Source organism: Solilutibacter tolerans, assembly GCF_900155935.1.
GTDB lineage: Bacteria > Pseudomonadota > Gammaproteobacteria > Xanthomonadales > Xanthomonadaceae > Solilutibacter > Solilutibacter tolerans.
Genome location: NZ_FTLW01000004.1, coordinates 344,383 through 402,053, shown reverse-complemented (window position 1 = coordinate 402,053; position 57,671 = coordinate 344,383). Strand labels below are relative to the sequence as shown.

The window sequence follows — 57,671 nt, the reverse complement described above, 5'->3', positions numbered from 1 at the left end:
GAATGGCAGAACATCGCCGAATCCCGGGGGCCAAGGAACCAGCCCCCGGGGAGATAGCAGTTACATACCCTTGCCGGCAGCGAATTCCTGCGGGCTCAGCTTGCCGTCCTTGTTGCCATCAAGCATGCCGAAGTGCGGCGCGAGCTTGTGCTTGGCCAATTCTTCCTTGGACAGCGTGCCATCCTTGTTGGTATCGAGCTTGGTGAAATCGGTATCGGCCGCGGCCGGCTTGTGCTGACCATGCTCCTGCTTCTTGTGGTCCATCGGCTTGTGCTGACCGTGGTCGGTGGTGGGCGTGGTGGTCTGGCCGCCGGCGAAGGCCGCGCCCGCCATCAGAAACAGGGCCATCATCGAGAGGGAGGCATAACGCTTCATTGCAGTACTCCTTGTGGGATATGAGCCATCAGTGACAGGAATGGCCGCGCGCAGGCTCATCGGCGCGTTCAGGGTGGGGGGTGGAAACAACGGTGGAGCCGGACAAACGCAAGGCATTGGTGACCACCGAAACCGAGCTCAGGCTCATGGCCAGGGCCGCCATCATCGGACTGAGCAAAAGGCCGAAGCTGGGATACAGCAGGCCGGCGGCGATAGGCACGCCGATGGCGTTGTAGACGAAGGCGAAGCCCAGGTTCTGCTTCATGTTGGCCACCGTCGAAGACGAGATGGCACGGGCTTGCACGATGCGCCTCAGATCACCCTTGACCAGGGTGAGCTGGGCGCTGGACATGGCCACATCCGTGCCCGTCCCCATCGCGATGCCCACATCGGCTGCCGCCAGGGCCGGCGCATCGTTGATGCCGTCGCCAGCCATGGCCACACGACGACCCTGGGCTTTGAGTTGCTGGACCAGTTCGGCCTTGTCCTGAGGTTTGACGCCGCCACGCACATCCTCGATGCCCAGCGTGCGCCCCACGGCCTCGGCCGTCGCCTGTGCGTCACCAGAGGCCATCACCACGTGCAGGCCATCGGCACGTAGCAGGTTCAAGGCAGGCAAGGTTGTGGCTTTGATGGGATCAGCCACCGCAATGGCGCCGGCCAACCGACCATTGACCGCCAGGAACATCACGCTAGCGCCTTCCTTACGAAGACGCTCGGCGCTGCTTTGCAAAGGTGCTACATCGGCGCCAACCGACGCCATCAGGCTTTGGTTGCCGAGCACGACATCCTGATCGGACACGCGCCCGCGGACGCCTTGGCCGGTGAGCGAATCAAAATCTTGGGCGGCCATCAGGTTCAAGCCACGTCGCTGGGCTTCCGCCACGATGGCCTCGGCTAAGGGGTGCTCACTGCCCTGCTCCAAGCTGCCAGCCAAGCTGAGGATCTGATCGGCATCGAAACCGGCGTAGGAGAGCGTGTCGCGAAAGGCTGGACGCCCCTCGGTCAACGTACCGGTCTTGTCCACGATCAACGTGTCGATCAGACGTAGCTGTTCGATCGCCTGAGCATCGCGGAAGAGGACCCCGACCTGTGCAGCGCGGCCCGTGGCGACCATGATCGACATGGGGGTAGCCAAACCCAGGGCACACGGGCACGCAATGATCAGAACCGATACCGCATTGAGGACGGCAAAGGTCCAGGACGGTTCGGGTCCAAACAGACCCCATCCGAAGAACGTGAGCACCGCCGTGGCCAGCACGGCCAGGACAAACCAGTACGCCACCTTGTCCGCCATACGCTGCATCGGCGCGCGGGAGCGCTGGGCTTGGGCTACCAACTGCACAATCTGCGCCAGTACCGTCCCGGATCCGACTTTGTCCGCCCGGATGACCAAGGCGCCGGTCCCGTTGAGCGTGGCGCCTATAACGTGATCACCGACAGCCTTCTCCACCGGAATGGGTTCACCGGTCAGCATCGACTCATCAACACTGGTGCGGCCTTCGATGACTTCCCCATCGACCGGCACCTTCTCGCCCGGTCGTACGCGAAGCAGATCACCCACGTGCACGTGATCCAGCGCAACGTCCTCTTCGCCCCCATCGGGTTTGACGCGGCGAGCCGTCTTGGGCGCCAATCCCAGCAGGGACTTGATGGCCGCCGAGGTTTTGGAACGCGCCCGCAGTTCCAGCAGCTGTCCGAGCAGTGTGAGCGAGACGATGACCGCTGCCGCCTCGAAGTAGACCCCTACCCGTCCATGCTCGCGGAAAGAGTCCGGAAACAGGCCCGGTGCAACGGTGGCCACCACGCTGTAGCCAAACGCGGCGGCTACGCCGATGCCGATCAGCGTCCACATGTTGGGGCTGCGATTGCCGATGGACTGCAGGCAGCGTTCAAAGAATGGCCACCCCGCCCAGAGCACCACTGGAGCGCTCAGCACGAGCTCAATCCAGGTGCGCGCCTGCGTGGACAAGCCGGGCAGACGGTGTCCCAGCATGGCCAAGACCAGGACGATCAAGGTCAAGGGCAATGTCCACCAGAACCTTCGGGTGAAATCGCGTAGCTCTGGATTTTCGTCCTCCTCCAGCGAGGGCATCTCCGGCTCCAGCGCCATGCCGCAGATCGGACAGGTGCCGGGACCCGGCTGACGAATCTGCGGATGCATCGGGCAGGTGTAGACCGTGGCGTGGGTACCGCTGGGTTGGGCCACCGCTGCTGGGGCGGTCACTTCAACTTGCTGGGGAGCATCGTCCGTATAGCGGACGGGATTGGTGATGAACCGCTCTCGGCATTTGGCTGAGCAGAAGTGATACTTCGTTCCGCCATGCAGGGCGTGGTACGGCGTTCTAGCCGCGGAGACCTGCATACCGCATACCGGATCACGCACCGAGTCTGGACCATCGCTGGCACCCTGCGGCATCGCCTTGCCGGCTTCATCGTGGGAATGAGGGGACATGGATCACTCTGGACTGGAAGAAGGGATCGCGAGCAAACTGTCAGCTACGTTGACCGTGCAGGACGTAAGGCTGCGTTGTGCCGTCGGGCAATACAAATTCCACCGTATAGGGTTGAACACGTCCGTCGGGCATCTCCATACCAGGAGAACCGGCGGGCATCCCCGGTAGCACTAATCCACGGCCTACCGGGCGCTCACGAAGCAGGCGCAGGATGTCTTGCACCGGCACATGACCTTCGACGATGTAGCCATCGATCTCGGCGGTATGGCACGAGCCGCGTCCATAAGGAACGCCCAAGCGCGCCTTGATCGGGTTGAGGTCTTCGCTGTTGTGCACCTCAACCGTAAATCCTGCTTTCTCCAGATGCTCCACCCACAGTTGGCAGCAACCGCAGGTCGCACTCTTATGTACTTTGACCAACGGCAACGGACGCTGCGGTTGAGCGACCTGCTGCGCAGCCGCCGATGTCGGAGATTGAGCGTCCGATGCCGCCTCTGTACTGACAGCCGATTCGGGGCGCGCGCATGCGGTCAGCGACAAGGCCGTGGTTAGCAGAAAGAGACAGCTGCGAGAAATATTCATCATGCGTCCTCAAGAGATGCCCGAGCGCCGAGGCGCTCGGGCGTGGAGCCGGGGCAGCTCCATAAAGGGATCAATGCTGGTGGTCGTGGCCGTCATCGGCCTTGGGGGCTGGCTCGGCCGATTTGGCTGGCATGGAGGAGTGCTGATCATGCTCACCTTCGGATGTGGCCTGCGCGGGTTGCTTGGCTGGCTCGGCCGCATGCACGTGCGTCTTGCCGTCGGCATGCACGTGCGTGGTGCCTTCCTTAGCTTTGCTCATGTCCATGTCCATGCCACCGGCTTGATGACCCTGGTCATGGCCGTCACCCATCTCTGCTCCATCACCGCTGCCATGGTGATCTGCACCCGCTTCCTCGCCGTGCGAGTGCCCGCCGGTCTCACCACCGCCGTGTGAATGACCATCACTGCTGGCCACCAACGCCTGGTAGCCGGCCTTGTCCAGCGTGGGCAGCTTCTGCAGGAAGGCCGACATGTTCCAGATGAACTCATCGTCCATGCTGCCGCCCCACGCGGGCATGCCGCTGGCCTTGATGCCGTGCTTGATAACCCAGAACGCCTCAGCTGGAGCGACCGGCTGTTTGCTTAGGTTCGGTGGCGCGGGGTACAGGCCCTTGCTCATCTCGGTGGCCGCCGCCTCTGGCGAAAGATGGCAGGTCACGCACATGGCGTTGTAGTTGCCCGCACCCTGGCGGATACGCTCAGGATCATCCAGGTTCGTGGGCACCTGAAGCTTGGCGGCGCGCACCTCAATGGAACGCTCGCGCGCCGTTTCAAGTAGCGCATACACCGGGCGACTATGCGGATCGTCGGCGGCCACGTTGTACACGCCCAGAGAGACCGTGGCAGTTGCTGCTACCGCAACCAATCCCACGCCGGCACCGAGCCATACCCACATCTTTTTGTTTGATTTCATTGTCAGTTCCCTTAAAACCAGGTACGAAGGCCGATGACCAAGCGCGTGTCTTCAAAAGACTCGCCATGCTCGCGTCGCATGTCTGCCGTATTGCCAAACGCACGCTCGTACACCACGCCGATGTAGGGAGCGAACTTTCGAGTGAACTCATAACGAAGTCGTAGCCCTGCCTCAGCGGTACTCAGACCCGAACCTATCCCGCGCAGTGGATCGTTCTTGCCATGCGCTGTGACCTCTACCAGCGGCTGCAGGATCAGCCGATTGGTTAGCAACAGTTCGTACTCGGCCTCGACATTGGCGGCAGTCTGCCCCCCTTCGCCGAGATAGGCTGTGGCGGACACTTCGAACTTCATCGGTGCCAAGCCCTGTACGCCAATAGCGGCGAAGTTCTGCGAAGCCCCCGGCTTGAAGTCATGGCGCACACCGGCCACCACATCCCACCACGTGGAGATACTGCGGCCGTAGAGCACTTCCAGATCAGCCGACTCGGTCTGACCATCTGTGCGCTCGCCTTCACTGCGCAGCCAGACGCGATTGAGGTCCGTACCGATCCAGCCCTGACCCTCCCAACCCAGCCCGGTGCCAGGATCGGCATCCCAGGCTTCCAGGCGATTGAGCAGTACATAGCTCTTGATCGAATTGTCATGCACCGGATGCGCGTGTGCGGGCGCGATGGCCGCCTTGCGATCAGCCTCGGTCACCACGGGAATCGGGGTGCGCGGCTGCGTTGGCGCTGCAGACCCGTGTCCCATCTGACTGTGGTCCATGCCTTCCATTGATTGCATACCCGCTTCTGGCGTAGCGGGTGCGGGCGAACCATGCCCCATCTGCGTATGGTCCATCCCTTGCATCGCAGGCGTGGTCATGGAGGTGTCGGCTGCAGCAGGCTGTGCCATCTGACTGTGATCCATGCCCTGCATCGAGTGTGTCTGCGCTTTGGGCGCTGCAGGCGTGCTTGGAGGCGAGCCGTGCCCCATCTTGGAATGGTCCATCCCCTGCATCGCAGGCGTAGCCGTACCGGAGGTGTCGGCTGCAGCGGGCTGTACCATCTGACTGTGATCCATGCCCTGCATCGACTGCGTCTGCGCTTTGGGCGCTGCTGGTGTGCTCGCAGGCGAACCGTGTCCCATCTGCGAGTGGTCCATGCCCTGCATGGCAGACTCGGCTGCTTTAGCCGACGGCGCGGCATGACCCATCGACGCATGATCGATGGTCGCTTCGCTGGTCTTGGCCGGTGTAGGCTTCTTGGTCGGCGCAGGTTTTGATGTCGGCGCCTGATGCGCAGAGTGATCCTGAGTCGGGGTCTGCGCGCCCTGCTCCATCGGCATGGAGCCGTGCTGCATGGATTGGGCGCTGGCCGCATTGGCCAGGGCAAGCGAGATAGCCAGCGTCAGCGCAGTCAGGGTGGTATCGCGTCTATTGATGTTCATTCGTCGACCCTCACCGTGCGCATCATTCCGGCTTCCATGTGATAAAGCAGGTGGCAATGGAACGCCCAGCTGCCCAACGCATCGGCACGCACGCGATACGTGCGTCGGCTACCCGGCGGCATATCCACCGTGTGCTTGCGCACCATGAAGTTGCCGTTGTCGTCCTCCACGTCACTCCACATGCCGTGCAAATGGATGGGATGGGTCATCATCGTGTCGTTAACCAATACGATGCGCATACGCTCGCCGTAGTTCAGCCGCAGCGGCTCGACATCGGAAAACTTCTGACCGTTGAAGCCCCAGGAGAATTTCTCCATGTGTCCGGTCAGATGCAGCTCGATCTCGCGACCGGGGTCGCGTCCGTCAGGGTCTTCAAAGGTGCTCTTGAGCATGGAATACGTCAGTACATGACGGCCGTTATCGCGCAGGCCATTGCCCGGATCATCCAAGCGCGAACTCACACTCATGGCCTGGTTGTCCAACAGGGGATTGTTGGTCTCGCTGGCAGGGTGTGATTGCATGCCCCCGTGCTGCATGCCTGCCATGGCACCATCGCCGGCGGCGGGCATCGCATGGCCTGCATGGGCCGAGGTCGCGTTCCCGCTGGCAGGTGGGGTCACGCCAGGCATGCCCATGGCCGCACCACAGCCGCCTTCCATGCCCTTGTTGCCGCCAGACATATCCATCGATCCATGATCCATGCCCATGTCTGCCATCGTCAGCAGCGGCCGGGGATCCACAGACGGAACGGGCGCGCGTAATCCTTCGCGCACGGCGAGCGTGCCGCTGACGTAGCCAGTGCGACCGGAGTCTTGGGCAAAGATGGTGAATGCGTCCTGCCCGGAGGGCTCCACGATCACATCGAAGGTCTCTGCTACCGCGATGCGGAACTCGTCGACGGAAACCGGATGGACATACAAGCCATCTGCTGCCACCACGGTCATCTTTAGCCCCGGAATACGCACATCGAAGTACGTCATGGCAGAGCCATTGATGAAACGCAGGCGCACCTTCTCGCCACTGCGGAACAAACCCGTCCAGTTGCCCAGTGAGGTCGTGCCGTTCATCAGGTAGGTGTAGGTGTTGGCGTTGACGTCGGACAGATCCGTGGGCGTCATTCGCATCACGCCCCACATCTTGCGATCTTCCAACGTGGCCGACAGACCGTTGCGCTTCACATCGCGCGCAAAATCGCCGACCGTGCGCTTGTAGTAGTTGTCATGGCCCGGCATCTTCTTCAAACGATCGAACAGGGCCGTCGGGTGCAGGTCTGTCCAATCGCTCAGCATCACGACGTAGTCGCGATCGAAGCTGAAAGGCTCTGGTTCCAGTGGATCGATCACGATCGGTCCATAAAGCCCGGCCTGTTCCTGGAAACCTGAGTGGCTGTGGTACCAGTAGGTACCGCCCTGATGCAGGGTGAACCGATAGTGGTAGGTCTCACCACGTCCGATGCCGTCAAAGCTCAGGCCCGGCACGCCGTCCATGTTGGCCGGCAGAATGATGCCGTGCCAATGGATGGAAGTGTCCGTGCCATGGAGGGAGTTGGCCGGCAATGCATTGGAGACACGCAGGTTGACCGTGGTGCCTTCCCGCCAGCGCAGCAACGGCGCCGGAACGGATCCGTTGACCGTGATCGCGGTGCGGGTCTTGCCGGTGAAGTTCATCGGCGTCTCGCCGATGGTCAGGTCGAACTCGGTGCCCGACAGTACGTTGGCTTGTCCCGGGCCTTTGAGCGCCCAACTGGCTTTGGGCCAGAACCCTAGTCCTGCGACTGCGCCTCCCAAGGCCAAGCCCTGGACAAATCGCCGCCGCGAAGGCAGCAGCGGTCCACCGTGTGGACCACGAGAATCATCATGCGACATGAAAATGCTCCAAGCGTCGTGTTGCCACCGGTAGGCGGTGGTACAGAGCGGGTGGCTGGCCCAATCAGACACGCAAACCACACCAACGGCGCCATTGCGGCGCCTAGGGACGCTTAGCCGATCGGTGGTCGGATCAGATGAGGCAAGGCAGGTGCCGGATGCCCTAAGGGCAGCGGCATGACATCCAGGCCCAAGGCCAGTTGCACCGAAACATGCAGGCGCGCAGGCAATGCGCTCGCGCACGCGTGCACGCAGGCGCACCGGCACGCAGACGACTTGCAACAGTCGGGACCGGCATGATCGCCGTGCCCAGTGCCAGCCTTTTCAATCGATATGGCATCGGAATGATGCTCAGCGCTGTGATGGGCGACGCAATCTTCGTCGACTTGCACAGCGGCAGCCACTTCGCTGGCCTGCTCTTCCATCACCGGATTCATACTGACCGACGCAAACGCCGACCACGCGCCGTTAAGCACGAGCATGGCGATCAGGAGCAGTCGCAGTAGAAGTGAGGGAGCTGACACGGGCTGGATGATAATTCACTTTCTTGGCGATGACGTGTACCAACTGTTAACCAAGTCTCATGCTCCAGCGAGATCGGGGCGGTTGGCAGGTTAAGCAACTGCACTGAGGGTTATCGGTACCCATCACCGTTCCTAGCGCCAGATCCTGCGCAAAGCGGCTAAGTAAGAAGGGTCTGTTTGGGGCTTGCAGCACGTTCTAGTCGTAAGACCTACGCCTACCCTCGATAACGGCCCCTAATCGTCTGGTCAAGCCAACCCTGCTGTCGGCATGTGACTCAACGACCGAAGTCTGGGCGCATCAGAAGTGCGCTTCTAAAAGACACATGCCCCCTCCTCAGCACTTGAGCGCGCCGGCATTCCCTGCCGACCCCAAGTTGACGCCATGAGCGTTAACGTGACGGAGCTTTTCGTGATCGAGCCGAAGCCTGCTCGATGCCCTTAAGGATGTCTCTCTTCTGGCGGATAGTCAGGGTGTTCCACTTCAAAAGCAGCTTGGCAAGGAGCTCGTCTTCTGTATACAGAAAGGCCTCGGGGACTCGGGTTCACCCCCGTTTTCACGGACACTTACGAGAAGGCCGGTCGAGGCCATGAGGAGTGTTAATGTCGAAGCGAAGGAAGTTCAGTGCGGAGTTCAAGCGTGGCGCGGTTGAGCAGGCCAGCCAGCCCGGTGTCAGCTGTGCCCAGGTGGCCAGGGAGTTGGGTATCCGGGACAACCTGCTGACCCGCTGGAAGCGGGAGGCCCAGGGCCAAGGGACGTAGCGCTCAATTTCCGCATCGTTCAAGACATTTCTCCAATGTCGAATGAGCAGATTCTTGACTGTTCTGCGGCGAAATACTGCTGGTCGGGAAAGTCACAGTTTCGCTGACCTCCCGGGGAAGTCACAGCTTTACTGGGTACGATGTGACAGATCAAACTGGTCACCGCGAAAAGTTTGGTTTTCCTAAGACCGTTGATTCACATGAAAAAGTTCCGTGATCGCGCAGTCACAGCTTTACCGAGCCCGGTTAGAGTCTCCCTACGACCTGCTCTGCCAAGCTTTCCGCAGACTGATTGACCGTATCCAGGTTCAATTCGGCTGCCTCCGGTGCTTCGTACGGCGAATCAATCCCGGTGAAGTTGGGAATCTGGCCGGCGCGGGCTTTGGCGTACAGGCCCTTGGAATCGCGCGATTCGGCGACTTCCAACGGTGTGTCAACGAATACCTCGATGAACTCGCCTTCGCCAAAGAGCGCTCGTGCCAGCCTGCGTTCCGCGCGGAACGGCGAGATGAAGCTCACCAGCACAATCAAACCCGCGTCGGTCATCAGTTTGGCAACCTCGGCCACGCGTCGAATATTCTCGACCCGGTCTGCGTCGGTGAAGCCCAGATCACGATTGAGTCCGTGACGGACGTTGTCGCCATCAAGAATGTAGGCGTGCTTGCCCAGCGCTTGCAGCTTCTTTTCGACCAGGTTGGCGATGGTGGACTTGCCGGATCCGGACAGGCCGGTGAACCAGACGCATCGCGGCACTTGCCCCAGGCTGGATGCGCGCACGTGCTGGTCGATGCTGATCGCTTGCCAGTGGATATTGGCTGCGCGTCGTAGCGCGAAATCAATCGTGCCGGCAGCCACGGTTGCGTTGCTTTGGCGATCGATCAAAATGAAGCCGCCGAGTGTGCGATCTTGCGCATAGGGCGTGAACGGAATGGCCTCGGCCAGGGATAGGTTGCAGACAGCGACTTCGTTAAGGCCGATTTCGCGGGCGGCAAGTTCGGCTTGCGTGTCCACATCGATGCGATGCTTGATTTCGGTGACACTGGCCGCGACGGTACGCGCACCGATCTTGAGCCAGTAACTGCGGCCTGGCAGCAAGGGGGCCTCGTTCATCCACAACAGATGCACAGCGAATTGATCGGCCACTTCTGGTGGGTTGCGGGTGCTGGCGATCACATCACCACGTGCGACATCGATCTCGTCTTCCAGAGTGACGGTGATGGCCTGCCCTGCTTCGGATGAGGTCAAATCGCTATCGGCGGTGACGATACGCGCCAGCCGTGTGCGCTTGCCGCTGGGCAGCACGACGACCTCGTCACCCGTGTTGACGATGCCGCCACTAAGCGTGCCGGCGTATCCACGGAAATCAGAGCTCGACCGATTGACCCATTGCACCGGGAGATGAAAACCCTCGCCGCTTGCCGATGGGTTGGACGGCGCTGCATCTTCAAGTGCTTGCAGCAAACTGGGGCCGGTGTACCACGGCGTGTGCGCCGATGTCGCGATCAAGTTGTCGCCACGCAAGGCCGAGACGGGGATGGCGGTGATCGAGTGGATTCCCAGTGTCTCGGCCAGTGCGTGGTACTCGTTCTCGATAGTGCGAAAAATGGTTTCGTCGTAATCAACCAAGTCCATCTTGTTGACGGCAACGATGACCTGTCGGATGCCGAAAAGATGCACGATCCAGCTGTGTCGGCGTGTCTGCGGCAGCAAGCCCTTGCGTGCATCCACCAGCACGATGGCCAGGTCCGCGGTAGAAGCGCCGGTCGCCATGTTGCGGGTGTACTGCACATGGCCGGGACAATCAGCAACGATGAAGCGTCGATTGGGTGTACGGAAATGACGGTAGGCAACATCGATGGTGATGCCCTGCTCTCGCTCCGCATCCAGCCCGTCGACCAGGAGCGCATAATCGATGTCATCGCCTTGCGTGCCGAGACGACGACTATCAGATGCAAGGGTGGTGAGCTGATCGTCGGCCAGTTGCCGACTGTCACGCAGCAACCGCCCGATCAAGGTGCTCTTGCCATCGTCAACGCTGCCGCAGGTAATGAAACGCAGCAGGTCGGGCGTGGTGTCTATCTTGGCCGACATCAGAAATAGCCCTCGCGCTTCTTGCGCTCCATCGAAGCGGTCGGGTCTTGGTCGATCAGCCTGCCCTGCCGTTCGGACTGCGTGCTGTGCTCCATTTCTTCGATGATGGCGTCGAGACTGTCTGCATCGGATTCGATCGCGCCGGTGAGTGGATAACAGCCCAGCGTGCGGAAGCGGACTTTCCGCATCTGAGGCACTTCGCCAGGCTTGATTGGCAGGCGCTCGTCATCCACCACGATCAGGGTGCCGTTACGCTCGACGACCGGACGCTCCTTCGCGAAGTACAAGGAAGGCACCGGGATATTTTCGCGGCGGATGTACTCCCATACATCCAGCTCGGTCCAGTTCGACAAGGGAAACACGCGCATCGACTCGCCTGGGTTCACCCGCGTGTTGTAGAGCGCCCACAACTCTGGACGCTGCTGGCGCGGATCCCAGCGATGGTTCTGGTCGCGAAAGCTGAAAACACGCTCCTTGGCGCGGGACTTTTCCTCGTCGCGGCGTGCGCCGCCTATGGCCGCATCGATTTGATATTGGTCCAGTGCTTGCTTGAGCGCATCGGTCTTCATGATCTCGGTATGCACCGAAGCGCCGTGGCTGATTGGGCCCACGCCTGCGGCCACGCCATCGGGGTTCATGTGCACGCGCAGTTCCAGGCCGGTTTCTGCGGCGCGCCGGTCACGAAATTCGATCATCTCGCGAAACTTCCAGCCGGTATCGACATGCAGCAACGGGATCGGTGCTTTGCCCGGATGAAAGGCCTTTTGCAACAAATGCAGCAGCACCGCGCTGTCCTTGCCGACCGAGTACAGCAAGACGGGACGACGAGATTCCGCTGCGACTTCGCGCAGGATGTGCAGGCTTTCGGCTTCGAGATAATCGAGGGGATGCAAGGCAGGCAGGGGTATCGGTGATGTGCGCCAGTCTAGCGGCTCAGCCGTCCTTGCGTGCTGCCTCGCGTGCGGCGCGCAGCTTGTCGAGCTTGTCCTTCAACTTGATTTCCATCCCGCGTGCCACCGGTTGGTAATAGACACGCTCGCCCATGGCATCGGGAAAACCGGTCTGGTCCAGCGCGACGCCACCTTCGGCATCGTGGTCGTATTGGTAGTCATTGCCGTAGCCGAGCTCCTTCATCAGCTTGGTGGGGGCATTGCGGATATGTAGGGGGACTTCCTGCGTGCCGTACTTGCGCACGTCGCCCTTCGCGTTGTTCCAGGCCATGTAAGCCGCATTGGATTTGGCGGTACTGGCGAGATAGATCACCACTTGCGCCAAGGCGAGTTCGCCTTCGGGCGAACCCAATCGATCGTAGGCGTCCCAGGCTTCGGTGGCCATGGATAGCGCGCGCGGGTCCGCGAGGCCAATGTCTTCCACCGCCATGCGCGTCAGGCGTCGGGCGAGGTAAATGGGATCGCAGCCCCCATCGATCATGCGCGCGAACCAATACAAGGCGGCATCCGGATTGGAGCTGCGAACGGATTTATGCAGGGCGCTGATCTGGTCGTAGAACTGCTCGCCGCCTTTGTCGAAGCGGCGGGTGCGATCGGCGAGTACTTGTTCGATGAGGTCGCGGCCCAGCGGCTTGTCGTCCGCATCGGTATTTTCACCCACCAATTCCGCCGCGATTTCCAGCAAGGTCAACGCACGCCTGACATCACCATCGGCCGCGGTTGCGATCGCACGCAGGTCATCCGGGGCGATATCGATGTTGCGCCCGCCGAGCCCACGATGCTCATCGCCCAAAGCACGTTGCAATGCGGCGGTGATGTCATCGGTCGAAACCGCCTCCATCACATGCACGCGGCAACGGGACAGCAAAGCGGAATTGAGTTCGAACGATGGATTCTCGGTCGTGGCACCGATGAAAAGGATACTGCCGCGTTCGATGAACGGCAGGAACGCATCCTGCTGCACCTTGTTGAAGCGATGCACCTCATCGACAAACAGCACGGTGCGGATGCCGGCATGGAAGCGCTGGTCGGCTTCGGCCAGCACCTTGCGCACTTCCGGCAGGCCCGACATCACCGCGGAGATCGCAATGAATTGGGCCTCGGCATACTGCGCCAGCAGCAAGGCGAGCGTCGTCTTGCCGCAGCCGGGTGGCCCCCACAGGATCATCGAATGGACATGCCCGCCTTCGATCGCCCGGCGCAGCGCACTGCCCTGCCCCAGTAGCCGCTTTTGCCCCACCATCTCATCGAGGGTGCGTGGACGCATGCGCTCGGCCAAGGGGCGCATGTCGGCTCCTTCCTGTGTCAACAGGTCAGGCGTGTGGGCAGAGGGGTGTCGTGGTGATGCCACGGGTGAGCTGCGCTCCGATCAAATTCCGGGGGAGCAGTCAGTATCGACCATGCGTCAAGCGGGTGACAGGGTGAAACAGACTTAGCGGTCCTCTGAGACTGGCACCAGGGTGGCAGTCGTGCCATCGCCGAACACCCAATGGCCGGTGTTGCCCAATTCGTAATTGACGCTCACCCAGCGCTTGCGCAGTGGGTCATAGAGGCCTTCCACCAGAAGCTGCGTCGGTTCTTGGGCATCGAAACGGGCGGCACCATGGACCAGGTAGCGCTGGTAGCGGCCAGAATTCAGGCGCTGCGCGGTAGACCAATCGAGTGCCACCGCTTGCTGCGGAAATTCGTTGCGCATCTTGTCGCTGGTGGCATCGGACAGGGTCGTCAACACGGTGTCGTGCAGCGCCACTTCCTCGCCGCCTGCATCGTGATTGCCCAAAGTGATGCTGGCCCAGCCGGCGGTTTGTGTTTCAGTGTCGTACAAAGCGCGATAACGGAACGGCAGCCATTCCAGGTCGTTGCCGACTTTCAGCAAGCCGGTACCGGTAACCTTGCGGTCTCGCGGGCTGACGGCATCCATGTCAACCGTGTCGAGCATCAACTCGATGCGCTCGCCTTCGAATTGATCGGTGGCAATACCGACCAACGCGCCCGCCAAAGCACTCTCCGCAGCTTCACGCCCCTCGGTACGTGATGTCGGGTTGGCTGTCTCGCGGATTGGCTGTGCCTGCACCGTCATTACCGGACGCGTGCCCTTCGACGCAGGCGTCGCATCGGCGTGACTGATCAAGGCAGTGGACGCAGCAATCAGGCCAGACAACAGGAGGAGGGTCTTGGTTTGCATGGAGGCGCACGATGTCGTGGTGTGTGATTAGTTTCAGCACGAAGGCGTGGACTGGCCGTGATTCGAATGCGCCGGGACTGAACACGGTTGAAACGCATGGACGAAAAAGGCGGCCGAAGCCGCCTCTTCCCCTCTCATTTCGTCGGCAAACGTTTACTGGCCGATTACATCCACGCCCTTGGGCGGGCTGAAGCGAAAGCTCGATGCGGGCAAGCGTGCATTGCGCTTCCACGTACCGAAGTTCATCTCGGTGCGCTGGCCCAGTCCATCGGTGATGACGACCTTGGCCAGCCCGCGCTGGTTGAAACCCAGTTGTGCATTCTCGAAGCTGGCCCCGGCCTTGGTTTTGGGTGTCAGGGTGAGCCACTCCAGACCGCCGTTCTGCCCGCCATCGGCGACGTTGAACTGCTTGTCCAGCTTGCTGCGGTCCACCAACGCGGCGAGCGGACTGGATTGCTCCTCGATCCCCTGCGGACGCTTACTGACTTGCTGCAGGTCGGGCTCGTAGATCCACACGGTCTTGCCATCCGCGACGATCAGCTGCTGGTACGGCTTCACGTACTGCCAGCGAAACAGGTTGGGCGATGACATCGACACCTTGCCGGCTGAAGATTCCTTCAAGCGACCCTTCTGATCGTAGACCTGCTGGGTGAAGCCGCCATCGAGTGTCTTCAGGCCTTGGGTGAAGGTATCGAGCTGCGCGCGGGCGTCGGCCCAAGCACTGCCGCTTGCCAGCGCCAAGGCGATGGAAAGGCCGCTGAATCCGATCTTGTGAATGCGTGCTGCTTTCATGGGTGCAACTCCACGGGTTTCATTGAGGTCGAGTCTGCCCGCAAGAAACTGAATGGGGATGTGAATACAGCACCATCGGCATCCGCCATTCAGATTCCGGAGTCAGTCACGCGGCGGTGGCGGGGCCAGTACGCTGCGGTCGCCATTGTGCTCCGGCGGGGACACGACGCCTGCGGCTTCCATCGCCTCAACCAAGCGCGCGGCGCGGTTGTAGCCGATCTTGAGCCGCCGTTGCACGCCTGAGATCGACGCGCGGCGAGTCTCGGTGACCACGCGCACGGCCTCGTCGTACAGCGGATCGGATTCGTCGCCGCCGGACTGCGGTGCTTCGGGCAGGCCGGTCGCACCGATGGTGCTGCCGTCGTGCATGGTCTGCACTTCTTCCAGCACGCCGTCGATGTAGTCCGGCTGCCCTCCCCCGGCTTTCAGGTGCTCGACGACGCGATGCACCTCCTCATCAGAGACAAACGCGCCGTGGACGCGTTCGGGCATCGACGTGCCGGGCGGCATGTAAAGCATGTCGCCGTGGCCGAGCAGCGTTTCCGCGCCGCTTTGGTCGAGGATGGTGCGGCTGTCGATCTTGCTCGACACCTGGAAGGCGATGCGGGTCGGGATGTTGGCCTTGATCAGGCCGGTGATGACATCGACCGAGGGGCGCTGAGTTGCGAGGATGAGATGGATGCCGGCCGCACGCGCCTTCTGCGCGAGGCGGGCGATGAGCTCTTCCACCTTCTTCCCGACGATCATCATCATGTCGGCGAATTCGTCGATGAAGACGACGATGTAGGGCATCGGCTCCAGCGGCAACGGGGCTTCGTCCGGCATGCCCGACGGCTTGAACAGTGGGTCGAGGATCGGTTGGCCGCTATCGGCGGCGTCTTTCACCTTTTTGTTGAAACCGGCGAGGTTGCGCACGCCGACGGCAGACATCAGCTTGTAGCGGCGCTCCATCTCGGCCACGCACCAACGCAGGCCGTTCGCGGCCTCCTTCATGTCGGTGACGACGGGCGCGAGTAGATGCGGGATGCCCTGGTAGACGCTGAGCTCGAGCATCTTCGGGTCGATCATCAGCATGCGCACGTCCTTGGCCGAGGCCTTGAACAGCAGCGACAACACCATCGCGTTGACCGCGACGGACTTACCGGAACCGGTGGTGCCGGCAACCAGCAAGTGCGGCATGCGGGCCAGGTCCGCCACGGTGGGCCGGCCGGCGATGTCCTTGCCGAGCGCCAGCGTCAACGGGCTGCTGGCCTTGTCGTATTCCTTGGAGCGCAGCAGCTCGCTGAGATAGATCATCTCGCGGCTGGTGTTGGGAATTTCCAGGCCAATCACCGACTTGCCCGGGATGACATCGACCACGCGCACAGACTTCACCGACAGGCCGCGGGCGATGTCCTTGTCCAGCGAACTGATCTGGCTGACCTTGACGCCCGGCGCGGGCTCGATCTCGAACCGGGTGATGACCGGGCCCGGATAGGCCCCGACCACCTGCGCGTCGATGCGGAAATCCTTGAGCTTGAATTCGATCTGGCGGCTCAGCGCCTCGAGCGTCTTCTCGTCGTAACCGACCGGCTGCGGCTTGGGATCATCCAGCAGCGCCAGCGGCGGCAATGCGCCCGGGTCGCCGCCGACAAACAACGGAATCTGCTGGTCGCGCTTGGCACGCTCGCTCTTTTCGACCACGGCGGCCGGTGCCGGTGGGGGTTCGATCTTGACCGGCTCGCGCTTGGCGCGGAGCTGGGTATCGACCTTGCGGGCTTCGGTACGTTCTTCGCGCAGGGTGCGCGCTTCGTTCCATTCGGTCGCCTGTTTCTGGCCGCGGCGGAACACCTCGGGCAGCCGCATCACCTGCGCGCCGATCCAGTCCATCACCGCGAACCAAGACAGGCCGGTTGCCAGTGTCACCGCGATCAACAGCAAGGCCAGCAAGAACAGATTGCTGCCCATTGGGCCGAACAAAGTGTGCAGGGAATTGCCGACCAACTGGCCCAGCACGCCGCCGGCACCCGCGGAAAAGTCTTCGACCGCGCCGATGCGCAGCCACAAGAGGCCCACGCTGGCGATCAAGAAGGCAAACAGTCCGATCAGGCGCAAGGCCGGGCCGAGGTCCGCATCGCCATCCCCGTCGCTGTCCATCTTGAACAACGCGATCCATGCCACCGCGCCCAGGATGATCGGCAACACGAAGGCGGTGTAGCCGCACAGGGTGATGAGCGCATCGGCCAACCACGCACCGACACTGCCGCCCACATTGTGCAAGTTGCCAGTGACGCTGCCCGCGCGATGGAAGCCCGGGTCCTCCGGCGAATAGGTGACAAGGATCGCCAGCAAATACAGCAGCAGCGGAGCGATGGCGATCATCAGCACATCGCGCATCACCCGCTGGCGGCGCGGATTGGGGGCGGTGGCTCGGGCTCCCGCGTCAGTGATGCGGGGCTTGCGCGTGCGTCGGGCCGGATTGGGGGTTGCCACCGTGATGTTTTGCCTTCGGTTTTATTCGCAGCTTATTGATTTTCAAAAACAAATCAAGGGTCGATGCGGCATAGTATGCAACATCGACCCTTGTAGACCTTAGATCTTCATGTCCAACAGGGCGGGATGGACTAGCTTGCCGCCTTCGACATTGATGCCCTTCACCAGCGCCTCGTTGCCGCGCCAGTCGCCCGAGGCCAGCTTGTTCACCCACGGCAGGATGGCCGCGCAGATCGCCTGCGAGCTGGTCTGCGGCACCGCGCCCGGCATGTTGGTCACGCAGAAGTGGGTCACGCCCTCTTCCACATAGGTCGGCTCTTTCCAGGTGGTCGGGCGCGAGGTCTCGAAGCAACCGCCCTGGTCGATGGCGATATCGACGACGACGCTGCCGTCTTCCATGCCCTTCAGCATCTCGCGGGTCATCACCTTCGGCGCGGCGGCGCCCGTGACCAGCACCGCGCCGATCACAAGGTCCGCCGAGGCGACTTCCTTCGCCACCACGTCCGCGTAGGGGTACAGCGCGGTGACGTTCGGGCCGATGTTCATTGCCTCTTCCAGACGATCCGGGCGCATCTCAAACACCACCACATTGGCACCACCCGCCGCAGCCAGCTCTGCCGACGCGCGGCCGGCCTGGCCAGCACCGAACACCACCACTTTGCCGCGCTCGGTCGAGGCGAGGCCACCCAGCAGCTTGCCCTTGCCGCCCATCGGCTGGTGGAGCAAATGCGTGCCGACCTGCACGCCGATCTTGCCGGCGATTACCGACATCGGCGCGAGCAGCGGCAGGTCGCCGTTCGGCAGCTCCACGGTCTCGAAGGCAACGCCGGTCAGGCCGATGTCGAGCAGCTGGCGGGTCAACGCCGGCTCTGCGGCCAAGTGCAGGTAGCAGAACAGCAGGTGATCCTTGCGCAGCAAGGCCAGATCGCCAGCGATCGGCTCCTTCACTTTCACGATCAGCTCGCCCTTCTCGTACAGCTCGGCGGCGTCCTTGGCGATCTTGACGCCGAGGTCCGTGTACTGCGAATCCTTGAAGCCGGACTTCACGCCCGCGTCCTTCTCGATCCAGACCTCGTGGCCGCGCTTGACCAGGTCGCCGGCAGCGGCGGGCACGAGCGCAACGCGCCCTTCGAGAGTCTTGGTTTCCTTGGGTACACCGATACGCATGGGATTTTCCTATGGATCCTATTGATCGAAATGCGGACGAATTGGATGGCGAACGCGACGTTGCGTCCGCATGTGTCGGTTGGTGCGGCTTACACTAGTGCGCCTCGCCTCCCACCATACGGTTGAAAGTATAGCGATCATGTCCACCCCTACGACCAAGCACTGCCGCCTGCTCATCCTCGGTTCCGGTCCCGCCGGCTGGACCGCCGCCGTTTACGCCGCCCGCGCCAACCTGAAACCCGTCGTCGTGACCGGCATGGCCATCGGTGGTCAGCTGATGACCACGACCGAAGTAGACAACTGGCCGGGCGATGCCCACGGCCTGATGGGCCCGGCCCTGATGGAGCGCATGCAGGCGCATGCCGAGCGATTCGATACCGAAGTCATCATCGACCAGATCCACACCGCCGACCTGTCCCAGCGTCCGTTCCGCCTGAAGGGCGACGCGGGCGAGTACACCGCCGATGCGCTGGTGATCTCCACGGGCGCGACCGCCAAGTACCTCGGCCTGCCCTCCGAAGAGAAGTTCAAAGGCCGCGGCGTGTCCGCCTGCGCCACTTGCGACGGCTTCTTCTATCGCGACAAGGACGTGGCCGTGATCGGCGGCGGCAATACGGCCGTCGAGGAAGCGCTGTACCTGTCCAACCTCGCCAGCAAGGTCTATCTGGTCCATCGCCGCGACACCCTGCGCGCGGAAAAAATCATGCAGGACAAATTGTTCGCCAAGGTCGAGGCCGGCAAGATCGTGCCGATCTGGCATCACACCGTCGATGAAGTGCTGGGCGATGAAGCCGGCGTCACCGGCCTGCGCCTGAAGTCGATGCAGGATGATTCGACCCAGAACATCGACGTGCACGGCATGTTCGTCGCCATCGGACATCACCCGAACACGCAGATCTTCGACGGCCAGCTGGCGATGACCAACGGCTACCTGCAGATCCAATCCGGCCTGGCCGGCAACGCGACCATGACCTCGACGCCCGGGGTGTTCGCGGCGGGCGATGTCGCTGATCAGCACTATCGTCAAGCGATTACCTCGGCCGGCTTCGGCTGCATGGCGGCGCTGGATGCCGAGCGCTGGCTGGAGTCGCAGGGCTGATCGATTGCTGGCGATGACGCGGGCTGAACCCGCGACCGGGCAAGCTGTCTCCCGATGAGCTTGCCCGACCGCACCCGCCGCCTCGACCGCATGAAAGCCATTGCGCTGGGCTGCCTGCTCGGCGCGATCGCCTTGTTGGTGCTGTCGCACGTGATGGGCCGGCAAGGCATCTGGGGCTGGGTGGGGGCGTTTGCCGAGGCCGCCACCATCGGCGCGCTGGCGGACTGGTTCGCGGTCGTCGCACTGTTCCGCCATCCGCTGGGCCTGCCGATCCCGCATACCGCGATCATCCCGCGTAACAAACTGCGTATCGCGGATGCGCTGGCGGATTTCCTGGTCGACAACTTCCTTGCCCGCGAGCAACTGCTGCAGCGGCTCGATGCATGGAACCCGGCGCGCCAGCTGGGCGAATTCCTCGGCGAGCCTGAGCGCCTCAACGGCTTGTCAAAGCAGCTGCAAGGCTGGGCCGCGGAATCGCTGAAATCGCTGGACTCGCCCCTGATCGAGCGCGAGGTGCTCGGCCTCGTGCATCGCCAACTGCTGGCCTGGGATGCCGCGGGAACCGCCGCCCGCCTGACCCGCGCACTGACCGCGGGGCAGCATCATCAACGCCTGCTCAATGCCGGCCTGTCGCAGATAGCGGGCTGGCTGGATAAGCCCGAGGTACGCGGCTTTATCACCGAAAAAATGGTGGCGATGGCGCGTCGGGAATTTCCCAAGCTGACTTGGCTCACCGACAAGCTGGACTACACCGACGCGCTGGGCGAGGCGCTCTCGACCAAGCTCGCCAACGCGATCGTCGATGAAGTCCAGCTGGTCTTGAGCGATGCCGACCACCCGCTGCGCCACCGCTACGCCGCCGAGGCCGAACGCCTGCTGGTGAAGCTGGAGGAAGACCCGGACTTCCAGGCCAAGGTCGATGGCTGGAAGCGCGAATTCGTCGACAGCCAGCTGGTGCAGGAGTACGCCCGCGACCTCTGGCAACGCCTGCGCCAATGGCTGCATGACGATCTGGCGGGCGACGACTCCCGGACCTTCACCCATTTCCGCGCCTATGCCGAGCGCTTGGGCCGCCGCCTGCGCGAAGACCCTGTGTGGCAAGAGGCCGCCAACGCGCAGATGCGCATCGCCGCCGAGCATCTGGCCGACCAGATTCGCATGGTGGCGCCCGCTTACATCCGCCAGACCGTGGAGAGCTGGGACACCACCGAGATGGTCGACGAGATCGAGCGCGCCGTCGGCCGCGACCTGCAGTTCATCCGCTTGAACGGCACGCTCATTGGCGGCTTGGCCGGGCTGATCCTGTACGGCCTGTTCCACCTGCCATGGTCGCAGTGGTTCGGATGAGGCCGCCATGTCCTTGACCGCGGGCCTGTTGCCCTCGCTGGCTGACATCTCGCCCAGCGCCTGGGATGCCCTGCACGGCAGCGACAACCCCTTGGTGTCGCACGCCTTCCTGCACGCCATGGAGCGCACGCGCTGCCTGCGCCCCGATTGGGGGTGGATGCCGCATCACCTGACCCTGTGGCAGGACGACACGCTCGTCGCCGCCGCGCCGATGTACCTCAAGTCCAATTCGCATGGCGAGTTCGTGTTCGATCACGCCTGGGCCCGCGCCTACGCCCAGCATGGGCTGGATTACTTCCCGAAATGGCTCTCCGCCGTGCCCTACTCGCCGGTCACCGGGCCGCGCTTGTTGGCCCCCACGGCGGATTTGCGGGCCCAACTGGCGTCGGTGATGGCCGCCTTGTGCGCGGAGCAAGGACTGTCCTCGGTGCACGTCAACTTCCACGAGCATGAGGACGATGCGAGCTTCGGCCCGGATTGGCAGCTGCGCGAAGACATCCAGTACCAGTGGCATAACGCCGCGGGTTGGGGCGACTTTGAGGATTTCCTTGGCGCGATGGACCACAAGCATCGCAAGAACATCCGCCAGGAGCGCCGCAAAGTTCGCGAGTCCGGAGTGACGTTCCGCCACCTGCATGGCGACGAGGCCAGCGATGCCGACATCGACGCCATTTACGGCTTCTACCTGCAGACCTTCGCCGAGTACGGCAATTCGCCCGCATTGACGCTGGATTTCATTCGTGAAATCGCGCGAATAATGCCTCGCAACCTATTGATCATACTGGCCAAATTAGATGGTGAAACCATCGCCGGCGCGCTCTGCCTGCGCTCTGACAGCAACTTGTACGGCCGTTACTGGGGCAGTCATCTGCAATTGCCGGGCCTGCACTTCGAGACCTGCTACTACCAAGGCATCGACTACTGTCTGCGCGAAGGCCTGACCCGGTTTGAGCCCGGTGCCCAAGGCGAACACAAGCTGGCCCGCGGCTTCTTGCCCACCCCCGTGCGCAGCCGGCATTGGGTAGCCGATGCGCGCTTCCGCCACGCACTGGATGCCTGGTGCGCGGATGAAGTGGCCTCGGTACGCCGCTACGCACGCCAAGCCATGCAGCATTCGCCCTTCAAAGCGACCGAACCGGATCCGTGAGCATCGCCCTGCCCTGGTTGGAGGCGGATCCCCTCGCGCCCTTCCCGCCGGTTGAATCGGCGCTGCGTGATCCCAACGGCTTGCTGGCCGCCGGCGGCGACTTGTCTGTGCCTCGGCTGCTGAGCGCCTACGGTCGCGGCATCTTCCCGTGGTTCTCCGAGGGCGAGCCCATCCTCTGGTGGTCACCGGACCCGCGCATGGTGTTCAGAACGGATGGCGTGCGGTTGTCCAGCAAATTCAGGCGGCAGCTTCGACACAGCCCCTGGACGTTGCGCGCCGACACCGCTTTCGAGGCCGTGATCGCGGCCTGCGCCAGCACGCCTCGCCCCGGTCAGCGCGGCACCTGGATCACGCGAGAGATGCAGGCCGCTTACCTCGCGCTGCATCGACAAGGCCACGCGCATTCGGTGGAAGTGCTCGATGGCGAGGCGCTCGTCGGCGGCATTTATGGTGTTGCCGTCGGCCAGATGTTCTTTGGCGAGTCGATGTTCTCCGCGCAATCCGGCGGGTCGAAGGTGGCCATCGCCGGGTTGGCCCATTTCCTCCATCGCCAAGGCTGGCCCTTGATCGATGCGCAGGTGGAAAACCCGCATCTGCAGACCTTGGGCGCGCTATCGATGCCGCGGGGCGACTTCCTGCACATCGTCCGCCATCAAGTCCAACAGGCAACACTGGCCGGTCCGTGGGACGACCGATTCGGCACCCTGCCCGCCAGCGCCCTGGCCAACCCCGCCTGAACGTGCGAACGATTTTTGCTTGATCATGGCCGGACGTGGCACAATGTTGCGTTCTCCGCGCCGCTTCGGCGCATTTTTCGTGGATTTATGGCTAAAGACGACGTCATCGAGTTTGAAGGGACCATCAGCGAGACCCTTCCCAACACCATGTTCCGGGTGAAGCTCGAGAACGGGCATGAAATCATTGCCCACATTTCCGGACGCATGCGCAAGCACTACATCCGCATCCTCACCGGCGACAAGGTCAAGGTCGAAATGACCCCGTACGACCTCACCAAAGGTCGCATCACCTATCGCATGAAGTGATCCATCCGAATTAGATCTGGCGACGTCGCCTAGCGCATCGCCCAGACAAGAAAGCGGCCCTGAAAGGCCGCTTTTTTTGTTGCTGGATGTGGCTTCGGATCAGGCGTCGATCGAAGCGGTTTCCGCCTGCGGTTTGCGCTCGGGTGCGGCTTGCACGTCCAGCACCAGGGTGTCGTCCTTGACGTCGACATCCACATGACCGCCTTCGATGAGCTTGCCGAACAGCAGCTCGTCGGCCAGCGGGCGCTTGATCTTGTCCTGGATCACGCGAGCCATCGGGCGTGCACCCATCAGCGGGTCGAAGCCATGCTTGGCCAGCCAATCGCGCGCTTCCTGGGTGGCGGAGAGCGTCACGTGCTTCTCGTGCAGCTGGGTTTCCAGCTCGATCAGGAACTTGTCCACCACGCGCAAGATATGGTCGAAGCCGAGCGGCTGGAACTGCACCACCGCGTCCAGGCGGTTGCGGAACTCCGGGGTGAAGCCGCGGCGGATCACTTCCATCGCATCGGTGCTGTGGTCCTGCTGGGTGAAGCCGATGCTGCGACGCGAGGCTTGGGTCGCCCCGGCATTGGTCGTCATCACCAGGATCACATTGCGGAAGTTCGCCTCGCGGCCGTTGGTGTCGGTCAGCACGCCGCGGTCCATTACCTGCAACAGGATGTTGAAGATGTCCGGATGCGCCTTCTCTACCTCGTCCAGCAGCAGCACGCAGTGCGGGGTCTTGGTGACCTTCTCGGTCAAGAGTCCGCCCTGATCGAAGCCGACATAGCCGGGCGGCGCGCCGATCAGGCGGCTGACCGAATGCGGCTCCATGTACTCGCTCATGTCGAAACGCACGAACTCGATCCCGAGCTGCATCGCCAACTGCTTGGTCACCTCGGTCTTGCCCACACCGGTCGGGCCGGCGAACAGGAAGCTGCCGATCGGCTTGTCCGGGTTGCCCAACCCTGAGCGCGAGAGCTTGATCGCGCTGCTGAGGGTCTCGATGGCCGGGTCCTGGCCAAAGATCACCATCTTCAGGTTGCGCTCCAGGTGCTGCAGCACGTCCTTGTCGGAATTGGACACCTGCTTGGCCGGGATCCGCGCCATCTTGGCGACGATGGTCTCGATCTCCTCCACGTCGATGTTCTGCTTGCGCGCGGCCTCGTCCAGCAGGCGCTGGCGGGCGCCGGCCTCGTCGATCACGTCGATGGCCTTGTCCGGCAGCAAACGGTCATGGATGTGCTTGACCGACAGATCAACGGCCGCCTGGATCGCCTCGTCGTCGTAACGCACGCCGTGATGTTCTTCGTACTTGGTCTTGAGCCCGCGCAGGATCTCCACCGCTTCGCCTACAGTCGGCTCGACCACGTCGATCTTCTGGAAGCGGCGCGCCAGCGCACGGTCCTTCTCGAAGATGCCGCGGTATTCCTGGAACGTGGTGGAACCAATGCAGCGCAGCTCACCCGAGGCCAGCATCGGCTTGATCAGATTGCTCGCGTCCATCGCCCCGCCCGAGGCCGAACCGGCACCGATGATGGTGTGGATCTCGTCGATGAAGAGGATGGAGCCTGGGATTTCCTTCAAGCGTTTCAGCACCGCTTTCAGGCGCTTCTCGAAGTCGCCGCGGTACTTGGTGCCGGCGACCAGCGCACCCAGGTCCAGCGAGTAGATGGTGGCGTCCTTCAGTACCTCGGGCACGCTGCCTTCGACGATGCGACGGGCCAGGCCTTCGGCCAGCGCGGTCTTGCCCACACCCGCCTCACCCACGTACAGCGGGTTGTTCTTGCGGCGGCGGCACAGCACCTGGATGGTGCGCTCAATTTCCTCGCCACGGCCCACCAGCGGGTCGATGCGGCCTTCCAGCGCTGCCGCGTTGAGATCTGCCGCGAATTCGGCCAGCGCATCGCCCTTGCCTTCCGCCGCGGCTTCGGCGGAACCCCCCTCGTGGTCGCCCTCACCTTCCGGCTGGCTGGCTGGCTCGCCGTCATCGCCCAGCTTGGAAATACCGTGGGAAATGAAATTGACCACATCCAAACGGGTGACATCCTGCTGATTCAGGTAATACGCCGCCAATGAGTCTTTTTCGCCGAAGATGGCGACCAAGACATTGGCGCCGGTCACTTCTTTCCGGCCCGAGGACTGCACGTTGTAGACGGCGCGCTGCAGCACGCGCTGAAAACCGATGGTCGGCTGGGTATCGCGGCCGTCATCGCCCGGCAGCACCGAGACCGACTCGTTGATGCCCTGCTCCAACTCGCGGCGCAGGCGGTCAGAGTCGGCATGACAGGCGCGCAGCACTTCCTGCGCGGCCGGGTCGTCCAGCAGCGCCAAGAGCAAGTGCTCCACGGTCATGTATTCGTGCTTGGCCTCGCGGGCCAGCTGGTAGGAGCGATGGATGCTGCGTTCGAGGTCTTTAGAGAACATGGTTTATCCCGAAAACGGTACTGCAACCGTTATGGGGACGACGCTACGCTTTTTCCATCGTGCACAACAGCGGGTGCTGGTGCATGCGTGCGAAATCGTTCACCTGAGCGACCTTCGATTCAGCTACCTCGCGGGTGTAGACCCCGCAAACGCCGCGCCCGCGGGTGTGGACATGCAGCATCACCTGCGTGGCTTTCTCCTCATTCATCGAGAAAAAGTTCATCAACACTTCGATGACGAAATCCATTGGGGTGTAGTCATCGTTCAGCAGCAGCACGGTGTACAACGGTGGGCGCGCCAGCTTGGGCTTGGCGACCTCCACCACGGCCCCATGATCGTGGTCGCGATCAGGGCGTTCGGTGTTGGACATGGCACGGATGCGGTGGTTAAGCGGGGGATTCGACCTCATGCCGTGATTATAAAGTCGACACCGCCTGCATGGACGTGCCCAGTGGCGCTGGCGATAATGCCCTGACCTTTCAAGGAACCCTGCATGCGCTCTGTTGGCATCCACATCGTCCTCTTATCCCTGAGCCTAGGCCTGTCCGGCACCGCGTGGGCGCAGGCGTCGACGCCGCAGGCAGACCCAGCCATCGCGGCGCAGCTCAAGGCGCTCGACTACAAATACGAAGTCGATGCCGATGGCGATTACAAAATGACCTTCGATATCGATGAAGAAGGCCGGCGCTCGCAACTGGTCTTCGTGCGCTCGGCCGTAGACGATTACGCAGGCTACAAAGTGCGTGAAATCTGGTCGCCCGGCTACAAGGCCAGCAGTGACGTTTTCCCCAGCGCAGTGGCCAATCGCCTGCTCGAAGCATCGATGACCAGCAAGATGGGGGGATGGGGCAAGCAAGGCACTGCCGCTGTCTTCATCGTCCGCATTCCGGCCGATGCCGACAAGGATGCGCTCGATGCCGCCATTACCGCCGCCTTCAACAGCGCAGACCAAATGGAAGCCGAGCTGACCCCCGGCAAGGACGATCTCTGACGTGAGCTATCGCGAAGGCCGCTTCTGGCAACCCGATGTCACCGTCGCCACCGTCGTTGTGCGCGATGGCAAGTTGTTGTGCGTGGAAGAACGCGTGGCCGGCCAGCTGGTGATCAATCAACCCGCCGGGCATCTGGAGCCCGATGAAAGCCTGCAAGAAGCCGCTATCCGCGAAGCACTGGAAGAAACCGGCTGGAATGTGCGCCTGACCGGTTTTGTCGGTGCCTATCAATGGAAGGCACCGCTCAACCCCGATGGTAGCGGCGGACGCCATTACCTGCGCTTTGCATTCTGCGGCGAAGTACTTGGCTTTGATGACCAGCGAAAACTGGACGAAGGCATCGTCCGCGCGGTGTGGTGGACGCCTGCAGAACTGCAATCGGAAAGTGCTCGTCATCGCAGCCCGCTGGTGTGGCAAGTCGTGGCTGATTTCCTTGCAGGACGCCAACAACCGCTCGAACTCGCGCAGCAGATCGCGTGAGCCAGGCAAGGACGATCGTCGGGTTGTCCGGCGGCGTGGATTCCTCGGTCGCCGCCCTCCTCCTGCAACGCGAGGGGGAGTCCATCGCGGGCCTGTTCATGCAGAACTGGGCCGATGATGGATCGGGCGAGTGTCGTGCGGAAGATGATCGCCGCGATGCCGTCGCCATCGCCGGCAAGCTGGGCATCCCGATCCACTTTCGCGATTTCTCGCAGCAGTACTGGGATGGCGTGTTCCAGCATTTCCTGGACGAATACGCCGCAGGCCGCACCCCCAACCCCGACGTGCTGTGCAACCGCGAGGTCAAGTTCAAGCACTTCCTCGATGCCGCGCGTGAACTGGGGGCGGATTACATCGCCACCGGCCATTACGCACGGACCGATGAAGTCGATGGTCGCCATCGCCTGCTGCGCGGGATGGATCGCAACAAGGACCAAAGCTACTTCCTGCATCAACTCGGGCAGACGCAGTTGGCCGCGACCAAATTCCCGGTGGGTGAATTGCCAAAACCCGCCGTGCGCCAATTAGCGGCCGATGCAGTTTTTGCCACGGCCAACAAAAAGGATTCGACCGGCATCTGTTTCATCGGCGAGCGCGATTTCCGTAGCTTCCTCGCCCAGTATTTGCCGATGCAGCCGGGTGAAATCCGCGACCCGGATGGCGTGCTGCTGGGCCAACACGATGGCGTGTTCTTCCACACGCTGGGCCAGCGTGGCGGTCTTAATATCGGTGGCGTCAAAGGGCGCGAAGCGGCGCCGTGGTATGTCGTCGGCAAGGATGTCGCCAGCAACACGCTCACCATCGACCAAGGCGTGGACAGCCCGTATTTGATGTCGATGCGGCTGCTGTCCGAGCCTGCACACTGGATCGCCGGTGCACCGCCCGCGGCAGCATTCGAATGTACCGCGCAGACGCGCTACCGCCAGCCCGATGAAGCCTGCCGCGTCGAAGTGCGCGAAGATGGCGGTCTCTTGATTCATTTCGATGCGCCCCAACGTGCGGTCACCCCCGGTCAATCGGTCGTGCTCTATCTTGGCGATGAATGCCTCGGTGGCGCGGTGATCGCAGCGACCGATGCGCCGCTGCAACGGACGCACTTCGACACATTGTTCAACACCTGAAATCCAATACGGAACACGATGAACGACGACCAGATCTCGCTACGCGTCATGGCCCTTGCCGGTCTCCTGCAAGCTTTGCAGGAAGTGCGGCACCTGGCCGAGAACGGTCGCGTGGATCAAGCACGCCTGCAAACCGCGATGGACAGCGTGCTGCGCATTGATGCGGATTCAGTCGCGGAGATCTATGGCGGTGTCGCGCCGGTGGCCAATGGGTTGCGCACGGTGATTGGTTATCTGAACAATCAAATGGGCGACCCACAACTGCCAAAGATCGCATTGGCCGTACTGCAGCTGGAGCGCAACTTCAGCCGCGATGCCGATGCGATGGAAGACGTCCGCAGCGCCGTTGCCAAGCTTGCCGGGCAAGCGCACAACGATGGCGCGACACACCCAGACATCCTCGCCAAGCTGGGCGACATTTATGCGACCACGCTCAGCCCGATGAAACCGAAGGTGATGGTGCAAGGCAACCCGCATTACCTCGCGCAATCACAGGTGGTCGGCGAGATTCGTGCGCTGCTGCTGGCGGCGATTCGCTCTGCCGTGCTGTGGCGGCAGATGGGCGGCACGCAATGGGACTTCCTGCTCAAACGGAGCGAGATGAAACGCGCGGCGACAGCGTTGCTTGCCGGGACCTGATTACCGTTTGATTCTGCAATGCAAGTAAAAAGCCCCGGTTTCCCGGGGCTTTTTCATCACGCAGAAAAAACGATCAAGCCGTCTTGGTTAAATTGTCCCTGACACCTTTTTAGACACCTTTTTAGATTGTTTAAACTTCTCCGTCATCATGACGTAACAATAATTCTGATAACAGTTGAGCTTGATAATACATCCACTAAGTTCTGCCATCTTTACTTAACATTGAAGCATTACACATCCCGAATATCTATGTGATATTGCGAAGCTTCGTGTTCTAGAATCTGATAGCTGCTAGCTTTTACAGCACTTCACTTTTCATGGAGGATAGTGATATGAGTGAGCCAGGCCACATTGAAACAATCACAGTTACAGCATCTGCCGACCCAGCTCTTTTTTCCAACTTTGCCAATATGGCTGCTGTATTTGATTTCTTTGGAGGAAGTCAAGGTGGACAGCCTAGCGAAGAGGATTACCCGGTAGAGGAAGGCGGGCTAATTATTGAAGTCGATCCAGATACTGAAACCCTAATCTCAAGCTCTGAGTTTCAGAGGCTAAACCAGATACTGAAGGCTGAAATTTTTAAAGACCCTCAGCTAATGGCCGCGTTCGCTAGTTTCATATCGCAAGGAGGATTTTTTTACTGTAACAAATGCCTCATCTGCACTTTTTCATCGAGGCCCGCCGCCGCACATTGATTTGCCACAAATAATGCTAACACCCAGCAATAGCATGCTCTCTGACTCCCTGTTTAAATTAACTCACGAAATATATCATCACATACACAGAACCATGCCTGACGGATTAGTTACTAAGGAACAATGGGCTTACAACGAAGCAATTGCCTCGTTTGAGACATACAAAACTCTAGAGCGAACTGGAATGGTGCCGAACAATAACAACATTTTTGATGGCGTTGGCGTGGTTGTAAATGCATTTAAGAACGCAGAAAGCGATACTGGCGCTATGGAAAGTTTGAAGGCGCACTATAGAAATAAATGGGACGAACTATATCCCCCGCAGTAATTGATAATTCGGCAGGAGATCGCATCATGAAATTCGGATTATCAGCTTTCTTGAGTCTGGTTGTTTTGCTGCCGGGCTGTCAAAGCTTGCATATATATGAGCCAACCAATTCAAACTCCATAGTCATGGACGATGATGGGGATGGCATATCCAATGCCCGTGATACATGCTCTGCAACTGACGCGCACGAACCCGTCGGCCCGGATGGCTGCCCTGTTTCGCTCATCAAAGAGCAGGTGGGAAATATCATTTTATTTCATCGTGGCAGCGCGAAAATCACCCCTAAGGGCGAAACGGTAATCTTCAATCTTCTATCTGCCGAAATACGGGAATTCCCCAGCGCAGTCATTGAAGTTGAGGGCTATGCCGATGTGTGTGGAAGCGACGCGGCAGACTTTGCGCTTTCAGAGCTGCGTGCGAAGAACGTTGCTGAACACATGATTTCCAATGGACTAGATGCCTCAAGAATCCGGTCAGTGGTCGGATTTGGTCACCGACGGCCTTCCTCAACCACGCCTAGCAAGTGTGACCAGCCTTTCAACGATCGCGTGGTCATTGTGGGGAAGATGGCGAATTGATTTTCAGGCAGCCCGGTGAACCTATTCTCACAACCGACTTGGGCTGTTCAAACAAAAAAGCCCCGGTTTCCCGGGGCTTCTTTACTGCAGTGAGAAAACAATCAAGCTACCTTCACCGTATCCGCCACATCCTTGTACTCGGGGATCTGATCGAAATTCATGTAGCGGTAGATCGTCTCGCCGTTCTCGTTGACCACGCCGATATCCGCCAGGTATTCCTCGCGGGTCGGGATGCGACCCAGGCGCGAGCAGATCGCAGCGAGTTCGGCCGAGCCAAGATACACGTTGCTGTTCTTGCCCAAACGGTTCGGGAAGTTGCGGGTCGAGGTGGACATCACCGTCGCGCCCTCGCGCACCTGCGCCTGGTTGCCCATGCACAGCGAGCAGCCCGGCATTTCCATGCGCGCACCGGCTGCGCCGAAGGTGCCGTAGTGGCCTTCTTCGCTCAGCTGCTGCGCATCCATGCGGGTCGGCGGCGCGACCCACAGGCGGGTCGGGATATCGCGCTTGCCTTCCAGCAATTTCGCCGCGGCGCGGAAGTGACCGATGTTGGTCATGCACGAGCCGATGAAGACTTCATCGATGGTCGCACCCGCGACATCCGACAAGGTGCGTGCATCGTCCGGGTCGTTCGGTGCGCAGATGATCGGCTCGACGATCTGGTCCAGGTCGATGTCGATGACCGCCGCGTACTCGGCATCCGCATCGGCTTCCAGCAACTGCGGGTCGGCCAGCCATGCTTCCATCTTGTCGATGCGACGCTGCAGCGAACGCGCATCGGCATACCCTTCGGCAATCATCCACTTCAGCAGGGTGATGTTGCTGTTGAGGTATTCGATGATCGGGGCCGGGTCCAGCTTCACCGTGCAGCCAGCGGCGGAGCGCTCGGCCGAGGCATCGGCCAATTCGAACGCCTGCTCCACCTTCAATTGCGGCAGGCCTTCGATCTCGAGGATACGGCCAGAGAAGATATTCTTCTTGCCCTGCTTCTCCACCGTCAGCAAGCCTTGCTTGATCGCGTACAGCGGGATTGCGTGGACGAGGTCACGCAGGGTAACGCCGGGCTGCAACTGGCCCTTGAAGCGCACCAGCACGGATTCGGGCATGTCCAGCGGCATCACCCCGGTCGCGGCGGCAAACGCCACCAGGCCCGAGCCCGCCGGGAACGAAATGCCCACCGGGAAGCGCGTGTGCGAATCGCCGCCGGTGCCGACGGTGTCGGGCATCAGCATGCGGTTGAGCCAGCTGTGGATGATGCCGTCGCCCGGACGCAGCGAAATGCCGCCGCGCGTCGAAATGAATTCCGGCAGCGTGTGGTGGGTCTTGACGTCCACCGGCTTCGGGTAAGCCGCGGTGTGGCAGAACGACTGCATCACGAGGTCTGCGGAGAAACCAAGGCAGGCCAAGTCCTTCAATTCGTCACGGGTCATCGGGCCGGTGGTGTCCTGCGAACCCACCGAGGTCATCTTCGGCTCGCAATAGGTGCCCGGGCGGATGCCCTTCCCTTCCGGCAGGCCGCAGGCGCGACCGACCATCTTCTGCGCCAGCGTGTAGCCGCGGCCGCTGTCGGCCGGATCCACCGGCAGACGGAACAGGGTCGATGCGGGCAGGCCGAGCGCCTCGCGCGCCTTCGCGGTCAGGCCGCGACCGATGATCAGCGGAATGCGGCCACCGGCGCGCACTTCGTCCAGCAGCACGTCGGACTTCAGCACGCTCTCGGCGATCTGCCGGCCGTCCTTGAACGCGGCGACCTTGCCGGTCGCATGATCGATGTTGAGCTCGACCACATCACCCATGTTCATCTCGGCCACGTCGATTTCCAGCGGCAGTGCGCCGGCGTCTTCCATGGTGTTGTAGAAGATCGGCGCGATCTTGCTGCCGAGGCACACGCCGCCGAAGCGCTTGTTCGGGATGAAGGGGATGTCTTCGCCGGTCCACCACAGGACGCTGTTGGTCGCCGACTTGCGGCTGGAGCCGGTGCCAACCACATCGCCCACGTAGGCAACCAGGTGGCCTTTCTCCTTCAGGTCCTGGATCAGCTGGATCGGGCCGCGCTTGCCGTCTTCCTCCGGCACGAAGGACGCGTTCTCGCGCTTATTCTTCAGCATCGCCAGGCCATGCATCGGGATATCCGGACGCGTGGTGGCATCCGGCGCGGGTGACAAGTCATCGGTATTGGTTTCGCCCGGCACCTTGAACACGGTGATGGTCAGGCTTTCTGGCACTTCCGGCTTGCTGGTGAACCATTCGGCATCGGCCCAGCTCTGCAGCACGGCCTTCGCGTTCGCGTTGCCGGCATTGGCCTTGGTCTGCACATCGTGGAAGGCATCGAACACCAGCAGCGTGTGCTTGAGTGCGTTCGCAGCGGTTTCACCCAAATCCGCATCGTCCAAGAGCTCGATCAGCGGGTGGATGTTGTAACCGCCCAGCATCGTGCCGAGCAGTTCCACCGCGCGCTGACGCGAGATGAGCGGCGTCGCTTCCTTGCCGAAGGCGACGGCAGCCAGGTACGAGGCCTTTACCTTCGCCGCATCATCCACACCGGCCGGCACGCGGTGGGTGATGAGGTCCACCAAAAAGTCACCCTCGCCCGCCGGCGGGTTCTTGATCAGCTCGATCACCTCTGCGGTTTGCTGCGGGGTGAGCGGCAGCGGCGGGATGCCGAGGGCGGCGCGTTCGGCGACGTGTTGGCGGTAGCTGGCGAGCATGAGTGGGGTCCTGTCGGGGTGCCGCGACACCGGCCGAAAGGCCCGTCGCGTCACTGGGGTGAAAGTACAGAAGGCAGCCGTGCGGCCGCACTCGGTATTTTCGCCTGAATACGCTTTTTGATCAACTCCGAGTGCGCGCTAATCCCTTGAATTTCAAGGCCTGCGACCAAGGTCGAGGCCCTGCGTCACATGGCGTGAATGGGGTAGTCGCGATAATGTTCTGCTACCTCACATCGGGAAGCCACAGATGCAAGATTCCTTCGCCACCCGCGACCAGCTCCAGGTCAACGGCAAGACCTATCACTACTTCAGCCTGCCCAAGCTGGGCGCCCAATTCGACATCGCCCGCCTGCCCTATTCGATGAAGATCCTGCTGGAGAACCTGCTCCGGCACGAGGACGGCGGCCAGACGGTCGGCCCCGAACACATCGAAGCTGTAGCGAAGTGGGAACCGAAGAAAGAGCCTGATACCGAAATCGCCTTCATGCCTGCTCGCGTGGTGCTGCAGGATTTCACCGGCGTGCCCTGCGTGGTCGATCTGGCCGCGATGCGCGATGCCGTGGTCAAGCTCGGCGGTCGCGCCGACCAAATCAATCCGCAAATCCCCTCGGAGCTCGTCATCGATCACTCGGTGCAGGTGGATGTATTCGGCCGCCCGGAAGCGTTGGACCTCAACGCCCAGATCGAATTCGAGCGCAACAAGGAGCGCTACAGCTTCTTGCGCTGGGGCCAGAAGGCCTTCGACAACTTCAAGGTGGTGCCACCGGCGACCGGCATCGTGCATCAGGTGAACCTGGAGCACCTGGCCCGCGTCGTCGTCGAGCGTGAAGTCGAAGGCACCCTGCTCGCCTTCCCGGACACCGTGTACGGCACCGACAGCCACACCACCATGATCAATGGCATCGGCGTGCTGGGCTGGGGCGTCGGCGGTATCGAAGCCGAGGCCGCGATGCTGGGCCAGCCCTCCTCCATGCTCATCCCGCAAGTGGTCGGCTTCAAACTGACCGGCAAATTGCCGGAAGGCGCGACCGCGACCGACCTCGTCCTCACCGTCACCGAGATGCTGCGCAAACATGGCGTGGTCGGCAAGTTTGTCGAATTCTTTGGTGATGGCCTGCAACATCTGCCGCTGGCCGATCGCGCGACGATCGCCAACATGGCCCCCGAATACGGCGCAACCTGCGGCATCTTTCCCGTCGATAGCGAAGCGCTCAATTACATGCGCTTGTCGGGCCGCACGGACGAGCACATCGCGTTGGTCGAGGCGTATGCCAAGGCGCAAGGCCTGTGGCACGACGTGAGCAGCCCGCATGCGACGTACTCCGCCACGCTGGAGCTCGATATGGGCGATGTCAAACCGTCCTTGGCTGGCCCCAAGCGCCCGCAGGACCGCGTGCTGCTGAGCGACATGAAGGGCAACTTCAACGACAACGTCGGTCCGCTGACCGCGAGCCGCGCCGCCGTAGGTTGCGCCGTCAACAAACTCGACAGCGAAGGCGGTGATCAGCTACAGGCGCAGCGGCTGGCTGCCAAGCCGATTTCCAAGATCGAATTGGACGATGGCGAACATCACCTGACCGATGGCTCGGTGGTGATCGCGGCAATCACTTCCTGCACCAATACCTCCAACCCGGCAGTGATGCTGGGCGCGGGTCTGCTTGCGCGCAATGCCGCGGCCAAGGGACTCAAGGCCGCGCCGTGGGTGAAGACCTCGCTCGGGCCGGGCTCATTGGTCGTGACCGACTACTTGAAGAAAGCCGGCGTGCTGGATGATCTGGAGAAGCTTGGTTTCTTCGTCGTCGGTTACGGCTGCACCACCTGCATCGGCAACTCCGGACCGTTGCCGCAGGCGGTGAGCAAGGGCATCGCCGAAAACGATCTGGTCGTCGCCTCGGTGTTGTCGGGCAACCGCAACTTCGAAGGCCGTGTGCATGCCGAGGTGAAGATGAACTACCTCGCCAGCCCGCCGCTGGTGGTCGCCTACGCGATTGCCGGTACCGTCGACATCGACCTGACCAAAGAACCGCTGGGCCAAGATCAGGACGGCAATGATGTCTTCCTGCGCGATATCTGGCCGAGCAACAAGGAGATCGGCGACGCCATCGCCGCGACGGTCGGCCCGGAGCTGTTCAAGCAGAACTATGCCGATGTGTTCAAGGGCGACAAGCGCTGGGCGCAGGTGCAGTCCCCCGACGGACAGATCTACGCCTGGGATGACGCTTCGACCTACATCAAGAATCCGCCCTACTTCGGAGGCATGACGATGGACGTGGGCGGCATCGAGGACATCGATGGCGCGCGGATCATTGGCATCTTCGGCGACTCCATCACCACCGACCACATCTCGCCCGCCGGCAAAATCGAGAAGGATTCGCCGGCCGGTCGCTACCTCCTCGAGTGCGGCGTGCAGCCGGCCGACTTCAACAGCTACGGCTCGCGTCGCGGCAACCACGAGGTGATGGTGCGCGGCACTTTCGCCAACATCCGCATCAAGAACCTGATGCTCGGCGGCGAGGAAGGCGGCTACACGCTGTATTTCGGCAAAAGCGGTGCCGGCGAAAAGATGGCGATATACGACGCGGCGATGAAGTACAAGGCCGATGGTGTTCCGCTGGTGGTGTTTGCGGGCAAGGAATACGGCACGGGCTCATCGCGCGACTGGGCGGCCAAGGGCACCAACCTGCTCGGCGTGAAAGCGGTGATCGCGGAAAGTTTCGAGCGCATCCATCGCTCCAACCTGGTCGGCATGGGCGTGTTGCCCTTGCAGTTCATGGATGGCGAGAACGCGCAGGCGCACGGACTGGATGGCAGCGAGACCATCGCGATCAGCGGACTCAATGATGGCGCGTCCAAGACCGCAACCATCACCGCCACGCGCACGGATGGCACCAAGACATCGTTCGAGGTCAAGGTCTTGCTGCTGACGCCGAAGGAAGTTGAATACTTCAAGAACGGCGGCTTGCTGCAATACGTGCTGCGTCAATTGGCTGGCAGCAAAACAGCCTGACCGTATCGCTCAAGGATATTCGTCCCCTTTGCAAGGATCCTGACCATGCGCCAGAAGTCCCGTTTTTCCATCATCGCTGCTGTTCTGGTTGTCGCTGGGTGTGCTTCCACACCCCAGCCAGCGACACGCGATGTGGCAGCGCAGTGGCAAGCGCAGGTCACGGCGATTAGTGCGGGTGACGACACGGCTGAGCGGGGACAGGCGATCAAGAATCACCTGTCCTCACTCGGACTCCTCGCTCGTGAGGAGACCTTTACCTCGGGCAAGTTCAAGGGCACGAATATTTTTGCCGATGTCGGCGGACCGACTGGCACGCCTCTCTTGCTGATCGGTGCGCATTACGACCGCGTGGACTTAGGTCGTGGCGCTACCGACAATGCATCAGGCTCGGCAGCGGTGCTCGAGTTGGCTTCGGCATTCAAGTCTCGCCCACTCAAGAATCATCGCGTCGTAGTCGTGTTTTGGGATCTGGAGGAACGCGGTCTGCTCGGCTCACGGGCCTACGTGTCCAATGCCGAAAGCGAGAAGCCGGCGATGTACGTCAACTTCGACGTGTTCGGTTGGGGCGACACCCTGTGGATGATGCGTCCGGCCAACGAACGCTGGCTGGATGCGGAGACAACGGCAGCCGCCAAGGCCAACGACTTCCAGCTGAGTGCGGGTGAAATGTATCCGCCTACCGATCACCTTGCTTTCCTCAAGGCGGGATGGCCTGCGGTTTCCTACTCGCTGACCGACAAGGACGAGATCGCGGGCGTGCTCGCGGCTTACCAGAACCTTGAGAAAGATCCCAAGTCACAGCCGAAGATGCCCAAGATCATGCAAGTGATCCATAGCGAACGCGACACGGTGGATGCGTTGGATCCTGCCACCATCCCGCGCGCCTTGCGCACGGTCGAGGACGCTTTGCGTGCATGGGATGCAAGCAACCCGAAATAAGCGAAGCCTGCTGCCCACGTCCCTTCTTCAAGTCGACACCACCTAGTCCGCAGCTTGAGTTGTTGCAACGCAGCAAGATTATTGTGGCGCGACTCGCCTTGTCACTGATGGGAGCCTATGCTCCAATCAGAAGACTTATATACGCCGCCGAATCCTAGTAGCGGCTCATTTGCAGGGGAATCATGCATGTCCGAACAACGTCCTTGGTTGAGCAGCTATCCGCAAGGTGTCCCGGCTAATATCGATCCGGATGCCTATGCGTCAATCAACGACGTGGCACGCCAGGCGATCGACAAACACCGTGATCGCAAGGCTTATCACAGCATGGGCAAGGAGTTGACCTACGGCGAGCTGGACAAGTTAGTCGATGACTTCGCTTCTTACTTGCTCAATGACCTGAAGCTCACCAAGGGCGATCGTGTCGCGATCATGATGCCCAACTGCCTGCAGCAGCCGATCGCCACCTTTGGTGTGCTGCGCGCCGGCCTGACCGTGGTGAACGTCAATCCCCTCTATACCGCTCGGGAACTCAAACATCAGCTGACGGACTCGGGGGCAAGCACTATCGTCGTGATCGACAACTTCGGCCACACACTGGCCGAGATCATCGACGAGACGCCAGTCAAACATGTCATCACTACCGGCCTCGGCGACATGCTGGGCGGCTTCAAGGGTAGTCTGGTCAACTTCGTCGTCAAACACGTCAAGAAGATGGTGCCGGCCTATCAGATCAATGGCGCAGTCCGTTTCCGCGATGCCCTGGCGATGGGATCGCGCAACACACCGCCCAAGGTCGAAGTCAGCAATCGTGATATCGCTTTCCTGCAGTACACCGGCGGCACCACCGGCGTCGCCAAGGGCGCGGTGCTCACCCACCGCAACCTCATCGCCAACATGCTGCAGGCAGGCGCATGGGTCTCCGGGAGTGTGAAAGAAGGTGAGGAAATCATTATCACGGCGCTGCCGCTGTATCACATCTTTGCGATGACGGCGAACGGCCTGGTCTTCATGAACCTCGGCGCGAAGAACGTGCTGATCACCAACCCGCGTGACATGCCGGGTTTCGTGAAAGAGCTGAAGAAGCACAAGTTCACCGCGTTCACTGGCGTCAATACGCTCTTCAATGGCCTGCTCAACACGCCGGGCTTCTCCGATATCGACTTCACAAGCCTGCGCCTTACGCTCGGTGGCGGCATGGCCGTGCAACGTTCGGTCGCTGAGCGTTGGAAGAAAACCACGGGTTGCACTTTGGCCGAAGCTTATGGCCTCACCGAGACCTCGCCGGCGGTCTGCATCAACCCGCTAGATATCCCTGAGTACAACGGTTCGATCGGTCTGCCGGTTCCTTCGACTGATATCTGTATCAAGGACGAAGACGGCAACACCCTGCCGATGGATGGCGAGGCGATTGGCGAGTTGTGCGTGAAAGGCCCGCAGGTCATGGATGGCTATTGGAAGCGCGACGACGAAACCGCCAAGGTGATGGATGCCCAGGGCTGGCTGCACACGGGCGACATGGCTCGCATCGATCCGACCGGTTATGCCTACATCGTCGACCGCAAGAAGGACATGATCCTGGTCTCCGGCTTCAACGTGTATCCGAATGAAGTCGAGGACGTGATAGCGGCGATGCCGGGAGTTGCCGAAGTTGCAGCCGTGGGCGTCGTTGATGAGCATTCCGGCGAGATCGTGAAGGTGGTCATCGTGAAAAAAGACCCTGCCCTCACCGCTGACATGGTCAAGGCTTACGCCAAGGAAAACCTGACCGGCTACAAGCGACCGCATATCGTCGAATTTCGTGACGAGCTTCCCAAAACAAATGTTGGCAAGATTCTTCGTCGTGAACTTCGTGATGAGGCGAAGTAAGTCCTCTTGTCAGAATCAAGTCAAAGGCCGGGACATTTCCCGGCCTTTTTTATGGATGGCCATGTAGCCGATTGTCGGGCGCTACACACCTCTTCCAGGTGTTGGGTTTAGAGTGACGACGCCGGGCCTTAGATCCCTCTCCGTAGCCACCTGCGAGCCTGGCCGCGGATGGCTTGTCAGGGGATATACCAATGCAGAACGTCGAACTGCTCCACCGCGAAGCCGAACCCTCCACGATCCGGATTGAGCGTGATTCAAGCAACCATGCGCACTGGTGCTTCATGCACGCGAAACAGGCATTTGCTGATCCGCATTACCGTGCCTGTTTTTCACCGCGCTTGCTGCGTGAGTTGCGCCTCTTCGCACGCGAGACCATCGAGTCGATATCGCAGCTGGACAAGGAGCAGCCCGGCGAGCTTTCCCACATCGTGCTGGCCTCCGACAGCCACGTGTTCAACCTCGGCGGCGATCTCGAACTATTCCAGAAGTCGATTCTCGAACGCGATCGAGAAGGCTTACGCCACTACGCTCATGAGTGTGTAGACAGCATTCATCTCTTACAGACACGTCTACATCCCAATGCACACACCATTGGCCTCATCGAAGGTGATGCACTCGGTGGTGGGTTCGAGTTGGCGCTTGCATGCCAGACCATCGTCGCTGAGCGTGGTGTGCAGATGGGTTTCCCGGAGGTTCTGTTCGGTCTATTCCCGGGCATGGGTGCCTATACCTTGCTGACACAGCGCGTCAGCCCCAAAGTCGCCGAAGAGATGATGCTCAATGGCGTGATGTATTCCTCCGAGCAACTGCACGAAATGGGCATCGTCGACATCTTGGTACCGAAGGGTGAGGGCGTCCGCAAGGTTCATGAAACCATTCGGCAGAACAGACGCATCAGCGGTGCACGCCTGGCATTGCATCAGATCCGCGACGGTGCCCACCCTGTCACCCATGAAGAACTTATCCGAGTGACGGATATCTGGGTGGAAACGGCTATGAATCTGGATGACAAGGCGATGCGCATGATGCAGCGGCTAGTGCGTGCGCAATTACGTCGACCTGAAGAGGTGACTGAAAACATGGCTATGAAGGAAAGTTGGCGCGGGGGCTAATAGCCAGGGGGCAAACGCAGTGCCCCCTTGCTTATTCCTTGGCATCATCGCTGCGCAGAATGATCTGGCGTGCAGCCAGTGCGGTCATGGCCTCGGCCAAGCCCTGCTCCATGCTGGTCAGACGTCGTTGCCAACTGATGCGCAAGTCATGGTTGCTTGCCCGCATTCCATCTTCAGCCTGAGCGGAGAGCTGTAGCGCCCCCATGTTCCCTGCCGCGCCTTTCAAGGCGTGGTGGGCATCGCGGCACTCGTCCCAGAGTTCGGCTTCAGCGGTCCGCCGTATCTCTCGCATGCAACGACGCGCATCCTGTATGCACTCTTGCAAGAAGCTCCTGACAAACTCTTCGCCCAAACCCATCTGCCTAAGGTCTTCCACCATGTCATGGCTGATAGCAACAGGCCTGACGATCTTTCCGTCATCTGCTTTGGTAGGCGAAGTTGTCGGCCCGGTCGCGGCGATGATCGCCTCGAGCAGCTTGGCTACGACGACGGGTTTATAGAGCACAGCATGCGCACCTGCCTGTACTGACTCGCCTTCCGCCTCAGACGTGGCGTCCGCAGTCAAGACAATGAACGGCGTTTTCTTGGTGCGTCCTGCTTGGAGCCACCGCGCTTGCTTGAGTAGCTCGATGCCATTAACACCCGGCATGTGCAGATCGGTGATGACTAGATCAATTCGGTCGGTGTCCAGCGCGTCCAGTACCGCATCGGCATGGCCAGCCCAGCGCACGTGATGTCCCGCCTTCTCAAGCAATCGACGTACGACCAGCACATTCGCTTCCTGATCATCGACGACCATGATCTGCTTGGGTTGGATACGTGCGCGATGACGCAGGAAGGGATCATCGAAGGCGATGACATTGCCAAGTTCAACTTTTTTCGGGACTTCAATCGCTGCATTCGCGACCCGCATCGGCACCTCGACCCGGAACATCGAGCCAATGCCTTCCGTACTGCTGAGCTCAATATGGCCGCCCAAGAGCTCGGACAGCGCCCGAGCAATAGTCGTGCCGAGGCCGCTCCCGCCATAGCGGCGATCACGGCCGCTATCTGCCTGCTCGAACATGCGGAAGATCCGCCCTTGCGCCTCTGTTGGAATACCGATGCCTGTATCCGAGACGTCGAAGCGCAGCTGCAAATCGTCGCGGTCCCGCGATAACACCGTTATTTCCAGCTGCACGCTGCCAGCCGGTGTGAACTTGACTGCGTTAGAGAGCAGATTCACTAGGATCTGACGCAAGTGCGCACTGTCACCATGCAAATTCCGCGGCAGGTCGCTCGGAACCTTCATCGTGAAGTCGAGTTGCTTGGCTTGGACCGCTGGCAATAGCATCACGCGTATGCCATCGAGAAGCTCGACTAAGTCGAAATCACTGTCATGGCGCTGTAGCTTCCCGGCTTCGATGGCTGAAATATCGAGGACATCCTCCACCAGTAGCTGCAAGGCACGGGCCGATGTAAGGATGACTTTTGCACTGTCCTGCTGCTCGCTGCTCATCGGAGTTGTATGCAGCAATTCCGCCATGCCGATGATGCCATTGAGTGGTGTGCGCAGCTCATGGCTCATGGTGGCCACGAATCGGGATTTCGCCGCACTCGCAGCGCGAGCCTCCTCGGTGGCTCGGGTCAGCGCCTTTAGCAGGCTACTAAAGTAAAGCGGAATCGCCACAAGGCCTGCGAGAAGTCCCCAGCCGACCCATGGGTTCTGCTGCCAGTATGGTGTGGACAGGATGACGGCGAGGAAAGTCACACTAGCCATCGCGATAGCGACGTACAACCAGCGTGGCCCATAGCGCAAGCCATTGCCGATCGTCACCCACATCAACAGCACATATAGGGGTGCCAGCATCTCACCTAAGAGATACATGCCGATGCCCATTAGGCTGTAGTCGGCCATCATCCCGAGCAAACGGCGTGGGTTGCTGGGGGCGGGACGAACCAACATCCAGATGATGATGGACAGGCCGATTGCAAATTCCACGCCGAGGAATGCGAAAGACAATTGGAATTCGCGAACCACATCTCCTTGTGGACGGATGGCGAACCAAAGATAGCCCGCCACCAGAGTGAGGATGACGATGCGAACGAAGGCCTGCTGATGCTCGCTATCGGGCCGGCCGGCCAAACGTGACTGCATCCAGCTCACAGAATTCACGGCATAGACTCCAGACGCCGGACATAGTGATTGCAAATATCCTGTAAACGCTCACGTTCGCGCATCAGCACATCCACGCAATCCGGGCAGAACAAACGTCCGCGCTGGGCAAACAGATAACCCAGCACCTCTTCTGTGCTCCACGCATGCTTGTAGGGTCGTGGGGAAATCAGCGCGTCGAAGACATCGGCAACCGCGACTATGCGTGCCTCCAACGGGATGTCCTTGCCCTTCAATCCATGTGGATAACCGCTACCATCGAAACGCTCATGGTGATAAAGCGCGACCGTGGCACCTGTGCGAATGAAAGGATTGTGGCTATCCGATAGCAAGTCCGCACCGTTGCGAGGATGCTTGCGCATGATCTCGAGCTCGGCTTCATCCAGCTTGCCTGGCTTGAGCAGGATGGCATCGGGCACGGCGATCTTGCCGATGTCATGCAGGGGCGCAGCCATTTCGATCAGGCGTGCATGCTCATCGGGCAGACCGAGCCCATCAGCGATCAATCCTGCAATACGCGACATACGTTCCAGATATGCGCTCGTGCCGACATCGCGCATCTCGATGGCGCGGGCCAGGCGCGACAAGGTTTCGCGTTCGCGCTCTTCGATTTCGTTCATGCTGGCCAACAAGCGTTGTTCCAGTGACAAGGCGCGTTGCTTGACCGATTCAGATTGTTGTCGAAGGTGAAGCAAGTTGCGGCATCGTGCCTTCAATTCGCGCGGGCGAATTGGCTTGACCAGGAAATCGATCACCCCCGCTTCGAGTGCAGCTTGCCGAACAGGCTCGTCGCCCACGACGGTTACCAGCACGATGGGGACATCTCGATGTTTGAGCGAGCGACGGAAGCGATGGGAGAACTCTAGCCCGTCCATGCCGGGCATTCGGTAATCAAGCAGCAGGAGATCCAGCGAGTTCGTCTCGCACCATTCCAGAGCGGCGACGGGTTCCCCCATGTCATGCACATCCAGCGCAGGACTAATATCTTCCAGTATCCGGCGCAACATGGTGCGCGCTGAGTTCTGGTCATCCACGATCAAGACGCGCACGTGATGGCTCCGGTTCCGGCCCCCCCTGGCCTTCTTAAATTGACTGATTGTCCTGAATTTTAAGCAAACGCCATGCCACTAAGGGCGCGTCCATGCTTTGTGATGCAAGCGCTTGAAGCAATGCGAATAGCATCTCACTTTTGGCGATTTTGAGTAATCAATCCATAGCCGTATGGAGTGCGATGCTGACTCTTTGGTACATGCGCGTCGCTTGGTGCCGCGGCATGTCAGTTACGTCGCGATCAATCTGTCACAGGACGCATGTAGGGAAACAACAACACATCACGGATCGACGCGCGATCGGTTAACAACATTACCAATCGATCAATGCCGATGCCCAGACCACCGGTCGGTGGCAGGCCCACTTCGAGTGCACGGATGTAATCGGCATCGAAATGCATAGCTTCGTCATCGCCCGCGTCCTTGGCTTCGACCTGAGCCTGGAAGCGCGCGGCCTGATCTTCGGGGTCGTTGAGCTCGGAGAAACCGTTGGCGATCTCCTTGCCGCCGATGAAGAGCTCGAAACGATCAGTGATGCCCGGCTCGGTATCGGATTCGCGCGCAAGCGGCGAGACTTCCACGGGATAGTGCGTGATGAAGGTGGGCTGGATCAGTCCGCCCTCGACCGTCTTCTCGAAAATTTCGAGCAGCAGCTTGCCCCACCCGTAGCCCTTTTTGACCGGGACTTTCAACCGCTCGCAGTGCGCGGCCAATGCGTCACGGTTACGACAGTCGGCTTCGCTGATTTCCGGATTGAGCTCGCGCACGGCTTCTTCCAGCTTCCAGCGCCGGAACGGCTTGCCGACGTCGATCTCGCGCCCTTCCCATCCCAACGCGGTCTGGCCGATGGCGTCTTCGGCCACATGGCGAATCAAGGCCTCGGTCAGGTCCATGACTTCGGTGTAGGAGACGTAGGCCTCATACAACTCGAGCATGGTGAACTCGGGGTTGTGGCGGGTGGACACGCCTTCGTTGCGGAAATTGCGGTTGATTTCGTACACACGCTCGAATCCACCCACGACCAGGCGTTTCAGATACAGCTCGGGCGCGACGCGCAGGAACAGGTCGAGGTCTAGTGCATTGTGATGCGTCACGAACGGACGCGCCGTTGCACCGCCAGCGATGTAATGCATCATCGGCGTTTCGACTTCGAGGAAGCGGCGTGCATCGAGCCAACGGCGCATCGATGCAATCACCTTCGAACGCGCGACGAAGACATCGCGCGCTTCGGGCGTGACGATCAAATCGACGTAGCGCTGGCGATAGCGTTGCTCGACATCGGACAGCCCATGCCACTTGTCCGGCAACGGGCGCAGCGACTTGGTCAGCAGGCGCAACTTTTCGACCTTGACCGACAACTCCCCCGTTTTGGTACGCATGAGCCTGCCTTCGGCGGCCAGGATGTCGCCCACGTCCCAGTGCTTGAAGCGATCGTAGGCTTCGCCGAGCGCAGCCGATTGCAGGAACAGCTGGATGTCACCGGTGACATCACGCAACTTGGCGAAGGCCGCCTTGCCCATGATCCGCTTGGCCATCATCCGGCCGGCGATCGACACGCGGATACCTTCGGCCTCCAGGGCCTCGCCGTTCCATTTGTCAGCATCGGCGTAGGCGCTCTGCAAATCGCCAGCGTGGTCGGCGCGGCGGAAATCGTTCGGGAACGCGATGCCCTGCCCGCGCAGCGCGGCCAGCTTGCCCCGACGTTCGGCGATCAGGCTATTCTCGTCTTGTACGGGTGTGGCTTCTTCGTTCATCACACTTCCATCAATGCGTCATGTCGGCGCGCTTGGCGCCTGCGTCCAAACCGGATTTGAGGCTGGCCTCGATGAATTCGTCGAGGTCGCCGTCCAGCACCTTCTGCGTGTCACTGCGCTCCACACCGGTACGCAGGTCCTTGATGCGGGACTGGTCCAGTACGTAGTTGCGGATTTGGTTGCCCCAACCGATGTCTGACTTGCCGGCTTCGACCGCATCTTTCTCGGCATTGCGCTTTTGCAATTCGTGCTCGTAGAGCTTGGCGGCCAGCATCTTCATCGCGGTGTCGCGGTTCTGGTGCTGGCTGCGACCATTCTGGCAAGCCACGACGATATTCGTCGGCAAGTGGGTGATGCGGACGGCGGACTCGGTCTTGTTGACGTGCTGGCCACCCGCACCGGACGAACGATAGACATCCACGCGCAGGTCAGCCGGATTGATCTCGATGTCGATGTTGTCATCGACTTCCGGCGAGACGAACACACTGGTGAAACTGGTGTGTCGACGGTTGTCGGAATCGAACGGCGACTTGCGCACCAGACGATGCACGCCGGTCTCGGTTTTTAACCATCCGTAGGCGTAATCGCCCTCGACCCGGAAGGTGGCCGACTTTATGCCTGCGACATCACCGCCCGAGGCTTCCATCAGCTCTACCTTCCAGCCGCGGCCTTCGGCCCAGCGCAGGTACATGCGCAGCAACATCTCGGCCCAATCCTGAGCTTCAGTGCCGCCGGCGCCGGCCTGGATGTCCACAAACGCACTGTTGTTGTCCATCTTGCCGGAGAACATGCGTTGGAACTCCAGCTTCTCGACATCTTTCTCGAAGCGATCGACATCGGCGACCACGGCCAATGCAATCTCTTCGTCGTCTTCCATTTCGGCAAGCTCAAGAAGCTCATTGCCGCCGGTCAGGCCTTCGGTCAGGCTGCGGATGCCGTTGACATTCTTGTCCAGCGAAGCACGCTCGCGCCCCAGCGCCTGTGCACGTTCCGGGTCATTCCAGACATCGGGACTTTCCAGCTCCCGCTCTACTTCCTCTAGACGCTCTTTCTTGGCGTCGTAGTCAAAGAAACCCCCGGAGCGCATCGAGGCGACCGATCAGGTCGGCGATGCGGGCTCGGACGGGATTAAGCTCGATCATGGCGTGGGATATTCAGGTGAAACGGTCGGCAATTCTAGCAGCTGACATGGCCTAAGGCCCGCCATCACACTGATTTTCGGTCAGCCAAAGCAGGCTTGGCGGCACAAGATCAGGAGGATGTCGGAATGGACAGGCAGCGCACCTTCAAGCTGGGCGACCACGTTGGCTGGAACTCAGAAGCCGGTCAGGTCAGCGGTCACATCATCAAGATCCATGTCCGGGACTTCGACTACAAAGGCCACACCCACCATGCCAGCCCAGAACGGCCGCAGTACGAGATCCGCAGCGACAAGACCGACCACGTGGCCGCGCACTACGGCGAGGCACTGACGCTAATCTCCGAACGCAAGACGGCCCGATAAGTACGGGCGCAGGGCACCGCCGCCCCATCCTTTTCGATCGAAAGTGCATATGTTCAAGCAGCTTGCCGCTGCAACACGATCAACTGCACGGCATCGCCCCCTCGCCAATCGTCAGGCGTGAGTCGATAAGCGACATGCGATTCGGTCGCAGGCGTCTCACCGCTCCAGCCATCGAACTGCATCGCGTTGAAGCGATGGCCGTCGCGCTCTAGCGTCATCTTGAGGTGGCGCTCACCCACGATGCGCCAATCACGCACAGCAAACACACCGTCGAACAATGGCTCGGGATAGCCCTGCCCCCATGCACCGCCATCGCGCAGTGCACAGGCGTGGGCGATATCCAGGGATGCTGCATCCAACTCTCCATCGCTTTGCAAGGCATCGGTCTGGGCCAGCGCCTCGGATTGCTCACTACCCACCGTCGTGATGGCTTGGATGAAGGCCGAAAGCGATTCGCGCGGCAAAGTGAGGCCTGCCGCCATCGCGTGTCCGCCGAAGCGCGAGATCAAACCCGGATGCCGTGCGTCGACCAAGGCGATGGCATCACGCAGATGGAACCCGGGAATGGAGCGCGCTGAGCCGCGCCACTCATCCTCGCCCGCAGGCGCGAACGCAAACACCGGACGTTGCAACTTTTCCTTCAGCTTGGAGGCGACCAGGCCGACGACACCGGGATGCCAGTCCTCGTCCGACACGCAGGGAATGCATATGGCATCGTCGATGACATCCGGGAGTGCGATGGCTTGGTCGACCATCGCCTGCTGCATGTGCCGACGTTCCTTGTTGATGGCGTCAAGAGCCTCTGCCTGCAAGCGGCAAACCTCAGCATCGTCGCCAAGCAGGCATTCAATGCCGAGGCGCATGTCTTCAAGTCGACCCGCGGCATTGATGCGCGGAGCGATGGCGTAACCGATGTCAGCGGTTGTCAGTCGCGTGGCGTCACGGTCGGACACATCGATCAAGGCATTCAAGCCGACACATCCCTGCCCTTTTCTCAAACGCCGCAGGCCTGCACCAATCAATGCCCGGTTTGCGACATCCAGCTTGACCATGTCGGCAACGGTGCCGACGGCGACAAGATCCAGCAATGTTGTCAGGTCGGCGGCACCTGTTTCCTCCCCCGCGTCACGCGCAGCCGCGCGCATAGCAAGCAGCACATAGAAAAGCACACCGACGCCTGCCAAAGCCTTGGAGGGGAACGCATCACCTGCTCGTTGCGGATTCACGATCGCATCAGCGATGGGCAAGGTCTCGCCGGGCAGGTGGTGATCGGTGACGATGACCTGCCACCCGCGCAACTTGGCTGCGGCGATACCGGCATGGCACGCGATGCCGTGATCGACGGTGAGCAGGATGTCGGGGTTCATATCGGCCAACTCATCGACCAGCCCCGGCGTCAGGCCGTAGCCATGCACCATGCGATCGGGCACCGCATACGAGACGTTCCTGGCACCCAACATGCGTAGGCCACGCACGGCGACCGCGCAGGCCGTCGCGCCATCGCAATCGAAGTCGGCGGTGACGACGATATGCGCATCCGACTTGATACCTTCGCGCAGCAGGGGGACAGCCTTGTCGAGGTCGAGCAATCCGGTGGGTGGCGGCAACACGGCCAAGCCGGGCATGGCATCGCTGCCCCCTTTGCTGCCACGCGCCAGATGTACCCGCCGCAATGCGAGTGGCCAGTGTTCGGGCCAGTCACCTTCCGTCAACGTTGCCTCATCGACCTGCCTGCGGACGATGGGCCGTAGCACCGTCACTCCTGCATGTCCGTGATGATGTCCGGCAGCTGGAATGACCCGCGCCAGAGTCGCCAGCGTTGTGTATTCCTCATGTCAAAGACCGGCCCTTCTTCGCAGATCCATTGCATCGCCATTCCTTTTTCCATGCTATCCAACGCAGGCTCCAGCCATCTTTCGTAGATGTTGTCGCGAGCAACGCCCTGCAGGTCGTACAGGCCTTCCGCATGGTCAGGCCAATGTATCGGCAGTGCTGTCGGTTGCATGTTCGCCGTGAGTGCCAACCCATGCAGCAAGGGATCATCGGAATGAATCGTCGGGATCAGGCCTTGCATGGGGTCAGGCAATTCGGAATCGCCCCACCACCACAGTGCGTTGATCGGTGGCAGGCCGCGTTGTTGTCGTTCAAGGTTGCGCAGATGCTGGTGCAAGGTGATCTGCACTTCGTTGTCCAGCACACGCCAGTCACGCGCGCCTTCGCCTTCCGGAATATGGTCGAACGGGTCAGCGCCCAAGACAGTCGCTGGCGTGGCAAAGCGCGGCACGACGACATCACGCGGCATACGCAAGTACCAGCGATGCGGAGTCACGGCTTGCAGTTGATAGCTGGCGTCATCAAACAGGGCTTGTAGCTCAGGCACGAACGATGTGACATCGTTCGCATCCATGGGCAGCATCGCGCCAACCGCGTATAAGCGCGCGCCATTGATGTCGGGGCGTATCCACGCGGGCTCCGCACGCAACCACCGATACGCACGGATCTGGTCAATATCCAGATCGCCTTCACCCAAACGTGACAAGGCCGCCGACGCAGGCACATCAAGAGCATCACCGAATGCATCAACGCGATCAGCACGGCCTAGTGCTTGCGCGATGCGTTGCGGCAAAGGTCTTGGCCAATGCCGCAACGGTGGCAAGAGCAACTGGACGGGCGTAGCGCTCACTCAGCCTTCGTAACGAACTGATGTGATTTCGTATTCCTTGGTGCCGCCCGGAGCTTCCAGCGTGACTTCATCACCTTCGTGTTTGCCGATCAGCGCGCGTGCGATGGGCGAAGAAATCGCGATGAGCTTCAGTTTTATGTCGGCCTCCAGGTCACCCACGATCTGGTAGGTGATCTCCTGATCCGTCTGCAGATCGATGAGATCAACCGTCGCACCGAAGACCACTTTGTCACCGGCGCCGAGCTTGGTCACATCGATGATCTGCGCATGCGACAGCTCACCTTCCAGCTGCTTGATGCGCCCTTCGATGAAGCCTTGCTGTTCGCGGGCGGCATGGTATTCGGCGTTTTCCTTAAGGTCGCCATGCGCACGCGCTTCGGAAATCGCCTGAATAACCGCTGGGCGCTTCACGGATTTCAATTCCTCCAGCTCGACGCGGAGGCGGGCCGCGCCACGCGCGGTGATAGGGGGATGATTCATGATGCTTGCAGTTCCTTGTGCAATTCCTGCAGTGACCACACCGGGCCACTGTCGCGGAAGTCTAGCGAATGCAACAGGGCTTTCGCGCCGGCAATCGTCGTCGAATAGGTGACGCGATGCTGCAACGCTTCACGGCGAATCGAGAACGAGTCGCTGATCGCCTGCTTGCCTTCGGTGGTATTGACGATATAGGTGATCTCGCCGTTCTTGATGAGGTCAACGATATGCGGTCGGCCCTCGATCACCTTGTTGACGACAGTACATTCGATGCTGTTGTCCTGTAGCCACTTGGCGGTGCCATGCGTGGCGACGATCTCGAAACCACGACGGATGAGTTCCTGCGCGACGGGAAGGAGACGCTTCTTGTCAGGATCACGCACCGACACGAAAGCTTTGCCCGGCTTGGGTGCACGGATGCTGGCAGCTTCTTCCGCACGCGCGAACGCGGCGCCGAAGCTGCGGCCCACGCCCATGACTTCGCCGGTCGAGCGCATCTCCGGGCCAAGAATCGGGTCCACGCCCTGGAATTTGGCAAACGGGAACACCGCTTCCTTGACCGAGTAGTACTCGGGGATGATTTCTTCGGTCGCGCCCTGCTCTGCCAAGGTCTTGCCTGCCATGCAACGCGCGGCGATCTTCGCCAGCGGCTGGCCAATCGCCTTGGACACGAAAGGCACCGTGCGCGAGGCACGCGGATTCACTTCCAGCAAATAGATGGTGTGGCCGCCCTCGGCATCCATCTGCACCGCGAACTGGGTGTTCATCAGACCGATCACATTCAGGGCCTTGGCCAGCGCAACGACTTGCACGCGCAACTCGTCCTGCACTTTCTGCGAGAGCGAATACGGCGGCAGTGAACAAGAGGAGTCACCGGAATGCACGCCCGCTTCCTCGATGTGTTCCATCACGCCGCCGATCAACACGTTGCCGTCCTTGTCAGCGATGACATCGATATCGACTTCCACCGCGTTGTCGAGGAAGCGGTCCAGCAGTACGGGCGAATCATTCGACACCTTGACCGCTTCTCGCATGTAGCGCTCGAGGTCGGCATCCGCATGCACCACTTCCATCGCACGTCCACCCAGCACGTAGCTCGGGCGCACGACCAAGGGGTAGCCGATCTCACGCGCCAGCACCAAGGCTTCTTCCGCACTACGCGCAGTGCGATTCGGCGGCTGGTTAAGCTTGAGGTCTTCGACCAGCTTCTGGAAACGCTCGCGGTCTTCGGCCAGGTCGATGGACTCGGGTGATGTGCCGATGATCGGTGCGCCGCTCGCTTCCAGCGCACGCGCAAGCTTGAGTGGCGTCTGTCCGCCATACTGCACAATTACGCCGGCGGGCTTTTCCAGCTCGATGATCTCGAGCACGTCTTCCAGCGTCAGCGGCTCGAAATACAGGCGATCAGACGTGTCGTAGTCCGTGCTCACCGTCTCCGGGTTGCAGTTGACCATGATGGTTTCATAGCCATCCTCACGCAGTGCCAGCGCGGCATGTACGCAGCAGTAGTCGAACTCGATGCCTTGGCCAATGCGATTGGGGCCACCACCGAGCACGATGATCTTTTCCCGATCGGTCGGATTCGCTTCGCACTCTTCCTCGTAGGTCGAGTACATATAAGCCGTGCTGGTGGCGAACTCGGCCGCGCAACTATCCACGCGCTTGTACACAGGGCGAATACCAAAACCACGACGCAGCGCGCGAATCGCCGCCTCGTTGGTGTCGACCAGCTGGGCGATGCGCGCGTCCGAGAAGCCCATGCGCTTGTAGCTGCGCAGTGCATCGGCATCGAGCGCAGCAAGCCCGCCATCCGCGATAGTCTTTTCAGTCGAGATGATGTCTTCGATCTGGTCCAGGAACCAAGGGTCGACATGCGACAAGGTGTGCACGTCTTCCGCAGACAAACCGGCGCGGAAGGCATCGGCTAGGTAGAACAAACGCTCCGGCCCGGCTTCTTTTACTTCGCGCTTGAGCTGGGCGAATTCGCCCTCGTCATTCCAGTCCAGGCCCGTCGGATCGAAGCCGACCTTGCCGGTCTCCAAACCGCGCAAGGCCTTTTGCATCGACTCCTGGAAGGTACGGCCAATCGCCATTACCTCGCCGACTGATTTCATTTGCGTAGTCAAACGCGAATCGGCCGCCGGGAATTTCTCGAAAGCAAAGCGCGGGATCTTGGTGACGACGTAATCGATTGACGGCTCGAACGATGCCGGGGTCAGGCCACCGGTGATGTCGTTCTTGAGCTCGTCCAGCGTGTAGCCGACAGCCAACTTTGCCGCGATTTTTGCGATGGGAAAGCCGGTCGCCTTCGATGCCAATGCGGACGAACGCGACACCCGCGGATTCATTTCGATGACGACGACGCGGCCGGTCTCGGCATTGATGCCGAACTGCACGTTGGAGCCACCGGTATCCACGCCGATCTTGCGCAGCACGGCGATGGAGGCATCGCGCAGGCGCTGATATTCCTTGTCGGTCAGCGTTTGTGCTGGCGCGACGGTGATCGAATCACCGGTGTGCACACCCATCGGGTCAAGGTTCTCGATCGAGCAGACGATGATGCAGTTGTCCGCGGTATCGCGAACCACTTCCATCTCGAATTCCTTCCAGCCCAGCACCGATTCTTCAACCAGGATTTCGTGCACCGGCGAGAGCTCCAGGCCGCGCTTAGCGATTTCCTCGAACTCCTCCTTGTTGTAGGCGATGCCGCCGCCGGTGCCGCCCAAGGTGAAGCTCGGGCGAATGATGGTCGGATAGCCCACTTTGGCCTGCGTCGCGACGGCTTGCTCAAACGTGCGTGCAACCTCGGCCTTTGGGCATTCCAAGCCGATTTCATCCATGGCGACACGAAACAATTCGCGATCTTCCGCCATGCGGATTGCATCACGCGATGCACCGATCAGCTCGACGCCGTGTGCTTCCAGCACCCCGTTGTCGGCCAAATCCAGCGCGCAATTGAGTGCAGTCTGCCCGCCCATCGTCGGCAGAAGTGCGTCGGGCTTCTCCTTGGCGATGATCTTTTCAACTGACTTCCAGTTGATGGGTTCGATGTAGACCGCATCGGCCATTTCCGGGTCGGTCATGATCGTCGCGGGGTTGGAGTTCACCAGCACCACGCGATAACCCTCTTCGCGCAGGGCTTTGCAGGCTTGTGCGCCGGAGTAATCGAATTCGCAGGCCTGACCGATGACGATCGGGCCGGCGCCGATGATGAGGATGGTTTTTATGTCGGTGCGTTTAGGCATGTCAGTCTCAATGTGCCGATTTTTGTTGCCAATTGCCGGCGATTCGGTAAATCAGTTCTTGCCGATGTGCTTGTCGAAGAAAGCCTGCATTTTGGTGTACAGGTTTATCTGGTTATCCAGGTCATAGAACCCATGACCTTCTTTGGCTTCGAGTACGTCGACCTCAACCGGTTTGCCGGCTTTGGTCAGCGCTTCCTTCAGTGCACGGTACTGTGATGGAGGCACGCGTTCGTCCTTGCCACCTTGAACCAGCATTACAGGGATGTTGATTTTGTCGACGTTGTATACGGCCGATTGCGCTTGTTGTTCTGAGGCACTTTGAGGCAACACGCGATTGAGGTAATTCATGCCAGATGGCGACTGCGGGATATCTCCGTCGGTCTTCATCAGCGGCAAGCTGTAGACGCCGACATACCCGACCGTGCATTTGTACTTGGTGGGGTTGCGAACCACGGACTGCAGCGCGGCATATCCACCGTAGGACGCGCCGTAGGTACAAATACGATTTGCATCGGCAATACCGTCACGCACGGCCCAGTCAACGGCATCGGTCATGTCGTCGATCATTGTCGTGCCCCAACTCCGATAGCCCATGCTTTCGAACTTGTTGCCGTAGCCACCGGAGCCACGAAAATTGATCTGCAGCACGGCGTAGCCACGATTCGCCAGAAACTGGACTTCGGGATCGAATCGCCACAAGTCACGCGGGCCATGAGGACCGCCGTGCGGATGCAGGATCAGCGGCAAATTGCGCCCGTCGCTATTGCGCGGAGTGGTGATGTAACCATGCAGCAGCACTCCGTCGCGGCTCTTGATCGAGATCGGACGCATCTCGGACATCTCCGAGGGCTTGATCCACTGCATCGCTGACAACAGGAACTTGGCCTGACCCTTCTGACGGTCGTAAAGGTAGTAGCTGCCGGGGTCGGTGTCGCTATACGTATTGACCAGGATGAAGCGACCATCTTTGCTCATGCCACGAAAGCTGACCGCGTGCTCGGGGAAAGCATTGACCAGGCCAGCAAGGACACGGCTTTCCTCATGCTCGCGGTCAATGAAGTCGTATTGCGGCATGCCGTCGGCATAACCAACTGCCAGCAACGATCGATCATCGCTACTTGTCAGATAGGTCGCGGGATCAACATTCGCGTTCGATGAAACTTTTTTCCCTTGGCCAGTAGCCGGGTCGATCAAGTGGATGGAAGCCGCCTCGCCATGGTCGCTGACGCGGAAATAGGCGTTCTTGCCATCAGGCGCAAACATCAACGGAGAACGCTCGGTATCGCCCATCGCCGAACGATGCACTTCCGTCCACGTATCGCCATCCCGTTGCAGGGTGATGTTGTTTCCTTTTTCGTCCTCGCCAGCCACGTATCGCAGACTGCCGTCATGGTCGACGAGGAAGCTGCCGAAGCGCAGCGGCGCACTCGCTACCGTGGCCGTGCGTGCATTGTTGACGTTCATCCGGAACAGATAGGGCGAATCCACCGATCGCTGGACGAGAATCCAGTTGGGGTCTTCATCCAGTGTGTCTACGATCGAATAAAAACCCCCATTGGGAATCTCGATGCGGTCAGTGCCATCAACATTCGACGCGTGCAGGTCGGGCGTGACGACGCGGAAATCGAAACGACCGGTTTTCCATGTGAGATACATGAAAAAGCGCTGGTCGTTGACCCAGACCACGCGCTCGATATGCCGCCCGGCACCGTAATCCCATTTACCCACCAACTTCATGTCGGCAACGCGGAACGCGGCCAGTACGGTGCGATCTCCCTGGGGCTTGGAAACCGTGATGTATTCGCCACCGGGCGAAAGCGAAACACTGGTGAATTCCGGGTCCTTGAAGAAATCTCCGACTGGCACTTCCCGCGCCTGTGCATGAACAGGCAGCAGTGCGGCGAATGCGAGACCCATCACGAGAGCAATCTGTTTCATGTTCCGACCCCCCCTGTGCTCACTTCGCCATCATGGCAATGAATCGGTCGAACAAACCCGCCACATCGTGTGGGCCAGGGGAAGCTTCGGGATGCCCCTGGAAGCTGTACGCAGGCACATCCATCAATTCGATCCCTTGATTGGTGCCATCAAACAATGAGCGATGCGTCACCCGTGCATTCGCAGGCAATGAAGCCTCGTCAATGCAGAAGCCGTGGTTCTGCGAGGTGATCAACACGCGGCCGGTGTCGAGGTCTTGCACCGGATGGTTGGCACCATGGTGACCACTCGGCATCTTCATCGTCCTGGCGCCCACGGCCAAGCCCAACAGCTGATGGCCCAGGCAGATGCCGTAGACCGGCAGCTTGCTTGCCAGCAGCTCGCGGATCGCATTGATCGCGTAATCGCAGGGTTCTGGATCACCAGGACCGTTGGACAGAAACACACCATCGGGCTTGAGCGCCAGCACATCGCTGGCTGGTGTTTGCGCGGGTACAACGGTGACTTCGCAGCCTCGGTCCGCCAACAGGCGCAGGATGTTGGTCTTCACACCATAGTCGTAAGCCACGACTTTGAACTTCTTGTCGGGATTCGCGAAAGCATTGCCGTCGAGATCCAACGAGCCTTCGTTCCACACGTAAGACGTGTCCGTGCTGACTACTTTGGCCAAGTCCATGCCCTTCAGGCCCGGAAATTTGCGTGCGGCTTCGATCGCGGCATCGACATCGATATCGTCGCCGGCCATCACAGCGCCATTCTGGGCACCGCGCTCGCGCAACACGCGGGTCAGTGCACGGGTATCGATGTCTGAAATGCCGACGATGCCGCGTTCGCGCATCCATTCCGGCAAGGATTGCTGGTTGCGCCAACTACTCGGGCGACGCGGGACATCGCGGACGATCAGGCCGGCAGCCCAGATCTTGGCCGCCTCGTCATCCTGCGCGGTCATGCCGGTGTTGCCGATGTGAGGATAGGTCAGGGTGACCAGTTGGCGGGCGTAGGACGGGTCCGTCAGTACTTCCTGGTAGCCGGTCATGGCGGTGTTGAACACCACCTCGCCTACCGAAAGTCCGGGCGCGCCGATGGAAACGCCCCTGAAGACGGTACCGTCTTCGAGCGCGAGAATGGCTGGTTGGGTCACGAGCTTCGCCTTGTGTGGGGTTGCAAAAAACCGCCGAAGAGCTCGATGGCTACCCCGGAGGCGATTGGATTCAGGCGAGGGAGAATTCTATCTGGATCGGGGCGTCGAATCCAGCCCGATTTTGTCGCCCAGCATGTCGGCGATGGTGTAAATCCCAGCCGGCTTGCCCGCCAGCCATGCAGCCGCGTGCAGTGCGCCGCGCGCGAAAATGTCGCGATGCATGGCGCGGTGCACCAATTCGATGCGCTCGCCCTGCCCCGTGAACTGGACCAGATGCTCGCCGACGATGTCTCCGGCACGGATCGCGGCGTATTTCGGGTGCGCGCCACCTTGTTCAGCAGCGGCACCCAGCGTCAGCGCGGTGCCCGAAGGCGCATCCAGTTTCCGGGTGTGGTGCATTTCGATGATGTCGCAGTCCCAGCCCGGTAGTGCAGCCGCCGCACGCCGCACCAGATCGTGCAGTACCGCAACGCCGATGCTGAAGTTGCTGGCCCACAAGATGGGAATGGTGGTCGATGCTGCTTCCATCGCCTCGCGCTGCGCGCCCAAGAGGCCGGTAGTGCCAGATACCAGCGCAACTTTGCGTTCAACGCACAGTGCCAAAACGGCATCGAAAGCCTCAGGAAGACTGAAATCTACCGCAACATCAAACGCCGACGCGCCGTTCATTTCGCCGGTTGAAAGCTGAGGGACACCATCCACCACGCGTTGAGACGGGTTGCGGCGTGAGACCGCGGCGACGACCTCGCAGCCCGGCTCTTCGCCGCACAGGCGCAGTAAAGCTTGTCCCATGCGACCTTGCGCACCGTGGATCAAAAGTTTTACGGATGGCTTGTTCATACGGTGAGGCTATCGGGGCTGCTTGCCATCAGCAAGCATGAACCAGCGAGAGAATGGTGAAGCCTGAGTTGATCGACTTCGCCATGATTGGCTCACGAGACCATTCGGTCCCAGAAACCCTTAACGCCATCCACAAAGGTGCTATGGCGCGGTGAGTGCTTGCGCGCCCCTTCGCCTGCAAAGGTCGCCTCGAACTTTTCCATCAGCTCGCGCTGCTCTGGTGTCAGGTTGATCGGCGTTTCCACCGTCGCGGTGCAGTACAAATCGCCTTCGCGGTGGCTGCGCACCGACTTCACGCCCTTGCCTTTCAGGCGAAACACCTTGCCACTCTGGGTTTCCGCGGGGATGCGGATTTCGGCCTCGCCGTTGAGGGTCGGCACGCGCACGATATCGCCCAACGCCGCCTGCGAGATGCGGATCGGCACGTCGCAATGCAGGTCGTCGCCTTCGCGGGTGAATATCTCGTGCTCGCGCACGCGCACTTCTACATACAGATCGCCAGGCGGGCTGCCCGCGGGACCGGCTTCGCCCTCGCCTGCCAGACGAATACGGTCGCCGTTATCGACGCCGGCGGGGATATTGACCTCCAGCACCTTGTCTTCCTGCACCCGGCCATTGCCGTGACAGGTCTTGCACGGATGCGCGATGGTCTGACCGCGCCCCATGCAATTCGGGCACGGCTGCTGCATGCGGAATGGACCGCGTTGCATCACCACCTGGCCGCGACCGCCGCAATGGGTGCACGTGTCCAATTTGCCGTCTTCGGAGCCCGAACCCGCGCAGTCGTCGCATTCGGCGAGCGTGGGCAGTTCGATTT

General features: G+C 60.8%; 46 protein-coding genes and 1 pseudogene (1 of these 47 running past the window's edge). 18 read left to right on the top strand and 29 right to left on the bottom strand.

Going from position 1 to position 57,671, the window contains the following annotated elements; translation table 11 throughout:
- Window positions 1-60: 60 nt before the first annotated feature.
- The 7 genes from BW989_RS10195 to copL all read right to left on the bottom strand — a co-directional run bounded on the left by BW989_RS10195 (window position 61) and on the right by copL (window position 8,154).
- On the bottom strand, window positions 61-375 hold the full coding sequence (locus BW989_RS10195; protein ID WP_074053006.1) for a hypothetical protein: 315 nt from the start codon (window positions 373-375) through the stop codon (window positions 61-63).
- Between the two features lie 28 nt (window positions 376-403).
- A complete protein-coding gene (locus BW989_RS10190; RefSeq protein WP_425476659.1) occupies window positions 404-2,830 on the bottom strand; it encodes a heavy metal translocating P-type ATPase in 2,427 nt (808 codons plus the stop codon).
- A 40-nt stretch (window positions 2,831-2,870) separates the two neighbouring features.
- Complete coding sequence (locus BW989_RS10185) at window positions 2,871-3,413, bottom strand: DUF411 domain-containing protein (protein ID WP_083688493.1); 543 nt, start codon at window positions 3,411-3,413, stop codon at window positions 2,871-2,873.
- A 70-nt stretch (window positions 3,414-3,483) separates the two neighbouring features.
- Window positions 3,484-4,326 (bottom strand): c-type cytochrome, encoded by an 843-nt coding sequence (locus tag BW989_RS12845; protein ID WP_242651418.1) that lies wholly within the window; start codon window positions 4,324-4,326, stop codon window positions 3,484-3,486.
- Between the two features lie 11 nt (window positions 4,327-4,337).
- Entirely contained in the window at window positions 4,338-5,756 is a 1,419-nt protein-coding gene (locus tag BW989_RS10175; protein ID WP_242651417.1) for a copper resistance protein B, read from the bottom strand.
- Window positions 5,753-7,621: a copper resistance system multicopper oxidase gene (locus BW989_RS10170; protein WP_076587890.1), complete on the bottom strand. Its 1,869-nt coding sequence runs from the start codon at window positions 7,619-7,621 to the stop codon at window positions 5,753-5,755. The genes BW989_RS10175 and BW989_RS10170 overlap by 4 nt, the downstream gene beginning before the upstream one ends.
- Window positions 7,622-7,734: 113 nt before the next feature.
- The gene (gene copL, locus BW989_RS10165; RefSeq protein WP_076587888.1) at window positions 7,735-8,154 is read right to left on the bottom strand and encodes a transcriptional regulator CopL; all 420 of its coding nucleotides are present in this window, start codon (window positions 8,152-8,154) and stop codon (window positions 7,735-7,737) included.
- 591 nt (window positions 8,155-8,745) lie between these two features.
- Between copL and BW989_RS10160 the strand changes: the two are divergent.
- Window positions 8,746-8,901 (top strand): annotated as a pseudogene (locus tag BW989_RS10160) (transposase); the annotation flags it as partial.
- Window positions 8,902-9,150: 249 nt separating this feature from the next.
- Here BW989_RS10160 and cysN read toward each other — a convergent pair.
- The 7 genes from cysN to BW989_RS10125 form a co-directional block, all read right to left on the bottom strand.
- A complete protein-coding gene (cysN, locus tag BW989_RS10155; protein WP_076587885.1) occupies window positions 9,151-10,995 on the bottom strand; it encodes a sulfate adenylyltransferase subunit CysN in 1,845 nt (614 codons plus the stop codon).
- A complete protein-coding gene (gene cysD, locus BW989_RS10150; RefSeq protein ID WP_076587883.1) occupies window positions 10,995-11,903 on the bottom strand; it encodes a sulfate adenylyltransferase subunit CysD in 909 nt (302 codons plus the stop codon). Before cysD ends, cysN begins: the two co-directional genes overlap by 1 nt.
- Window positions 11,904-11,928: 25 nt before the next feature.
- Window positions 11,929-13,233 carry a replication-associated recombination protein A gene (locus BW989_RS10145; RefSeq protein ID WP_425476658.1) on the bottom strand — a complete coding sequence of 435 codons (1,305 nt, stop codon included), beginning with the start codon at window positions 13,231-13,233 and terminating at the stop codon, window positions 11,929-11,931.
- Window positions 13,234-13,377: 144 nt separating this feature from the next.
- On the bottom strand, window positions 13,378-14,130 hold the full coding sequence (locus tag BW989_RS10140) for a hypothetical protein (RefSeq protein ID WP_076587879.1): 753 nt from the start codon (window positions 14,128-14,130) through the stop codon (window positions 13,378-13,380).
- Between the two features lie 153 nt (window positions 14,131-14,283).
- Window positions 14,284-14,922, bottom strand: a complete 639-nt coding sequence (gene lolA, locus BW989_RS10135; protein WP_076587877.1) for an outer membrane lipoprotein periplasmic chaperone LolA — start codon at window positions 14,920-14,922, stop codon at window positions 14,284-14,286.
- Between the two features lie 102 nt (window positions 14,923-15,024).
- Complete coding sequence (locus BW989_RS10130) at window positions 15,025-17,394, bottom strand: DNA translocase FtsK (protein WP_425476657.1); 2,370 nt, start codon at window positions 17,392-17,394, stop codon at window positions 15,025-15,027.
- Window positions 17,395-17,493: 99 nt separating this feature from the next.
- Entirely contained in the window at window positions 17,494-18,561 is a 1,068-nt protein-coding gene (locus tag BW989_RS10125) for an alanine dehydrogenase (RefSeq protein ID WP_076587876.1), read from the bottom strand.
- A gap of 139 nt (window positions 18,562-18,700) precedes the next feature.
- Here BW989_RS10125 and trxB point away from each other — a divergent pair, with 139 nt between their 5' ends.
- The 5 genes from trxB (at window position 18,701) to infA (ending at window position 23,197) form a co-directional block, all read left to right on the top strand.
- Window positions 18,701-19,660, top strand: a complete 960-nt coding sequence (gene trxB, locus BW989_RS10120) for a thioredoxin-disulfide reductase (protein ID WP_076587874.1) — start codon at window positions 18,701-18,703, stop codon at window positions 19,658-19,660.
- A 54-nt stretch (window positions 19,661-19,714) separates the two neighbouring features.
- On the top strand, window positions 19,715-21,007 hold the full coding sequence (locus BW989_RS10115) for a DUF445 domain-containing protein (protein WP_076587872.1): 1,293 nt from the start codon (window positions 19,715-19,717) through the stop codon (window positions 21,005-21,007).
- A gap of 7 nt (window positions 21,008-21,014) precedes the next feature.
- On the top strand, window positions 21,015-22,154 hold the full coding sequence (locus tag BW989_RS10110) for a GNAT family N-acetyltransferase (protein WP_076587870.1): 1,140 nt from the start codon (window positions 21,015-21,017) through the stop codon (window positions 22,152-22,154).
- Window positions 22,151-22,891, top strand: a complete 741-nt coding sequence (aat, locus tag BW989_RS10105) for a leucyl/phenylalanyl-tRNA--protein transferase (protein WP_076587869.1) — start codon at window positions 22,151-22,153, stop codon at window positions 22,889-22,891. The genes BW989_RS10110 and aat overlap by 4 nt, the downstream gene beginning before the upstream one ends.
- An 87-nt stretch (window positions 22,892-22,978) precedes the next feature.
- Window positions 22,979-23,197 (top strand): translation initiation factor IF-1, encoded by a 219-nt coding sequence (gene infA / locus BW989_RS10100; protein WP_076587867.1) that lies wholly within the window; start codon window positions 22,979-22,981, stop codon window positions 23,195-23,197.
- 99 nt (window positions 23,198-23,296) lie between these two features.
- On the opposite strand, the gene clpA is transcribed toward infA, so the two are convergent.
- The gene (clpA, locus tag BW989_RS10095) at window positions 23,297-25,603 is read right to left on the bottom strand and encodes an ATP-dependent Clp protease ATP-binding subunit ClpA (RefSeq protein ID WP_076587866.1); all 2,307 of its coding nucleotides are present in this window, start codon (window positions 25,601-25,603) and stop codon (window positions 23,297-23,299) included.
- Between the two features lie 43 nt (window positions 25,604-25,646).
- On the bottom strand, window positions 25,647-25,973 hold the full coding sequence (clpS, locus tag BW989_RS10090) for an ATP-dependent Clp protease adapter ClpS (RefSeq protein WP_076587864.1): 327 nt from the start codon (window positions 25,971-25,973) through the stop codon (window positions 25,647-25,649).
- Window positions 25,974-26,096: 123 nt separating this feature from the next.
- Between clpS and BW989_RS10085 the strand changes: the two genes are divergently transcribed.
- The 7 genes from BW989_RS10085 to BW989_RS10060 all read left to right on the top strand — a co-directional run bounded on the left by BW989_RS10085 (window position 26,097) and on the right by BW989_RS10060 (window position 30,436).
- Window positions 26,097-26,594 carry a hypothetical protein gene (locus BW989_RS10085; RefSeq protein WP_076587862.1) on the top strand — a complete coding sequence of 166 codons (498 nt, stop codon included), beginning with the start codon at window positions 26,097-26,099 and terminating at the stop codon, window positions 26,592-26,594.
- Between the two features lies 1 nt (window position 26,595).
- Window positions 26,596-27,075, top strand: coding sequence for an NUDIX hydrolase (locus tag BW989_RS10080; protein ID WP_076587860.1), 480 nt, complete (start codon window positions 26,596-26,598; stop codon window positions 27,073-27,075).
- Window positions 27,072-28,196, top strand: coding sequence for a tRNA 2-thiouridine(34) synthase MnmA (gene mnmA / locus BW989_RS10075; protein WP_076587858.1), 1,125 nt, complete (start codon window positions 27,072-27,074; stop codon window positions 28,194-28,196). Before BW989_RS10080 ends, mnmA begins: the two co-directional genes overlap by 4 nt.
- 18 nt (window positions 28,197-28,214) lie before the next feature.
- On the top strand, window positions 28,215-28,835 hold the full coding sequence (gene hflD, locus BW989_RS10070) for a high frequency lysogenization protein HflD (RefSeq protein WP_076587856.1): 621 nt from the start codon (window positions 28,215-28,217) through the stop codon (window positions 28,833-28,835).
- Between the two features lie 332 nt (window positions 28,836-29,167).
- Complete coding sequence (locus BW989_RS12465; protein WP_129582894.1) at window positions 29,168-29,530, top strand: hypothetical protein; 363 nt, start codon at window positions 29,168-29,170, stop codon at window positions 29,528-29,530.
- A 94-nt stretch (window positions 29,531-29,624) separates the two neighbouring features.
- Window positions 29,625-29,858, top strand: coding sequence for a hypothetical protein (locus BW989_RS12615; RefSeq protein ID WP_165688588.1), 234 nt, complete (start codon window positions 29,625-29,627; stop codon window positions 29,856-29,858).
- A 26-nt stretch (window positions 29,859-29,884) separates the two neighbouring features.
- A complete protein-coding gene (locus BW989_RS10060; RefSeq protein ID WP_165688587.1) occupies window positions 29,885-30,436 on the top strand; it encodes an OmpA family protein in 552 nt (183 codons plus the stop codon).
- A 101-nt stretch (window positions 30,437-30,537) separates the two neighbouring features.
- Here the strand turns inward: BW989_RS10060 and acnB are convergent, their stop codons facing one another.
- Window positions 30,538-33,144 (bottom strand): bifunctional aconitate hydratase 2/2-methylisocitrate dehydratase, encoded by a 2,607-nt coding sequence (gene acnB / locus BW989_RS10055; RefSeq protein WP_076587851.1) that lies wholly within the window; start codon window positions 33,142-33,144, stop codon window positions 30,538-30,540.
- 247 nt (window positions 33,145-33,391) lie between these two features.
- Between acnB and acnA the strand changes: the two genes are divergently transcribed.
- The 4 genes from acnA to BW989_RS10035 all read left to right on the top strand — a co-directional run bounded on the left by acnA (window position 33,392) and on the right by BW989_RS10035 (window position 40,068).
- Window positions 33,392-36,151, top strand: coding sequence for an aconitate hydratase AcnA (acnA, locus tag BW989_RS10050; protein ID WP_076587849.1), 2,760 nt, complete (start codon window positions 33,392-33,394; stop codon window positions 36,149-36,151).
- Window positions 36,152-36,196: 45 nt separating this feature from the next.
- Complete coding sequence (locus tag BW989_RS10045) at window positions 36,197-37,090, top strand: M28 family metallopeptidase (RefSeq protein WP_083688477.1); 894 nt, start codon at window positions 36,197-36,199, stop codon at window positions 37,088-37,090.
- A gap of 186 nt (window positions 37,091-37,276) precedes the next feature.
- The gene (locus tag BW989_RS10040; protein WP_076587845.1) at window positions 37,277-38,956 is read left to right on the top strand and encodes an AMP-binding protein; all 1,680 of its coding nucleotides are present in this window, start codon (window positions 37,277-37,279) and stop codon (window positions 38,954-38,956) included.
- A gap of 191 nt (window positions 38,957-39,147) precedes the next feature.
- The gene (locus BW989_RS10035; protein ID WP_076587843.1) at window positions 39,148-40,068 is read left to right on the top strand and encodes a crotonase/enoyl-CoA hydratase family protein; all 921 of its coding nucleotides are present in this window, start codon (window positions 39,148-39,150) and stop codon (window positions 40,066-40,068) included.
- A gap of 31 nt (window positions 40,069-40,099) precedes the next feature.
- On the opposite strand, the gene BW989_RS10030 is transcribed toward BW989_RS10035, so the two are convergent.
- The 4 genes from BW989_RS10030 to prfB form a co-directional block, all read right to left on the bottom strand.
- Entirely contained in the window at window positions 40,100-42,223 is a 2,124-nt protein-coding gene (locus BW989_RS10030; RefSeq protein WP_083688475.1) for an ATP-binding protein, read from the bottom strand.
- A complete protein-coding gene (locus tag BW989_RS10025) occupies window positions 42,220-43,272 on the bottom strand; it encodes a response regulator (protein ID WP_083688473.1) in 1,053 nt (350 codons plus the stop codon). Before BW989_RS10025 ends, BW989_RS10030 begins: the two co-directional genes overlap by 4 nt.
- A 242-nt stretch (window positions 43,273-43,514) precedes the next feature.
- On the bottom strand, window positions 43,515-45,026 hold the full coding sequence (gene lysS / locus BW989_RS10020) for a lysine--tRNA ligase (protein ID WP_076587840.1): 1,512 nt from the start codon (window positions 45,024-45,026) through the stop codon (window positions 43,515-43,517).
- A gap of 10 nt (window positions 45,027-45,036) precedes the next feature.
- A protein-coding gene (gene prfB, locus BW989_RS10015) for a peptide chain release factor 2 (protein WP_129582893.1) occupies window positions 45,037-46,168 on the bottom strand; the annotation gives its coding sequence in 2 pieces (ribosomal slippage) (window positions 45,037-46,092 and window positions 46,094-46,168; 1,131 coding nt in all).
- A 125-nt stretch (window positions 46,169-46,293) separates the two neighbouring features.
- Here prfB and BW989_RS10010 point away from each other — a divergent pair.
- A complete protein-coding gene (locus BW989_RS10010) occupies window positions 46,294-46,530 on the top strand; it encodes a hypervirulence associated TUDOR domain-containing protein (RefSeq protein WP_076587838.1) in 237 nt (78 codons plus the stop codon).
- A gap of 53 nt (window positions 46,531-46,583) precedes the next feature.
- Here BW989_RS10010 and recJ read toward each other — a convergent pair whose 3' ends face one another.
- From recJ to dnaJ, 8 genes are all read right to left on the bottom strand, one after another.
- Window positions 46,584-48,290: a single-stranded-DNA-specific exonuclease RecJ gene (recJ, locus tag BW989_RS10005; RefSeq protein ID WP_076587836.1), complete on the bottom strand. Its 1,707-nt coding sequence runs from the start codon at window positions 48,288-48,290 to the stop codon at window positions 46,584-46,586.
- Window positions 48,287-49,213 carry a phosphoglycerate mutase gene (locus BW989_RS10000; protein ID WP_129582892.1) on the bottom strand — a complete coding sequence of 309 codons (927 nt, stop codon included), beginning with the start codon at window positions 49,211-49,213 and terminating at the stop codon, window positions 48,287-48,289. Before BW989_RS10000 ends, recJ begins: the two co-directional genes overlap by 4 nt.
- On the bottom strand, window positions 49,214-49,678 hold the full coding sequence (gene greA, locus BW989_RS09995; RefSeq protein WP_207551646.1) for a transcription elongation factor GreA: 465 nt from the start codon (window positions 49,676-49,678) through the stop codon (window positions 49,214-49,216).
- A gap of 11 nt (window positions 49,679-49,689) precedes the next feature.
- The gene (carB, locus tag BW989_RS09990) at window positions 49,690-52,935 is read right to left on the bottom strand and encodes a carbamoyl-phosphate synthase large subunit (protein ID WP_076587833.1); all 3,246 of its coding nucleotides are present in this window, start codon (window positions 52,933-52,935) and stop codon (window positions 49,690-49,692) included.
- Between the two features lie 51 nt (window positions 52,936-52,986).
- Window positions 52,987-54,873: an alpha/beta hydrolase family protein gene (locus BW989_RS09985; RefSeq protein WP_083688469.1), complete on the bottom strand. Its 1,887-nt coding sequence runs from the start codon at window positions 54,871-54,873 to the stop codon at window positions 52,987-52,989.
- A 19-nt stretch (window positions 54,874-54,892) separates the two neighbouring features.
- Window positions 54,893-56,014: a glutamine-hydrolyzing carbamoyl-phosphate synthase small subunit gene (carA, locus tag BW989_RS09980; protein ID WP_076587829.1), complete on the bottom strand. Its 1,122-nt coding sequence runs from the start codon at window positions 56,012-56,014 to the stop codon at window positions 54,893-54,895.
- A gap of 87 nt (window positions 56,015-56,101) precedes the next feature.
- Complete coding sequence (dapB, locus tag BW989_RS09975; RefSeq protein ID WP_076587828.1) at window positions 56,102-56,854, bottom strand: 4-hydroxy-tetrahydrodipicolinate reductase; 753 nt, start codon at window positions 56,852-56,854, stop codon at window positions 56,102-56,104.
- Between the two features lie 92 nt (window positions 56,855-56,946).
- A protein-coding gene (gene dnaJ / locus BW989_RS09970) for a molecular chaperone DnaJ (RefSeq protein ID WP_076587826.1) crosses the window boundary here: on the bottom strand, window positions 56,947-57,671 show its 3' portion. Its footprint extends 412 nt past the window's final position; only the last 725 of its 1,137 coding nucleotides appear in the window; its start codon lies off the right edge, out of view — the gene reads right to left on this strand; its stop codon occupies window positions 56,947-56,949.

What these genes read in the sequence shown, in the direction of transcription:
- BW989_RS10195 (WP_074053006.1), bottom strand. Translation starts at nt 375, where the DNA reads ATGAAGCGTTATGCCTCCCTCTCGATGATGGCCCTGTTTCTGATGGCG.
- infA (WP_076587867.1), top strand. Translation starts at nt 22,979, where the DNA reads ATGGCTAAAGACGACGTCATCGAGTTTGAAGGGACCATCAGCGAGACC.
- BW989_RS10110 (WP_076587870.1), top strand. Translation starts at nt 21,015, where the DNA reads ATGTCCTTGACCGCGGGCCTGTTGCCCTCGCTGGCTGACATCTCGCCC.
- BW989_RS10115 (WP_076587872.1), top strand. Translation starts at nt 19,715, where the DNA reads ATGAGCTTGCCCGACCGCACCCGCCGCCTCGACCGCATGAAAGCCATT.
- trxB (WP_076587874.1), top strand. Translation starts at nt 18,701, where the DNA reads ATGTCCACCCCTACGACCAAGCACTGCCGCCTGCTCATCCTCGGTTCC.
- carB (WP_076587833.1), bottom strand. Translation starts at nt 52,935, where the DNA reads ATGCCTAAACGCACCGACATAAAAACCATCCTCATCATCGGCGCCGGC.
- dapB (WP_076587828.1), bottom strand. Translation starts at nt 56,854, where the DNA reads ATGAACAAGCCATCCGTAAAACTTTTGATCCACGGTGCGCAAGGTCGC.
- BW989_RS10125 (WP_076587876.1), bottom strand. Translation starts at nt 18,561, where the DNA reads ATGCGTATCGGTGTACCCAAGGAAACCAAGACTCTCGAAGGGCGCGTT.
- BW989_RS10035 (WP_076587843.1), top strand. Translation starts at nt 39,148, where the DNA reads ATGCAGAACGTCGAACTGCTCCACCGCGAAGCCGAACCCTCCACGATC.
- BW989_RS10140 (WP_076587879.1), bottom strand. Translation starts at nt 14,130, where the DNA reads ATGCAAACCAAGACCCTCCTCCTGTTGTCTGGCCTGATTGCTGCGTCC.
- BW989_RS10170 (WP_076587890.1), bottom strand. Translation starts at nt 7,621, where the DNA reads ATGTCGCATGATGATTCTCGTGGTCCACACGGTGGACCGCTGCTGCCT.
- BW989_RS10040 (WP_076587845.1), top strand. Translation starts at nt 37,277, where the DNA reads ATGTCCGAACAACGTCCTTGGTTGAGCAGCTATCCGCAAGGTGTCCCG.
- cysN (WP_076587885.1), bottom strand. Translation starts at nt 10,995, where the DNA reads ATGTCGGCCAAGATAGACACCACGCCCGACCTGCTGCGTTTCATTACC.
- BW989_RS12615 (WP_165688588.1), top strand. Translation starts at nt 29,625, where the DNA reads ATGCCTGACGGATTAGTTACTAAGGAACAATGGGCTTACAACGAAGCA.
- lysS (WP_076587840.1), bottom strand. Translation starts at nt 45,026, where the DNA reads ATGAACGAAGAAGCCACACCCGTACAAGACGAGAATAGCCTGATCGCC.
- BW989_RS10175 (WP_242651417.1), bottom strand. Translation starts at nt 5,756, where the DNA reads ATGAACATCAATAGACGCGATACCACCCTGACTGCGCTGACGCTGGCT.
- BW989_RS10190 (WP_425476659.1), bottom strand. Translation starts at nt 2,830, where the DNA reads ATGTCCCCTCATTCCCACGATGAAGCCGGCAAGGCGATGCCGCAGGGT.
- acnB (WP_076587851.1), bottom strand. Translation starts at nt 33,144, where the DNA reads ATGCTCGCCAGCTACCGCCAACACGTCGCCGAACGCGCCGCCCTCGGC.
- BW989_RS10145 (WP_425476658.1), bottom strand. Translation starts at nt 13,233, where the DNA reads ATGCGCCCCTTGGCCGAGCGCATGCGTCCACGCACCCTCGATGAGATG.
- BW989_RS12845 (WP_242651418.1), bottom strand. Translation starts at nt 4,326, where the DNA reads ATGAAATCAAACAAAAAGATGTGGGTATGGCTCGGTGCCGGCGTGGGA.
- BW989_RS09985 (WP_083688469.1), bottom strand. Translation starts at nt 54,873, where the DNA reads ATGAAACAGATTGCTCTCGTGATGGGTCTCGCATTCGCCGCACTGCTG.
- BW989_RS10060 (WP_165688587.1), top strand. Translation starts at nt 29,885, where the DNA reads ATGAAATTCGGATTATCAGCTTTCTTGAGTCTGGTTGTTTTGCTGCCG.
- clpS (WP_076587864.1), bottom strand. Translation starts at nt 25,973, where the DNA reads ATGTCCAACACCGAACGCCCTGATCGCGACCACGATCATGGGGCCGTG.
- BW989_RS10010 (WP_076587838.1), top strand. Translation starts at nt 46,294, where the DNA reads ATGGACAGGCAGCGCACCTTCAAGCTGGGCGACCACGTTGGCTGGAAC.
- BW989_RS10085 (WP_076587862.1), top strand. Translation starts at nt 26,097, where the DNA reads ATGCGCTCTGTTGGCATCCACATCGTCCTCTTATCCCTGAGCCTAGGC.
- BW989_RS12465 (WP_129582894.1), top strand. Translation starts at nt 29,168, where the DNA reads ATGAGTGAGCCAGGCCACATTGAAACAATCACAGTTACAGCATCTGCC.
- BW989_RS10185 (WP_083688493.1), bottom strand. Translation starts at nt 3,413, where the DNA reads ATGAATATTTCTCGCAGCTGTCTCTTTCTGCTAACCACGGCCTTGTCG.
- clpA (WP_076587866.1), bottom strand. Translation starts at nt 25,603, where the DNA reads ATGTTCTCTAAAGACCTCGAACGCAGCATCCATCGCTCCTACCAGCTG.
- BW989_RS10045 (WP_083688477.1), top strand. Translation starts at nt 36,197, where the DNA reads ATGCGCCAGAAGTCCCGTTTTTCCATCATCGCTGCTGTTCTGGTTGTC.
- hflD (WP_076587856.1), top strand. Translation starts at nt 28,215, where the DNA reads ATGAACGACGACCAGATCTCGCTACGCGTCATGGCCCTTGCCGGTCTC.
- acnA (WP_076587849.1), top strand. Translation starts at nt 33,392, where the DNA reads ATGCAAGATTCCTTCGCCACCCGCGACCAGCTCCAGGTCAACGGCAAG.
- lolA (WP_076587877.1), bottom strand. Translation starts at nt 14,922, where the DNA reads ATGAAAGCAGCACGCATTCACAAGATCGGATTCAGCGGCCTTTCCATC.